We start from the raw sequence: 55,811 nt of genomic DNA, 5'->3' as shown, positions 1-55,811 counted from the left end.
TGCTTCTCCCCGAAGGTCAGCTCGCAGGTCGTGGAGACCTTCAGGCCCATCTTCTTCTCGACGTTGGTGACGTAGACGCCGTTGCGCTCGCCGAGCTCGCCGGTCTCCAGGTCGACCAGGTACTTGGGCACCAGGAACATCGACAGGCCCTTGGTGCCCGGGCCGGCGCCCTCGGGGCGGGCCAGCACGAGGTGGAAGATGTTCTCGGCCATGTCGTGCTCGGCCGAGGTGATGAAGCGCTTGACGCCCTCGATGTGCCAGGTGCCGTCGGGCTGCTCGACGGCCTTGGTGCGGCCCGCGCCGACGTCGGAGCCCGCGTCCGGCTCGGTGAGCACCATGGTGGAGCCCCAGCGCCGTTCGATGGCCAGCTCGGCGAACCGCTTCTGCTCCGGGGTGCCGATCATGTAGAGCAGCCGGGCGAAGGCGGGGCCGCTGCCGAACATCCACACGGCCGGGTTGGCGCCGAGCACCATCTCGGCGACCGACCAGATCAGCGAGCGGGGCGCGTTGGTGCCGCCGAGCTCCTCGGGCAGCTCCAGCCGCCACCACTCGGCGTCCATCCACGCCTGGAACGACTTCTTGAAGCTCTCCGGCATGGTCACGGTGCCGGTGGCCGGGTCGAACACCGGCGGGTTGCGGTCGGCGTCCGCGAAGGATTCGGCCAGCGGCCCGGAGGCCAGGCGCTCGACCTCTTCCAGGATGCTGCGGGCGGTGTCGGCGTCGACCTCGGCGAAGGGTCCGGTGCCGAGGACCTCGCCGCGTCCGAGGACCTCGAAGAGGTTGAACTCCAGGTCCCGGAGGTTGCTCTTGTAGTGCCCCATCGAAGCTCCTTGCCTTGGCCGGGGGTGGGCGGCGGGCACCGACCCCGACCGACCTCCCGGGTGACGTATGGCGCTCGTAAAGTACTGGTCGGTAACTACGACCATGCTACCCGCTGGTAACCAGTGCCAACCACACGTTCCGAATACGGTTCCGCGCACTGCGGGGCGGCGCGACGCGCGCACGAGCGAGAAAGTGACGCAAATCACATGGCGTCGTGACGCGAGACGGGATATCGCTCATCGGGTTCACAAGGGGACGCTCGGCGCCGTGTGAAGCGTCCACACTGCGGGCATACGGCCCGGCAAAGGGGCCGCGACGAGGACTTTCGCGGCCCGGCGTCGGCCGCGCCCCGTTTCTCCACCCGGACGCGGCGCGCGCGCAGGCGGCCCGGCGGCCGGCGGCCGAACCGTCCGGACGGGGGTTCGAACGGCGGGCCCCGCTGCGGCAGGATCGGCTATCCGGCCGTCGTTTCCGTCGGTGACCCAGCGCCCGCAGCCGCACCCCGTACCCGACAAGGAGAACGCCCATGAACCCGACGGAGTCCCCGAGGCTCACCGTCATCGGCACCGGCTACCTCGGCGCCACCCACGCGATCTGCATGGCCGTCCTGGGCTACGAGGTCCTGGGCGTGGACGTGGACGAACGCAAGATCGCCAAACTGGCCGCGGGCGAGGTGCCGTTCTTCGAGCCGGGCCTGCCCGAGCTGCTGACCAAGGCGCTGGAGTCGGGGCGGCTGCGCTTCACCACCTCCTTCGCCGAGGCCGGGGAGTTCGGCGACGTCCACTTCATCTGCGTGGGCACCCCGCAGCAGCCCGGGTCGGACGCCTGCGACCTGTCCTATGTCAACGCCGCCGTCGACTCCCTCGCCCCCCACCTGACCCGGCGCTGCCTGGTGGTGGGCAAGTCCACGGTCCCGGTCGGCACGGCCGCGGAGCTCACCGTCCGCCTGCAGGAGCTCGCGCCCGCGGGCGCCGACGTCGAGTTGGCCTGGAACCCCGAGTTCCTGCGCGAGGGCTACGCCGTCGACGACACCATGCACCCCGACCGGCTGGTGTTCGGGGTCGCCTCCGACTGGGCCGACGAGCGGCTGCGCGCGGCGTTCCGCCCCATCCTCGAGCAGGGCACCCCCGTGATCCGCACCGACCTGGCCACCGCCGAGCTGGTCAAGGTCGCCGCCAACTCCTTCCTCGCCACCAAGATCTCCTACATCAACGCGATGGCCGAGGTGTGCGAGGCCGTCGGTGCCGACGTCAAGGACCTGGCCGACTCGCTGGCCCTGGACGACCGGATCGGCGGCAAGTTCCTCAAGCCCGGCCTCGGCTTCGGCGGCGGCTGCCTGCCCAAGGACATCCGGGCGTTCGCGCACCGCGCCGAGGAGATCGGTGTGGGCCACGCGGTGGCGTTCCTGCGCGAGGTGGACGCGATCAACCGGCGGCGCCGCGCCCGCACCGTCGACCTGGTGCGCGAGCTGCTCGGCGGGCAGATCTCCGGGCGCCGCATCGCCTGCTGGGGCGCGGCGTTCAAGCCCAACTCCGACGACATCCGCGACGCGCCCGCGCTCGACGTGGCGCGCACCATGCACGGCCTCGGCGGGTACGTGCGGGTGTACGACCCGGCCGCCCTCGACAACGCCCGCCGCGCCTTCCCCGAGCTGCGCTACGGCGAGAACGCCTTGGACGTGGCCAGGGACGCGGACGTGGTGGTGCTGCTGACCGAGTGGTCGGAGTTCCGGGAGATCGACCCGGACGCGCTGGCCGAGGTGGTCGCGCACCGCAGGATCGTGGACGGGCGGCACGCGCTGGACGCGGCCCGCTGGCGCGCCGCGGGCTGGGAGTACCGCGCCCTCGGCCGCTCCTGACCCTCGATTCGGGAGAAGGGAAGCCCCTCGGGTCGCCGTCTGGTTGGATAAGGGCCGAGGGTTCTCCACGTGCCCTCCCGGACGGGACGTGCGCCGTACCCGGTCAGGACACGACGACCCGCCGGCATCGGCCGCTCGTCCCGTCCGGGAGGGGAACACGGCCTGGTTCCTCGTCCTCGCCGCCGCCCTGGTCGAAGTCGCCGCCCTGTCCGAAGTGGCCGCCCTGGTCGAAGCGGCGGCGATGCCGGCGCTGAAGGCCGCCCGCGTCCCGGCGAGGTCTACTCTCTTCTCAGCGGCGTCCGCTCCCCTCGGCGGCGTCCACCCCCCGCCGTCCGCCTGAACCGGCCACGGCCTCGGGGAACGCACGCCTCAGGGGCCACGTCTACTTGACGAGGGCGCTGCGCGCCCAATCCTTCGGAGGGGAGTACGACGTGGTCTTCAAGAAGCTGATGCAGGCGCTCGGAGTCGGCGGCCCGCAGGTCGAGACGGTCCTGCACAACCCCAACACCACCCCCGGCGGCGTGATCACCGGCGAGGTGACGATCCTCGGGGGCGAGCACGACTCCGACATCAAGGGCGTCAACCTCGCCCTGCGCACCCGCGTCGAGATCGAGTCCGGGGACAGCGAGTACAAGGCCGACCTGGAGTACGCCAAGGTGCCGATCGCCGGGCCGTTCCGGCTCGACGACGGCGCCCGCCACACCATCCCCTTCCAGCTGCCCATCCCGTGGGAGGCGCCGCTCACCCACTTCTACGGGCGGCCGCTGCACGGCACCACCGTCGGCGTCGCCACCGAGCTGGAGGTCGCGCGCGCCGTCGACGCCACCGACCTGGACCCCATCGCGGTGCACCCGCTGCCCGCCCAGGAGCGCATCCTCACGGCGTTCGCCAACCTCGGCTTCGTGTTCCGCAACGCCGACTGCGAGAAGGGCCGCATCTGGGGCGTCCACCAGGAGCTGCCGTTCTACCAGGAGATCGAGTACTACCCGCCGGCGCGGTTCGCCCGCGGCATCAACCAGCTCGAAGTGACCTTCGTGTCGTACCCGCAGTCGATGGAGGTCGTCCTGGAGCTCGACAAGCGCGGCGGCGTGTTCACCGAGGGCCACGACGCGTTCGCCCGCTTCACGGTCGACTACGCCACCGTGAACAACACCAACTGGGAGCAGGAGCTCGAGAACTACCTCCAGCAGGCGGCGCGTCGCCGCGGCCTCTTCTGAGCCCCGAGAGCGTTCGCGTGTGCCGCGGCAGGCTCAGGCGGAGAGAGGCTTCGTGACGCACCCTTCCGGGCTCAGCGAAACCGAACAACGGCTCTGGGCGGCGTTCCCGACGGGCTCCCGCGTGGTCCTCGGGGACGACCGTCCGGCCGGGCCGGAACCCGGACGGATCGTCCGCGCCGAGGTGATCCGGCAATTGCTGCTCGGCGCGTGCGAACCGCGCGAGGGGTTCGTGGCGGCCGTCCGGCTGCGCGGCGCGTACATCATCGGGCGGCTGGACGTGTCGGGCGGCGCCGTCGAGCACGAGCTGCGGCTGGAGCGCTGCCACCTGGTCGAGCAGCCCGACTTCTCCAACGCCCGCACCCGGCAGCTGCGCCTGTCGGAGTGCCGGCTGCCCGGGTTCGACGGCGGCGGCCTGCAGGCCGACGGCTACCTCAGCCTGTCCCGCTCGGTGATCGACGGGCAGGTGCGGCTGCCGCGCGCCCAGCTCATGGGCGGGCTGCGGATGAACGGCACCGTGATCACCGAGACCGACCCGGCCGAGTGGGCGGTGTTCAGCGGCGGGCTGGTCGTCGAGGCCGGCGCCTTCATCCGCGACGCGAAGATCACCGGCGGGGTGCGGCTGGTCGGGGCGCGCATGAACGGCGGGCTGTTCATGGAGGGCACCGCGCTGCGCAATCCGGGGCGGCTCGCCATGGACGCGCAGAACATGATCGTCGAGGACGCCGCCGAGTTCAGCCGGGGCTTCACCGCCCTCGGCACGATGCGGCTGCGCAGTGCCCGGATCAACGGCACCCTGTCGTTCTCCAGGGCCGTGCTGGACTCCGGCGACCCTGCGCGGATGGCCCTGCACGCCAGCCACATCCACGCCGACGAGCTGATCCTGCTGCCGGAGCGCCGGATCGAGGGCCGGGTGTCGCTGTCGTACTCCCGGATCAACCTGATCATGGACGATCCGGCCGTCTGGCCGGACGAGCTGTACCTCAACGGGCTCACCTACGAGCTGCTGCGCGGCGGCGGCTTCCGCGACCGGCTCGACTGGGTGAACCGGGACAAGCAGTTCCACCTGCAGCCGTACGAGCAGCTCGCCGCCTGGTACCACGGCGTCGGCCACGACGACCTGGCGCGCAAGGTGCAGCTGGCCAAGCTGCGCACCCGGCGCCGCAACCTGGCCAACCCCGTGGGCAAGGCGTGGGGGTGCCTGCTCGACTGGACCGTCGGGTACGGCTACCGGCCGTGGCTGGCGTTCGGGTGGTTCGCGTTCCTGGTGACGCTCGGCACGGTCGTGTTCTCGGTCGACAGGCCGCACCCCATCAAGCCGCCGGACGAACGGCCCGACTACCACGCCCTCGTCTACACCCTGGACCTGCTCATCCCGATCGACACGTTCGGGCAGCAGCAGGCCTTCGACCCGACCGGCTGGTCCCGCTGGGTGGCGTACGCGCTGATCGCCACGGGGTGGATCCTGGCCACCGCGCTGATCGCGGGCGTGACCCGCGTGCTGCGCCCCAGCTAGGCGCCGGCGCACGAGGCGGCGCCGCGCACCGGGCCGGGCGCATCGACGAGGCGGCGACGACCCATCGACCGCGGGCGCGGGGGGCATCGACCGCGGGCACGGGGGCATCCTCCGCCGCGTGGATCTTCCAGAATGGGGCGCCATGGGCACGTATCTGATCACCGGGGCGACCGGGGGCATCGGCACCGCGGTCGCCGAGCTGCTGCGCGACCGCGGGCACGAGCTGATCCTCACCGGCCGTTCGGCGGACCGGCTGGCCGCGCTGGCCGCGTCGCTGCGCGGCGGGGCCCACGCGCAGACGCAGCTCATCGTCCGCGAGCGCAACGGCGACCCGGCCGCGGCCGCCGCCCGCGCCGCCACCGGCGCCGACGCGCCGATCCGCACGCTGCCGCTGGACCTGACCGAGCCGCGCCGGCTGGAGGCGGCGCTGGCCGAGGCGGGGCTGCCCGAGCGGCTGGACGGGCTGGTGCACTGCGCGGGCGTCGTCCACCTGGGGGCGGTGGCCGAGCTGGACGCCGACCGGTGGCTGGAGCACCTGAACGTCAACCTGGTGTCGGCGGCGGAGCTGACGCGGCTGCTGCTGCCCGCGCTGCGCGCCGCGCAGGGGCACGTGGTGTTCGTCAACTCCACGGCGGGGCTGCGGGCCAACCCGCACTGGTCGGCCTACGCGGCCAGCAAGTTCGGGATGCGGGCGCTGGCGGACTCGCTGCGCGCCGAGGAGCCCGAGCTGCGGGTGACGTCGGTCTTCCCGGGGCGGACCGCCACCGAGATGCAGCGCAAGGTGCGCGTCCAGGAGGGCGGCGAGTACGTCCCGGACGACTTCATGGCGCCGGCCACGGTGGCGCGGGTGGTGGTGTCGGCTCTGGAGACGCCGCGCGACGCGGTCGTGGCCGAGGTGGCGGTGCGTCCGCGCTAGCGGTCAGACCGAGGGGTAGGGCGGCACGGCGGGCTCGCGGCGGCGCTGGCGCAGCAGCCAGGACGCGAGCACGCCGCCGATCATGCCGAACAGGTGGCCCTGCCAGGAGATCCCCGGGTCGCTGGGCAGCACGCCGAAGATCAGCCCGCCGTACAGCAGCACCACCCCGGCGGCGATCGCCAGGTCCAGCAGGCGGCGTTCGAACAGGCCGCGGCCGAGCAGGTAGCCGAAGAAGCCGAAGATCAGGATGCTGGAGCCCAGGGTGTTGGCGGAGCTGGTGAACCACACGCCGAGGCCGCCCACCACGATGATCATCAGGCTGGCGGCGAGGAACTTGGCGATCCCGCGCACCGCGGCCAGGAAGCCCAGGACCACGAACGGCACGGTGTTGCCGATCAGGTGCCCGAAGCCCCCGTGCATGAACGGCGCGGTGAAGACGTCCGGCAGGTCGTCCACGTCGTGCGGCTGGATGCCGAAGGCGTCCAGGCGTCCGCCGAGCGCGTAGTCGAACATCTCCAGGATCCACATGCCGGCGGTGACCGCGCCGATGAGAACGAAGGCTCCGAGGGCCCGCGCGCCGTGGGTCGCGAGTCCTTCGGAAGGGTGCCGTCCCTGCCGCTCGGGGGAATAGCTCATGTCCGCCACCGTAGGTGTGAAAGACGCTCCCGTCACCGAACCAACGAACCAGGTCGTCCCTGTGTGCCAGGCCCGGTGGCGGACGGGTGTCCGCTGTGCGCCGAGGGGCGCGAGCGGCGCGGTGTCGGCGGCGGCGACCGTCGTGCCGGCGGACGTGCGCGCGACCGCGCGGTCAGGCGGCCTGGTCGGCCTGGTGCTCCTCGACGTCCCCCCGCACGGAGAACACCGGCAGCGGACGACGCGTCGGCGCGTCGGCGGAACGGCGCAGGTAGCGGCGCTCCTCCGGGGTCGTGCCGCCCCAGATGCCGTCGGGCTCGCCCACGCTCAGCGCCCAGGACAGGCACTCCGCACGGACCGGGCAGTTCCCGCAGATGGCCTTGGCCGCCGCGATCTGCTCCTGCAGGATCGGGGCGCTGTAACCGACGGGGAAGAACAGGTCGGGGTCGGCGCCGCGGCAGATGGCGTGGTCGGTCCAGTGCTCGTCGTTGTCGGTGTGGAACATGAACATGGTCTCTCCCGCCGGTGTCCGAGCGTCCGGCACCGGAGGCTCTGGGGTGGGGAAAGCTTGTCGAACACAACGTAGTACTACACGGCGTAGTACTACAAGTCATGGTGGCCGACCGCACGGAGCGTCCCGCCGTTACCCTGGGGCGATGCGCCAGAGCCCGACGTTCCGCCGGGCGACGCGCGACGACCTGCCGCAGATCGTCCGCCTGCTGGCCGACGACCCCCTCGGCGCGTCCCGCGAGTCCCCCGGCGAGGTGATCCCCGAGTGCTACCTGCGGGCCTTCGAGGCCATCTGCGCCGATCCCCGCAACGAGCTCGTCGTGGCCGAGCTCGACGGCGCCGTCGTCGGCACGCTGCAGCTCACCTTCATCCCGGGCCTCACGTATCGCGGCGGCGAACGCGCCCAGATCGAGGGCGTCCGCGTCTCCGCCGACCAGCGCGGCCGCGGCATCGGACAGGCGATGATCACCTGGGCCGTCGAGCAGGCCCGCGCCCGTGGCTGCCGGCTCGTCCAGCTCACCACGGACCGCCGCCGTCCCGAGGCGATCCGTTTCTACCAGAAGCTGGGCTTCCAGCCGTCCCATACGGGCATGAAGTACCACCTGCCCGGCCCTTAAACCCGCTCAAAGGACGCTTTCGACGGCGATCCGTCTCGCCCCGGCGGGCGTCGCGCGGCGTCCATCAATCGCGCGACGTCCTGCGGTGATGTGCGCCATCGACCTGCTCGTCGCGCTCAGCGGTGGACGGCGTCCAGCCGCACAACTCCATCAACCGCGCAGCACCCAGCCACGCGACGTTCATTGGCTGCCTGGGCGCCCGGCCTCGCAACGGCCGTCCACCGCTCGGCGCCCAGCCGGCGGACGTCGCCCCACCCCGGCCCCTGACCAGCCGCTCGAAGCGTTCGGGGCACCGGCGTCGCCGGTGCCCCGTCGTCATCAGGAGGCGCGTTCGCGTTCTTCGACGAGGCGGAGCGCGACGTCGATGATCATGTCTTCCTGACCGCCGACGTAGCCGGCCTCGCCGACGCGCTGGAGGATCTCGTGGGCGGGGACGCCGTAGCGTTCGGCGGCGCGTTCGGCGTGCAGCAGGAAGCTGGAGTACACGCCCGCGTACCCCTGGGTGATCGCGGAGCGGTCCGCGAACGGCAGGCGCGGCAGGAACGGACGGACGACGTCCTCGGCCGCGGCCATCACCCCTTGGACGTCCACCCCGGTGGTGTAGCCGAGGCGTTCGAAGGTGGCCGCCACGACCTCGGTGGGGGCGTTGCCGGCGCCCGCGCCGAGCGCGCACAGGGCCCCGTCGATCTGCCGGGCGCCGTTCTGGGCGGCCAGCACGGAGTTGGCGACGCCGAGCGACAGGTTCTGGTGGCCGTGGAAGCCGACCTGCGCCTCGTGCCCGATTTCCTCGACCAGAGCGCGGACCCGGGCCTGGGCGTCGGCGAGGACCATCGCGCCGGCCGAGTCGACGACGTAGACGCACTGCGCGCCGCCGTCCACCATGATGCGGGCCTGGCGGGCGAGCTCGGCCGGGCCGATGCGGTGCGACAGCATGAGGAACCCGACGGTCTCCATGCCCAGGTCGCGGGCGGCGGCGAAGTGCTGGAGGGAGACGTCGGCCTCGGTGCAGTGCGTGGCGATCCGCGCCACGGACGCGCCCGCGTCATGGGCGCGGCGCAGGTCCTCCACGGTGCCCACGCCGGGCAGCAGCAGCACCGCGATGCGGGCGGTCTTGGCCTCGTCCACGGCCGCCGCGATCAGCTTGATCTCGTCTTCCAGCGAGAAGCCGTAGTTGAACGAGGAGCCGCCCAGCCCGTCGCCGTGCGCCACCTCGATCACCTCGACGCCGGCGGAGTCCAGCGCGTGCACCACGCCGCGGACCTGCTCCTCGGTGAAGCGGTGCGCCATCGCGTGGCTGCCGTCCCGCAGCGTCGAGTCGGTGATCCTGATCCGCCCGTTCTCCTCGGTCATCGCGTCACCTTCTCTCCGGGCGCCAGGCGCGCCAGCTCCTCGCCGACGCGGGCGGCGGCGGCCGTCATGATGTCGAGGTTGCCGGCCCAGGGCGGCAGGTAGTCCCCGTTGCCCTTGACCTCCAGGAACACCGCCACGCGGGCATTGCCGCCCCAGTCGTCGCGCGGCTCGTCGAACTGCGGTTCGGCGCGCAGCCGGTAGCCGGGGACGTACTCGGCGACCCGCGCGGCCATCTCGGTGATCGACTCGGCGATCGCCGCGGTGTCGGCGTCCGGCGGGATCGCGCAGAACACCGTGTCCCGCATGATCATCGGGGGTTCCACGGGGTTGAGGATGATGATGGCCTTGCCGCGGGCCGCGCCGCCGACCTGCTCGATCGCGCGGGCGGTGGTCTGGGTGAACTCGTCGATGTTGGCGCGCGTGCCCGGCCCCGCCGACCGCGAGGCGATCGACGCGACGATCTCGGCGTAGGGCACCGGGACCAGGCGGGACACCGCGTGCACGATCGGGATGGTGGCCTGCCCGCCGCAGGTGATCATGTTGAGGTTGGGCGTGCCCGCCAGGCCGGAGAGGTTGACCGGCGGGCAGACGAACGGCCCGACCGCCGCCGGCGTCAGGTCCACCGCCTGGATGCCGGCCTCCTCGTAGCGCGGCGCGTGCGCCTGGTGCGCCTTGGCGGAGGTCGCCTCGAACACCAGGTCGGGCAGGTCGTCCTGGGCCAGCAGCCAGTCGACGCCCTCCGCGCTGGTGCGCACCCCGAGGTCGCGCGCCCGGGCCAGCCCGTCGGAGTCCGGGTCCACCCCGACCATGGAGTGCACCTCGATCTCCTCCGAGCGCAGCAGTTTGATCAGAAGGTCGGTGCCGATGTTGCCCGACCCGACGATCGCCGCCGTCAGCATGCCGCCTCCCGCCGGCGGCGGTGACGGTCCCCGGCGGCGCCGCCTCGCACCATGTCCACCTGCGTGTCCTTTCCTCGTTACGCCGCAACCCTGAGGTCGCCCGGACGTCCGCCGCAAGGAATCCGTCCCGTCTGGTGGGACGAACGCGGGCGCGGCGCGGGCGGAGGGGGCCGGGCCGCCGGCGGCGGCGCCCCGGCTCTGGGGCGAGCGGATGAAGGCCAACGCGAGGGCGAGCGGCACCGTCCCCCGAGGAAAGGCGGCGATGGGTCCGAAAACGCGGGATAAAGCATCGTCACAGCGAGGCAAGAAAATCAGGGCGCCGCCCGATTGGACGATACGTTTGTATGGAGCACTGAATTTTCACACAAGGGGCGGTGCGTCATGACCGACGTCACCTATCCGCTCGCCCGCCGGCGCGCCCTCGATCCGCCCGCCGAGGCCGTGGAGCTGGCCCGGCGCGGGCCCGTCCACCGCATGGTCTACGGCGACGGCCATCGGGGATGGCTGGTGACCGGTTTCGCGGCCGCCCGCGCGGTGCTGGCCGACCCCCGTTTCAGCAACAGGCCCGAGCACATGCACCCGCCGGTGTCGGGCCGCTTGGGCGAGCTCCTGCGCGATCCCGAGTTCCAGGCGCCGCCCGGGTTCTTCCTTCGCCTCGACCCGCCGGACCACACCCGCTTCCGCAAACTGCTCACCGGCCAGTTCACCGTGCGCCGGATGAAAATGCTGGAGCCGCGCATCGAAGAGATCGCGGGCGGGTTCCTGGACGCGATGCAGGCCGCCGGGCCGCCCGCCGACCTGGTCGAGATGTTCGCGCTGCCCGTCCCGTCCATGGTGATCTGCGAGCTGCTCGGCGTCCCGTACGAGGACCGGGACCGGTTCCAGCGCGACAGCAAGACGCTGCTCAGCCTGCACACCACGGCCGACGAGGCGCGGGCCGCCATGCGGCGGACGCTGGACTACATGGCCGAGCTGGTGCGCCGCAAGCGCGCCGAACCCGGCGACGACCTGCTCAGCGGCCTGATCGAGACCGGCGAGCTCAAGGACGACGAGCTCGCCGGCGTGGCGATGCTGCTGCTGATCGCCGGGCACGAGACGACCGCCAACATGCTCGGCCTGGGCACCTACGCGCTGCTCACCCATCCCGACCAGCTCGCCGCCATGCGCGCCGGCCCGGCCACCGTCGACGGCGCCGTCGAGGAGCTGCTGCGGCACCTGACGATCGTGCACATCGGCCCGACCCGGACCGCGCTGGAGGACGTCGAGCTCGCCGGCCGGACGATCAAGGCCGGGGACAGCGTCACCCTCGACCTGCGGGTCGCCAACCGCGACCCGTCCCGCTTCCCCGACGGGGACCGGCTCGACCTCACCCGCGGGTCCGCCGGGCACCTGGCGTTCGGGCACGGCGTCCACCAGTGCCTCGGCCAGCAGCTCGCGCGCGCCGAGATGCGCATCGCCTACCCGGCGCTGCTGCGGCGCTTCCCGCGGCTGCGCCTGGCCGTCCCCGCCGACGACGTGCCGATGCGCGCCGACATGGCGATCTACGGCGTGCATCGCCTTCCCGTGACCTGGTAGGTGAGGGCCGTGAAAGTCGTCGCGGACCGGAACGTGTGCATCGGCGCGGGCAACTGCGTGATGACGGCGCCGGACGTCTTCGATCAGAGCGAGGACGACGGCACGGTGGTGCTGCTGCAGGACAGCCCGTCCGAGGAGCAGGAGGCGGCCGTGCGGCGCGCCGTCTCGCTCTGCCCGTCCGGCGCCATCGCGATCCGCGAGTCCTGATCAGCCGAGCCTGGTGAAGACGGGCGTCGGCGCGGGCAGGCGCCCGTCCGTCTCCGCGCACTGCCGGGCGACGCGGGCGGCGGCGTCCGGCAGGAACGGCTCCAGGTGTCCGGCGATCTCCCGGCAGGCCCGGACGAGCCTGGCCAGGACGGCGTCCAGCGCCTCGCCGCCGCCGTCGGCCCTGGCGAGCTCCCAGGGGCGGACGCGGTTGATGTAGCGGTTGGCCTCGTCGACGATGTCCCAGACCGCGCCGGTGGCCCGGCGGAAGTCGAAGTCGGCCAGGGCGGCGTCGACGGCGGCCGCCGCGTCGCGGCCCGCCCGGTCCAGGTCGGCCGCGTCGGGCGCCGCCGCCTCGGAGGGCGGGACGACGCCGTCGCGGTAGCGGTGGACCATGGCGACGACCCGGTTGACGAGGTTGCCGAGGCCGTTGGCCAGCTCGTCGTCGGCCCGCCTGACCAGCCGTTCGACGGTGAAGTCCGCCTCGCCGACGCGGGGCGCCTCGCGCAGCAGCCACCAGCGGACCGCGTCCACGCCGTACCGCCCGACCAGGTCGGCGGGGTCGGCGGCGTGCCCGCTCGACTTGCTGATCTTCTTGCCGTCGACGGTGAGGTAGTCGTGCACCAGGATCTCGGTGGGCAGCGGCTCCCCGGCCGACAGCAGCATCGCGGGCCAGTAGACGGCGTGGAAGCGGACCACCCCCTTCCCGACCAGGTGGACGCGGCGTTCGGCGTCCGTCCACCAGCGCCGGTATTCGGGGGCGTCGGTGCCGTAGCCGAGGGCGGTGAGGTAGTTGCCGAGCGCGTCCCACCACACGTAGATGACCTGGCCTGGGTCGTCGGGCACGGGGATGCCCCAGCCGCGGGCGCGGGCGGTGGACCGGGAGATGGAGAAGTCCTCCAGGCCGCGCTCGATGAGCGCGAGCACCTCGTTGCGGCGTTCGGCGGGTTCGATGCGCAGCTCGCCGCTGTCGATCAGGTCGTGGAGCCGGTCGGTGTAGCGGGACAGGCGGAAGAACCAGTTCTCCTCCGCGACCCGCTGCGGCTCGGTGCCGTGCTCGGGACAGCGTCCGTCCACGAGGTCGGGGGGCGTGTAGAACTGCTCGCAGCCGACGCAGTACAGGCCCTCGTAGTGCGCCCGGTACAGGTCGCCCGACGCGGCGCAGGCCCGCCAAAAGCGCTCCACCCCTACGCGGTGGCGCGGATCGCGGCTGGTGCGGATCACGTCGTCCACTGACAGTGACAGCGGCTCGGCCAACGCGACGAACGCCGCGGCGTTGCGGTCGACGAACTCCTGGACACCGACGCCGGCGGCCTCCGCCGCCAGCACGTTCTTCAGCGAGTTGTCGTCGGTGCCGGTCTGCAGTCTGACCCGTTCGCCCTTGCGGCGGTGATGGCGGGCGAGCACGTCCGCCTGCACGAGTTCCAGCGCGAAGCCAAGGTGCGGACGGGCGTTGACGTAGGGGATCGTGGTGGTGATGTAGGTGTGCGGTGCGGTCATGGGAACCTCCAGCCGGCCCGCCGGGGCTCCGACCGCCCGAAAATGCGCCGAGGCCCCGAGCGGGGCCTCCGAGTCGGTCGTCCGTGCAGCGTCAGCGGCCCCGCGAGCGGGGCATCATCACCTCGGCCGTGCACGGAAGCATGATCACAGGTTAACGCCGGCCGTCCGCGCCGAGCCACCCGTTTTCACGCCGCAGGCGTCCGTCGCCGCCCGGATCGCTCTCGCCGCGCGCACCCCCATAAGCCGACAATCCGGGAATCGCGGACGGCGGTCGGGGGTTGCCCCGGAGAAGGGATCACACGACGGGAGGACGGATGACGACCACGCCCGGCTGGGACGGCGAACAGCTCGACCTGGACGCCTACCTGCACCGCATCGGCTTCGACGGCGACCCGGCGCCCACGCTCGCCGCGCTGCGCGCCCTGCACCGCGGCCACGTCACGTCCATCCCGTTCGAGAATCTGGAGATCATGCTCGGCCGGGGCGTGCCGCTCGACCTGGCGTCCGTGCAGGACAAGCTGGTGCGCAGGCGCCGCGGCGGGTACTGCTTCGAGCACACCCGGCTGTTCGCCGCGGCGCTGGAACGGCTCGGTTTCGGCTTCACCGCGCTGACCGGTCGCGTCAGCATGGGCTCCGAGAACAAGTTCCGGCCCGCGACGCACGCGCTGCTGCGCGTGGAGACGGCCGACGACGAACGCGCGTGGCTGTGCGACGTGGGGTTCGGCGCCGGGCCGCTGGAACCCCTGGAGTTCGTCGACGGCGCCACCGCCACGCAGGGCGGCGGCTGGCGGTACCGGCTGGAGCGGCTCGGGACTCTGGACGGGCGCGTGCCGCACGTGGCGTGGTGGTCGCTGTTCCAGGCGCCCGCCCCGGGGACCGCGGACGGGTGGGTCGACCGGCACAACTTCACCGAGACGCCGTCGTTCCCCATCGACTACGAGGTGGGCAACCACTTCGTCGCCACGCACCCGCGTTCGCCGTTCAGCGCCCGGCCGTACGTCCAGCGCTACGCCGCCGACGTGCACCACGCCCTGGACGACCTCACGCTCACCACGTCCCGCCCGGACGGCTCGACCGACAAGCGCGAGCTGAGCCCGTCCGAGCTTCCGGCGGTGCTGGCGGACGTGTTCGACATCGTCCTGGACGCGTCCGACGCCGCCCGGCTCGTCGCGTCCGTCGAGGCGTCCGGACGCTGACCGCTCCCGCCGGACGGCGTTCCGCGGACGCGCCGACACGGTGAATTCCACCGTATTGAACGACGGTTGGTGACAAACCTTCCATGTACGGCTTTGCTGAGTTATGGTCCTGCCACACGGCAGGTACGGTCACCCCGCCGTGGACCAAGGCGGTTCGCCCATGCGGCTTCGTCCGCCCCCGGCAGACCTCCTACCGGCGTGCCCGTCCGGGGTAGCGGACGTCCCAGGGGCCTCGCCGTTCTCCCCCCAACGGCGAGGCCCCGCCCTTCGGGGTTGAATCCCTCTCCTCGGGTATCGGCCCTTCTATGACCGAACGCCCACAGGAAGACTCCCGGCCGCTGGCAGACCGGCGGGCCGAGGCCGACGCCCCGCAAGAGGACGACCCCGACTTCGCCGAAGAGCACACCACCGGCCCGACCAAGCCCCCGATCGCCGAGGCGGAGACGCCGGGCGGCGAGGACGAGGGCTACAGCCCGCAGACGGAAATCCCTTAGCCGGAAAGCCCCATCAGCCCAAGGGGCGGCGACATGGCGAAGAAGAAGACCGCCGAGGACGCGCCGTCCGGGACGGCACCGGACCGGCCCGCCCGGCTCGGACGCGACGCGTGGCGGGGCGTCGTCAGGCGCACGGTCCGCGAGTTCCGCGCCGACAACCTGGTCGACTGGGCCGCCGCGCTCACCTACTACGGCATCCTGGCGCTGTTCCCCGGCCTGATCGTGGTGGTGTCGCTGGTGGGCCTGTCGGGTGAGTCCGGCACGCGGACGCTGGTCGACAACGTCCGTCAGCTGGCGCCCGGCCCGCTGCGCGACGTGCTGATCAGCGGCATCGAGGGGCTGCAGGGCACCGCGCCCACCGCCGGCGTGCTGGCTGCCGTCGGCCTGCTGGTGGCGCTGTGGTCGGCGTCGAAGTACATCTCCGCGTTCATCCGCGCCGTCAACGCGATCTACGACGTCCCCGAGGGCCGTCCGTTCTGGAAGCTGGCGCCGCTGCGGGTGGGGCTGACCCTGCTCATGGTCGTGCTCCTGGGCGCCAGCGCGCTCGCGGTGACCTTCACGGGACGGCTGGCCGCGGAGGCCGGGCGCATGCTGGGCCTCGGCTCGGCGTTCGTCACCGGGTGGAACTACGCCAAGTGGCCGGTGATCCTGCTTGTGGTGATGGTGGCGGTGGCGACCCTGTACTGGGCGGCGCCCAACGTCCGGCAGGCCCGTTGGCGGTGGATCACCCCGGGCAGCGCGCTGGCCATCGCCGTGTGGATCGCGGCGTCGGCCGGATTCGCGGTCTACGTGGCGAACTTCGGGTCCTACAACGCCACCTACGGCGCGCTGGCCGGTGTGGTGATCTTCCTGGTCTGGCTGTGGATCTCCAACCTGGCCGTGCTGCTGGGCGCGGAGCTGGACGCCGAGCTGGCGCGCGCCCGCAAGATCGCCCAGGGGGCGCCCGAGTCCGCGGAGCCGTTCGCCGAGCCCCGCGACACCCGCAAGTTCTCCTCGAAAGAGCGCGAACAGTTCAGCGCGGCCGTCCATGACGGGCGCCGACGGGACGAGCAGGCTCCCGGCAAGCTCCCGCACTAACCCTTCGTCAGCGAGGCCACGATCTCGGCCGCGGGCGCGGCGGACGCCAGCCGATAGGACGTCCCCGCCCACAGGTGCAGCGCGTCGGCGTCCCCTCGCGCGGCCGCGGCCTTCCGCAGCGGCGCGGTCATGAAGTGCACCTCGGGGTACGCGGCGGGTGCGTGCGGCGAGTACTCGGTCAGGAACCGGTTGACCAGGCCCCGGGCGGGACGTCCGCTGAACGCCCGGGTGAGCGCGGTCTCCGTGAACCGCGGGTCGGCGAGCGCCGCCTTGTGCACGGCGGAGGCGCCGCTCTCCGGGCAGCGCAGGAAGGCGGTGCCGAGCTGCGCCGCGTCCGCGCCCAGGGCGAGCACGTCGGCGACGTCCGCGGCCGTGCCCAGCCCTCCGGCGGCGATCAGCGGCTGAGCCGTGGCCTCCCGGACGGCGGGCAGCAGCTCCCGCAGCGGCGTCCCGCCGTCGGCGTTGGTCCACGAGCCCTGGTGGCCGCCCGCCTCCACGCCCTGGACGCACAGGGCGTCGGCCGCGGCGGCGGCGCGGGCCTCCGCCACCGAGGTCACGGTCACGATCACCACGGCGCCGCGCCGCTGGAACGCCCGGATCAGCTCCTCGTCCGGGCAGCCGAACGTGAAGCTCACGATCGGGGGCGGGTCGGCCAGCAGATCGTCGATTTTGGCGTCCCAGTCGTCGGTGCGGTCGCCGGGTTCGCCCGGCGTCACGCCCAGCCGTTCGGCCTCGGGCGCCAGCCGTTCCGCGTACGCGGCCAGCGCAGCCGGGTCGACGGTGTCGCGGGACGGCATGAACACGTTCACCCCGAACGGCCGGGACGTCGCCGCGCGCAGCCGGTCGATCTCCTCCCGCATGGCGGCGGCGCTCTTGTACCCGGCGGCCAGGAACCCGAGCGCCCCCGCCTCGCACACCGCCGCAGCCAATTCCGGCCTCGCCGCCCCGCCCGCCATGGGCGCCTGCACGACTGGCACGTCCGGAAGCCACGATGCACCGCTGCGCACGTTCGCCACGTCGGCAACATAACGCGCGCCGCGGGGCCCGTCCGGCGCGGGGGTCAGGCGGCGGGGGTCACCTCGTAGCGGATGGGGAGGCGTTTGGGGCCGCCGACGAAGGTGGTGGCGACGTTCTCCGGCTCGCCCGCCAGTTCGACGGCCTTCAGGCGGGGGATCAGCTCTTCGAAGAAGGCGCGGACCTCCATCCGGGCCAGCGCGGCGCCCAGGCAGTAGTGGACGCCGAACCCGAAGGCCAGGTGCTTGTTGGGGTCGCGGCCGACGTCGAAGCGGAACGGGTCGTCGAAGACCGCCTCGTCCCGGTTGGCCGACGGGTAGGACAGCAGCAGCGCCTCGCCCTCCCGGATCCGGACGCCGCCCACCTCGCAGTCCGCGGCGGCCGTGCGCATGAACTCCTTGACCGGGGTGACCCAGCGGATCATCTCCTCCACCGCCGTCGGCATCAGCCCGGGGTCGGCGCGCAGCCGGTCGAGCTGGTCGGGGTGCTCGATCAGCGCGCGCAGCCCGCCGGCGATCGTCGAGCTGGTGGTGTCGTGCCCGGCGGTCGCGATGATCACGTAGTAGGAGGCGGTGTCGAAGTCGTTGAGGGGCTCGCCGTCGACGCGGGCGTTGGCGATCGCCGAGGCCAGGTCGTCGGTGGGGTGCGCGCGCCGCGCCTCGGTGATCTCCTTGAAGTAGGCGAAGAAGTCGAGCAGGACCTCGATGGTCTCCTCGGGCGTGGCGCCGCGCCTCAGGTCGGTGTCGCTGCTGCCGAACAGCTCCCGGGTGAGCTTGAGCATGCGGCCGTAGTCGGACTCCGGCAGCCCGAGCAGGGACAGGATCACGTACAGCGGGTAGTGCACCGCCACCTGCTGGACGAAGTCGCATTCCCCGCCCAGCTCGACCATCCGGTCGACGTACCGGCGGGCCAGCTCCCTGACGCGGGGTTCCAGGGCGCGCATGGCGCGCGGCCGGAACCAGTCGGCGCCGATGGCGCGCAGCACGCGGTGGTCGGGGTCGTCGATGTGGACGAGGGTGCGCAGCGCGATGCCCTGCTCCCGGCGCCGCCGGTTGATCTCGTCCTGCTCGGAGGTGGCGAGCAGCGGGCGGGGCTCGTTGAGGAACAGCGTGTGGTCCCGCTCGATCGCCATGATGTCGGCGTGCCGGGTGACGGCCCAGAACGGGTCGTAGCCGGGCGCCTCGACCCAGTGCACGGGCGCGTGGCGGCGCAGGACGGTCAGCGCGGCGTGCAGCCGGTCGTCGTCGGCGTAGGCGGTCGGGTCGGCGAGCGCCAGGCCCGCCTCTTCAACGCTCGGAGTCATCGGTCCCCATTCGTGTCCGATTCGTGTCCGGACGGCGCCTGCGGGGTTCCGGCGCTTCCCACCGGCGGTTCGGTTTCCGGCCTCACAGGTCGGTGAACGTGCCGTGGCGGCCGTGCCCGGCGGTGAAGCGGGCGACGCCCTCGGCGGCCTCGGCGAGCGAGCGGACCCCGTGCCCGTACTCGACCGCCAGCGCCTCCTCGTCGCCGAGCCCCTCGCACTCCAGCAGCGCCATGCGGTCGCCGCGCAGGCACGTCTGCGGAAAGCGGGCGATCTCGGCGGCGAGGTCCTCGGCGGCCTGCCGCGCCGTGCCGGGCGGGACCAGCCGGTTGGCGAGGCCGATCTCGTAGGCCTCCTGGGCGGACACCGGACGGCCGGTCAGGATCAGGTCCATCGCCCGGCTGCGGCCGATCAGCCGGGTCAGCCGGAACGTGCCGCCGTCGATCAGCGGCACGCCCCACCGGCGGCAGAACACGCCGAACGTGGCGTCCGACTCCACCACCCGCAGGTCGCACCACAGCGCCAGCTCCAGCCCGCCGGCCACGGCGTACCCGGAGACCGCCGCGATCACGGGCTTGCTCAGCCGCATGCGGGTGGGGCCCATCGGCCCGTCGCCGTCGGGTTCGACGCGGTTGCCGCGCTCGGTGCCCACCGCCTTGAGGTCGGCGCCCGCGCAGAACGCGCCGCCCTCGCCCCACAGCACGGCGACCGACGCGTCGGGGTCGGCGTCGAAGGCGCGGAACGCCTCGGCGAGATCGGCGGCCGTGGGGCCGTCCACCGCGTTGCGCACCTCCGGCCGCGAAAGGATCACCGTCGTGACGGGGCCGTCCCGCTCCACCCGCACAGCCGTCATGCCGCGAGACTACGGAACCCGGGCCGGGGAGAGAAGGCGTTCTGGAGGGTGACAGTTGCCTGGCCGGTACGGGCAGACCTGTCTGACATGCCCGGGCCGCCACCCTCCGCGGCGGGACGACCGCGGGTAGTGTCCACGCCGAGATGGCGAACACCTTGGGTCTGCGACCGCTGACCGCCCGTTCGGTCGTTCTCAGCACCCTGCTGGGCCTGCACCCGCCCCGGCTGCGCGCCCGGTGCCTGGTGCGCGTCGGCGCGCTGTTCGGCATCGCGGAGGGCACCGTCCGGGTCGCGCTGTCGCGGATGGTGGCGTCCGGGGACCTGGTGCACGTGGACGGCGCGTACCAGCTGTCCGACCGGCTGCTGCGCCGCCAGGCCCGGCAGGACGAGGCGCGCAACCCCCGCACCCTGCCGTGGGACGGCGACTGGGAGATCGCCGTCATCACCGCGGAGCGCCGTCCCGCCGCCGACCGGGCCGCGCTGCGCCAGGCGATGTCCGCGCTGCGGCTGGCGGAGCTGCGGGAGGGGACCTGGCTTCGGCCGGCCAACCTGTGCCGGGACCGGCCCGAGGTCGTCCGGCGGCAGTGCACGTTCCTGCTGGGGCGGCCCGAGGAGGACCCGGCGCAGCTGGCCGCCGGGTTGTGGGACCTGACCGGCTGGGCCGCCCACGCCGACGCCCTGCTCGCCGCGCTCGACCGCGCCGGGTCCCCGGCGGACCGGTTCACGGTGGCGACCGCGGTGCTGCGGCATCTGCTGCGCGATCCGCTGCTGCCGGAGCGGCTGCTGCCGCCCGGCTGGCCGGGCGCCGAGCTGCGCGCCCGCTACGCCGACTGCGAGGCCGATCTGGAACGTCTGCTCGCCGAACACCTGCCCGCGGACGAGATGTCCGGAACCGGAACCCGTGTCCGTCTTGCGAAATCGTGATCCTACCGATATTGCGTCCGACCTCTCGGAGCGTGACCCTCTCCCCCGTGGCCGGTGAAAAGCCGCTGGTCACGCGAAGGAGGTACACATGGCCGTGGCCCACGAGGCCCTGCGGGGGATGCTCCGCCGCAAACCGATCGAACAGATAGAGGACGAGGCCGGCGGGTCCGGCCTGCGGCGCACTCTCGGACTCTGGCAGCTCACCGCGATCGGCGTGGGCGGCATCATCGGCGCGGGAATCTTCTCGCTGGCCGGTGCCGTCGCCAACGAGACCGCCGGCCCCGGTGTGCTGTTCTCCTTTCTGATCGCGGGGGTGGCCAGCGCCGCCGCCGCGTTCTCCTACGCCGAGTTCGCCGGACTGATCCCCCGGGCCGGATCGGCGTACACCTACGGGTACGCGGTGCTCGGCGAGTTCGCCGGATGGGCGATCGGCTGGGACCTGCTGCTGGAGTACACCGCGATCGTGGCGGTGGTCGCCATCGGCATATCCGGCTATTTCAACGACCTGCTCGGGTTCCTGGACATCGAGCTGCCGCTGTGGATGATGGGCGCGCCCGGCACCGAGCCCAAGGACGTCGCCGCGGGCAGCTACAAGGTCAACCTGTTCGCGATGCTGCTGTGCCTGCTCATCGCGTACGTGCTCAACCTGGGCATGAAGAGCGCGGCCCGGTTCGAGACCGCGCTGGTGTACCTCAAGGTCGGCATCGTGCTGCTGGTCATCGTGGTCGGCGCGTTCAAGATCAATGCCGGCAACTACTCGCCGTTCCTGCCGTACGGCCTGGACGGCGCGTTCACCGGCGCCGCCACGGTGTTCTTCGCCGTGTTCGGATACGACGCGATGAGCACGGCCGCCGAGGAGTCGCACGACGCCCGCCGGCACATGCCCAAGGCGATCGTCTACTCGCTGGCGATCTCGATGGTGCTGTACGTGCTGGCCTGCCTGGTGCTCACCGGGATGGTCGACTACCGCGACATCAACACGACCGCCGCGTTCTCCTCGGCGTTCGACGACGCGGGGATGCAGACGGTCGGGCTGATCATCGCGGTGGGCGCGATCCTGGGCATCCTGACGGTGCTGTTCACGTTCATGATGGGCGCCGCCCGGGTGTGGTTCGCGATGAGCCGCGACGGCCTGCTGCCGGGCTGGTTCGCCCGCACCCACCCGACCCGCAAGGTGCCCACCCGCATCACCTGGATCCTCGGCGTGGCGTCGGCGCTGATCGCCGGGTTCCTGCCCATCGGGGAGGCCGCGGAGCTGACCAACATCGGCATCCTGCTGGCGTTCATCGTGGTGTGCGTCGCGGTGATCGTGCTGCGCTACCGGCGCCCCGACCTGCCCCGCCAGTTCCGCACCCCCGGCATGCCGATCGTGCCGATCATCGGCGTGGTGTTCTCGGCCTGGCTGATCACCTTCCTCAAGCAGGAGACCTGGCTGCGGTTCGCCGCCTGGTTCCTGCTCGGCTGCGTGATCTACTTCTTCTACAGCCGCCGCCACTCGCTGCTGGCCCGCGGCGCCGCCGCGGTCGCGGACGAGAACAAGTAGGCGCTCTCCCCCGGGGCGGTCAGGCGGCGAGCCGTTCCATCTCGGCGCGGATCGCCCCGGGGATCTCCACCGGACGGCGCGTGTTCCGGTCGACGAACACGTGCACGAAGTGCCCCTCGGCGAGCAGCGCGCCGTCCGGCCGGTACATCCCGATCTCCCAGCGGACGCTGGAGCGGCCGAGCTTGCCGACGCGCACACCCACGCTGATGGGGTCCGGGAACGACACCTCGGCCTTGTAGACGCAGTGCGACTCCACGCACAGCGCGATGGCGGGGCTGGTCACCGGGTCGAAACCGGCCGTCTTGATCATCCACTCGTTGATGACGGTGTCCATCAGCGCGTAGTGGACGACGTTGTTGACGTGCCCGTAGAGGTCGTTGTCCTTCCAGCGTGTGGGGACGGTCTCCCAGTGCGCGTACTCATCCCGGTTCACGGCGGTCAGTGTAGGGACAGGGTGTAGGGACAGGGTGTAGGGACGGGGCGCGGGTGCGGCGCCCACCAGGCCGCGAGGAAAGGGTCGGAGCATGATCCCGGCCTGGTGGACGCCGCGGTCCGAGACGGCGCCGCCGTTCAGAGGCCGGGCGACGCGGCGGGACGGCCGGCGGCGCGGGCCGCGTCGAAGCGCGCCTGGACGTCGCGCCAGTCGACCAGCGTCCACAGCTGCTCGACGTAGTCGGGGCGCACGTTGCGGTACTGCAGGTAGTAGGCGTGCTCCCAGGCGTCGAAGACGAGCAGCGGGGTGGTGTTCGCGCCGACGTTGCCGTGGTGGTCGTACACCTGCTCCACGATCAGGCGGCGGCTCAGCGGTTCCCAGGCGAGCACGCCCCAGCCGGAGCCCTGCACGGTGGACGTGGCGGTGGACAGCTGCGCGCGGAACGCCTCGAAGGAGCCGAAGTGCTCGTCGATGGCGGCGGCGAGCTCGCCGTCGGGGCGGTCCCCTCCGTCCGGCGACAGGTTCTTCCAGAAGATCGAGTGCAGCACGTGCCCGGAGAGGTTGAAGGCGAGGGTCTTCTCCAGGCCGACCAGCCCGTCGAACCGCCCCTCGTCGCGCGCCTCGGCCAGCCGCTCCAGCGTGTCGTTGGCGCCCTTCACGTAGGCGGCGTGGTGCCGGGCGTGGTGCAGTTCGAGGATCTCCCCGCTGATCGCGGGTTCCAGGGCCGCGTAGTCGTAGGGCAGGTCGGGCAGCGTGTAGGTCGACATGCCGCCACTATTGCAAATGACTTGCACCTGCGTCTAGTTAGCAACAACGACCTCGTACACCATCCCCGGGCGCCGGGGACGGGATGCGGCCGCCCGGCGCCCGTTGAGCCGGTGTCGGATCAGTGGCGGCGGCGGCCGCCGCGGAGGCGGGCGAGCAGCCCGCGCACCTTCGCCTGGGTGCGCGGGTCGCGCGCGTAGCGCTCGGCCTGTCCGCGCATCCGCCGCCCCTGCGGGCTGCTTGTGAATCGCCTGATGCGGTCCATGAGCGTGGGCATGTCTCCTCCTCGGTCCGGGTCCGAGAGGGCGCCCTCCGTCCGCCCACTGCGGGCGGACGCACGGCGGGCGCAACTCGAACCATTCGGGTGGTGCCCGCCGTATCCAGGTCGATGCTTCCTGTGCACCTACTGGCGGAGTCCCCGCACCTTCTCCTGGGCCTGTGGGTCGCGGGCGGCGCGCTCGGCCTTCTGCTCGCCCGCGCGGCCGAGCGGGCCGCCGGGAGGTCTCGTGAGCCCGCCGAGATGCGCCACGGCTTCTTTCCGCCGCCGGACGACGGTCCGGCCCGATTCACCGAGTCGTGGACGTGGACGGCGCCGCTTCGAAGGGCGGATCGGACGTCCGGCGGCGCGGGCGGCGCCAGGGTGACCGGCAGCGGCGCGGGAGCGTGCCCGCCCGCACTCGTGCAGCGCCCCCGCCATCGCGGGCGGGGGCGTCACCAGCACGGGGTCCTCACCCTACATCTTGATGTTGAACGGCGTACCGGCACCAGATCTAGGGCGTGTCGCTGGGAGCGTCGCCCGACGGGGGTCCCTTGGAGGTGCCGGTACCGCAGTGGGACGATAGCCCCGCCATGACCGCGCCCCCGCCGAGCCCGCTCTTCCGCGTCTCGCGCGCGGTGGTGTTCGCCACCGTGTGCGTGTCGCTGTCGACGCTCGGGCACACGGCGACGTCCCCCGCGGCGGTCCCGCCGTGGGCGGTGCTCGCCGGCTTCGGCGGCGTGCTGGCGGTGACGCTGGTGCTGGCGGGCCACGAACGTTCCCTGGCCACCATCCTCGGCGGACTGGTGGGCGGCCAGTTCGCGTTGCACAGCCTGTTCGCGAACGCCGCCGCGCCCGTGGCGCACCACCCCGCCGTGCTGCCGGGCGACGCCGCGCACGGATCGTGCCTGGGCATGCCGCTCGCCCACATCGCGGCCGCCGTCGTCTCGGCCTGGTGGCTGCGGCGCGGCGAACGCGCGGCCTGGTCGCTGGCGCGGCGGCTGCGGGCCCTGGCCGACCGGCCGATCCGGCTGGTGCTGGCGCTGCTGTTCGTCGAGCCGGCCCTGCCGCCCGTCGCGGCTTCTTCGGTTCCGTCGGCGGCGGTGCCGCCGCCCGCCGACCGGGTGCCGCGGTTCCCCCTCGTGCGCCGCGGCCCGCCCTGCCGTTCGAGGGCGCTCGTCACCGGCTGACGGGCGCCGTACGAGCCACGTCACCGGACGCCGCCGCCCGCGCGCGGCGCCTCCGGTGTGTTCCCGTACGCCTCGAACGGAGTCGTCATGTCCCTACGCAACGTTCGGCGTGCCGTCGTGGTCGGCGGAGTCGCCGCCCTTTGGGCGACCGCTCTGTGCACCGCCGCGTCCGCGCACGTCACCGCCAACCCCGAATCGGCCGAGCAAGGGTCGTACACCAAGGTGTCGTTCCGCGTCCCGAACGAACGCGACAACGCCTCGACCACCGAGGTCCGGGTGGACCTGCCGACCGACCATCCCGTCGCGCACGTCTCCGTCCGTCCCGCCCCCGGGTGGAAGGTCACGATCGAGAAGACCAAGCTGAGCATCCCCGTGAAGATCGAGGGCGGGGAGCTGTCGGAGGTCGTCTCCCGCATCACCTGGACCGGCGGCGAGATCGGGCCCGGTCAGTTCGAGGAGTTCGACGTGTCGATGGGCCCGCTGCCCACCGGCGTCGACCGGATGCTGTTCAAGGCCGAGCAGAAGTACTCCAACGGCGAGGTCGTCCGGTGGGACCAGGACCCGGGCGACGGGGGCGAGGAGCCGGAGCATCCGGCACCGGAGCTTAAGCTGACGCCCAAGGGGGCCTCCGCCGCGCCCGCCGCCGACAAGGCCGGCGTCCGGGCCGCCTCGGCCGCGTCCGGGTCGGCGTCCGACGGGACGGCGCGGCTGCTCGGCGGCCTGGGACTGGCCGCCGGAGTCATCGGAATCGGTGTCGGCGGGTTCGGTCTGGCGCGAGGAAGGAGCCGGTCATGAGGTGGCTGCGGGTGCTGATCGCGGCGGTGATCGCGGCGGTCGCGCTGGGGGCGACGGCCGCGCCCGCGTCCGCGCACGACGCGCTCAAGTCGGCCAGCCCGGCGTCCGGCGCCACGGTCGCGCCGCCGTCGGAGATCGTGCTGACCTTCACCAACAGCGTGCGCCTGCCGCAGGTGGTGGTGACGGACGCCGGCGGCACCGCGTACCAGTCGGGGGCGCCCCAGGCGACCGACAACAAGGTCACCCAGCCGCTGAACGGGACGCTGCCGAACGGCACGTACACGGTGGCGTGGCGGGTCGTCTCCGCCGACGGCCACCCGATCAAGGGCACCTACAAGTTCACGGTGGAGGGCTCCACCGCGCAGAGCCCTGCCTCGACGACGAGCGGCGCCGCGTCGCCCCCTCCGCCTTCGCCGACGGTGGGCACGAGCGGCGGCTCCGACGACGGCGGCGCTTCGGGCTGGCTGTGGATCGGCCTGGCCGCCGTGGCCGTCGCCGCCGTGGCGGGCGGCGTCGCCTGGGCCCGCCGCCCGGGCCAGAACTGACACCCGCGCCCTTTCCGCCCGCCCGCCGACCGCCCACCCGGCGGGCGGGCGCCCCTTTCGATACGTCTTCCTGCCTTCGCCCACCTGATGAGCCGCCTTCAGTGGGTGGGCGGCTCCAGGCAGGTGCCCTCCGCCGTCGTCCCCTCCACCCGGACGAGAAGCCGACGGGGACGTACGTCCCCGAGCACGCAACCGCGCTCCCCGACGCGCACAGCGAACTCCGCACCCGGTGGCGGCGTGGCCGAGGACGACAACGGCGACGCGCGCACGGGCCTCACCTGGACCCGATCACTCGGATAGCCGAGGCCGAGCAGCGCGCCCTCCACCGCTTGGACGGAGAACTCCTTGTTCTCCCTCAGCTCCTTCAGCGCCGACCGAACCCTGCCTTCGGCCGCGCGCGCAAGCCGTTCATCCTCCTTCGAGAGCGCCCGCCGGTACTTCCAGGCGTTGTTCTCCTGGTGATGCGGAGCCGACTCCCCCGGCGGCGACGCTGGGGCGGGCACCGAAGGCCGCGTCGCAACGGGGGACGACGACGGCAGCGAACTGACGGTCTCCGTCCCGCACCCCACGCCCAAGACACCCGTCACCGCGACGAGAACGAGCGCCCGCCCAGAAATCACCACACGCTCGATTGTCACGGCCCCGCCGGCGACCGCCACCTGCGGCAGTGCCGACCGGCGGCCGGGTCCTGATCGCCGAAGCGGCGGCGGGGCCCGGCCGCCCTCTTTTGTGCGAGTTCAGGCTTCATCGGGCTCCGCGAGGCGGGGCGTTTTCGAGTGCGCCGGATCCTCTTGGGCGTCGGCCTCGACCTTGGCGAGCATGCGCCTGAGCAGGTCGTCCAGTGTCGCCTGCGCGGCGGGGTCGAGTGCGGCGACCATGTCGGCTTCGGCGTCCCCGCGCAGGCGCATCGCGGCGAGCCACTTGGCGTGGCCGGCCTCGGTGAGCTCCACCTCGACCCGCCGCCGGTCGCCCGGGCGGCGCAGCCGGCGGACCAGTCCGGCCTGTTCCAGGGTGTCGAGTCGCCCGGTCATCCCGGCGGGGGAGAGCATGAGCTCCTGCGCCAGGTGGGAGGGCGTCATCGTGCCTCCGTGGGCGACCAGCCGGTGCAGGGTCTCGAACTCGAACTCCTGCAGCCCGACCTGGGCCAGCGCCCGGTCCTTGGCCTGGCGGACGTGCTTCACGAGGAACTGCATCCGGGTGACGATCGCCTCGGTGCGCTCGTCATAGGGCGCCTTGCCGCGCCAGCGGGCCAGGTGGCGATCGACGGAGTCCTCCATGCGGCCAGTATGCTGCGCTTCCGAATAATTCGTTGACGAAATTTACGTCAGCGAAGTACCGTCCCGCGGCATGCGTCGACTGATCTTCGGCCGGGCCTGCGCCGCCCTGGCCACCGCGCTCATCCCGACGACCCTGACGCTCGCGGTGGTGCGGGCCACCGGCTCCTCCGGCGCGCTCGGCGTCGTCCTGGCCGCCGAGCTGGTCCCGATGCTGGTGCTGCTGCCGGTCGCCGGAGTGGTCGCCGACCGGTTCCCGGCCCAGCGGGTGGTGTTCGCCGCCGACCTGCTGCGGGGCGCCGCGCAGGCCGCGATCGGCGTGGAACTGCTGCGCGGCCCCGCCCGGGTTCCCGAGCTGGCCGCCCTGGCGGCCGTCACCGGCGCCGCGGTGGCTTTCGGCACCCCCGCGGTGCGGCGGCTGGTCGCGGGCGTCGTCGAGGGGGCGGACCGGCTCCGGGCCAACGCCCGGCTCGGCGTCGCCGAGGGGCTGGCCCAGATGGCCGCGCCGGCCGCGGCCGGCGGACTGGTGCTGGCGGCCGGGCCCGGCTGGTCGTCGCTGCTCACCGCCGGGCTTTTCGCGGTCTCCGCGACGACGCTCGGCGGGCTCGCCCCGCGCGGCACCGCGCCGTCCGTCGAAAGGGAGCGGTTCACCGCGCAGCTGCGCGAGGGGTGGCGGGAGACCCGGCGGCACACGTGGTTCCTGGCCATGGTCGCCGGGCACGGCGTCTGGCACCTGGCGGCGGGCTTCCTGCTGACGCTCGGCCCGGTCATCGCGGTCCGGCACCTGGGCGGGGAGACCGCCTGGGTGGTCATCGCCCAATCCGGCACCGCGGCCATGCTGATCGGTGCGTTCGGCGCGGGGCGGCTGCGGGTCCGCCGCCCGCTGGTCGCGGTCGCGTTCGGCGGCGCGGCGTACGGGCTGCCGCTGGCCGCGTTCGGGGCGGCCGCGCTCGCCCCGTCCGCCGCGCCGCTGGCGGTCGTCGCGCCGGCCTACTTCGCGGCCATGCTCGGCCTCGGTGTGCTCAACCCGCTGTGGGAGACGACGCTGCAGCGGCGGATCCCGCAGGACGCGCTGGGCCGGGTCGGCTCGTTCGACGCGCTGATCTCCTTCGCCAGCCGGCCGCTCGGCATGGCGGTGGCGGCCCCGGTCGCCGCGGTGACCGGGACGGCCGCGCCGCTACTGGTCCTGGCGGTCCTGGTCGCCGCGGCGAACCTGGCCGGGCTGCTGCTCACGGACGTCCGGGACGACCGGGTCGATCCGCTCGGCGGGCCGCGCCGCGACGACCCGGCGGGCGGGGGCGACGACCGGGCGGTGGGCCGGCTCGTCCGGGACGCCGATTGACCTGCGCCGGACACCGACGCCGCCCTGTCCGGCGCAGAGAGCAAGAGCGAGGCCGAAACATGCCGCGGGTTCAGACTTCATCGACGCGGTCGGTGCTCGGCCGGGGGCGGGCGCGTTCCGCAGCCGAGGTCGGCGGGGTGTCGCGCCGCACCGGGTGCGCTGGGCGGCCGCCGCGCCCGTGGACGAGGACGGCGAGGATGCCGAGCGCGGTGGCCAGGCCCATGCCGATGCGCAGACCGGCGAGGCCGTAGCCGGACAGGGCCCAGGCGGTGGTGGCCAGGGCGGGGCCCAGGGAGAAGCCGAGTTGGCGGGCCAGGCTTTGGGCGGCGCCCGCCATGCCGTGGGCGTCGTCCGGGGCGTTCCTCATGAGCAGGGCGAAGTTCGGGCCTGCGAACAGCCCAGTGCCCGCTCCCGCGACCGCCAGGCGCCAGGCGAGGTCGGCGGGGGTCCAGCCTGGGCCGAGCGGGATCATCAGGGCGGTGCCCAGGGCCCCGACCACGACGCCCAGGCCGACGGTGCGGGACGCGCCCCACCGGTCGGCCAGGAGCCCGCCGACCGGACCCGCCAGCACCATGCCCGCGGGGAACGCCAGGATCGCGGTGCCCGCGGCGGCCGCTGACAGGCCGAGGACGCGCTGGAGGTAGAACGGGGCGAGGAACTCGACCGACGCGACGGCCGCCGCGTTCATCAGCACCAACAGCAATGGCGCGGTCACCCCCGGCATGCGCGCGAGGGCACGGGCCGGGCGGCTCGCGTCCATGCGCGTCCACAGCAGCAGCGGCGGCACGGCCGCGGCGCACAGGCCCAGCCAGCCGAGGCCGCGGCCCGCCGCGAGCGACAGACCCAGCAGCAGGGCGCCCATGGCGAGCGTGAGCACGGCGGCCTCGGCGAGCAGATCGCGGGACGGGCGGCGCAGCGGCCCGTCCGGCGGCATCTGCCGGAGCGCCACCGCGATGACGAGCACGCCGAGCGGGCCGTTGACGTAGAAGATCCATGGCCAGCCCCATGCCTGGACGATGAGGCCGCCGACCGCGGGCGCGCTGACGGCGCCGAGCGGCCCGACCGTCATCACCAGCGAGGTCGCCCGCGCCGCCCGCCCGGGGCGGACGGCTCGCGTGGCGACCACCGGGACGAGGGCGAACAGCGCGCCGGCGAAGGCGCCCTGCCCGACGCGGGCCGCCACCAGCCAGCCGAGCCCCGGCGCCGCTCCGGCGGCGAGGCCGGCGGCGGTGAAGCCGCCGACCAGCGGGACGAGGGCGGCCCGCGCGCCGACCCGGTCGAGCCAGCGTCCGGCGGGCAGGGTGACGGCGACCAGCGGCAGCAGGTAGCCGAGGACGACCCATTCGGTGGCGGCGGTGCGGACGCCGAAGTCGCGTTCCAGGGCGGGCAGCGCCACCGCGACCACGCCGGCGTCGAGGGTGGCCATGAAGACCACCAGGCCCATCGCGGCCACCAGCGGCCAGCGATCGCGGTCGTGCTCCGCCGTCCCCGCCACGTCGCCTCCCCAAAACTTCACACCATGTGCACTTTGGAAAGTACACACTGTGTGCAGTTCCGGCAAGAGGGGAAGACCTGCGAGCATGTCCGCCATGGCGCGGGAGATCGACGCACCCCGGAACGCGCGCGGCCGCCGGTCCCGGTCCGCCCTGCTGCGCGCGGCGCGCGAGCTCATCGAGGAGCGGGGCGTCGAGGCCGTCACCATGGCGGCGGTCGCCGAACGCGCCGGGGTCACCCGCCGCGCCGTCTACCTGCACTTCCGGTCCCGCGGCGAGCTGATCAACGAGCTGTTCGGGCACATCGCCGACACCGAGGACCTGCCGGGCCGGTTCGCCGCGGTCGACGACGCGCCCGACGGCGTCGCCGCGCTGGAGGAGTTCGCGCGGGCGCACGCCGCGTTCATGGCGCGGACCCTGCCGTTCTCCACGGCCGTCGAACGCGTCGCGCACGCCGATCCGGACGCGGCCCGGCACTGGGAGACGGTGCTGTACTGGCGCAACGAGACCAACAAGGCCCTCATCCGACGGCTGCACGACGAGGGCGTCCTGGCCCCCGGGTGGACGGTCGACACCGCCGCCGACATGCTCCTCGCCCTCACCTCCAACGGCGTCATCCGCACGCTGCTGGAGCGCGGCTGGAGCGTCGAACAGGTCGGCGCGCACATGGCGCGCGTCCTGCGCGCCGCGTTCACGGCCGGGTGACGGCTACCCCCGTTCGGGGGTGGCGCGGGTCACAGTTTGTGCCCAAACATCCTCCCTAACCGGGGGGCGGTGCGTGACGGCCCGGGGACCGAGGAGGATGTGCATGGCGGCAGTGGAGTTCCGGGCGGCTCGCGACTTCTTGCTCGCCCATCGCGACGACTACGCGACGGCGTACGAGAAGTTTCGCTGGCCGGTCCTGACCGGGTTCAACTGGGCGCTCGACTGGTTCGACGCGATCGCCGAGGGCAACGACCGGCCGGCGCTGTGGATCGTCGAGGAGGACGGCTCCGAGGCCAAGTACTCGTTCGCCGACCTGTCCCGGCGGTCCAACCAGGTCGCCAACCGGCTGCGCGCGGCCGGGGTGCGGCGCGGCGACCGGATCATCCTCATGCTCGGCAACCAGGTGGAGCTGTGGGAGACGCTGCTGGCCGCGATGAAGCTCGGCGCGGTGATCATCCCGGCGACGCCGCTGCTCGGCCCCGCCGACCTGCGCGACCGGCTCGTCCGCGGCAAGGCCAAGCACGTCGTGGTGCGCTCGTCCGACACCGGCAAGTTCGACGGCATCGAGGGCGACTACACACGCATCGCGGTCGGCGAGCACGTGGACGGGTGGCTGCCGTACGACGTCGCCTACAAGGCCGAGGAGACGTTCACCCCGTACGGCACGACGCGGGCGACCGACACGCTGCTGCTCTACTTCACCTCCGGGACGACCGCCAAGCCCAAGCTGGTGGAGCACACGCACGCCTCGTACCCGGTCGGGCACCTGTCGACGATGTACTGGATCGGGCTGCGGCCCGGCGACGTCCACCTCAACATCTCCTCGCCGGGCTGGGCCAAGCACGCCTGGAGCAACGTGTTCGCGCCGTGGAACGCCGAGGCGTGCGTGTTCATCTTCAACTACACGCGGTTCGACGCGGATCGGCTGCTGCGCGAGATGGACCGCTGCGGCGTGACGAGCTTCTGCGCCCCGCCCACGGTGTGGCGCATGCTGATCCAGGCCGACCTGACCAAGCTGCGCACGCCGCCGCGCGAGGTGGTGGCGGCGGGCGAGCCGCTCAACCCCGAGGTGATCGAACGGGTCCGCGAGGCGTGGGGCGTGACGATCCGGGACGGCTTCGGGCAGACCGAGACGACCGTGCAGATCGCCAACACTCCCGGGCAGGAGGTGCGGCCGGGGTCGATGGGCCGCCCGGCGCCCGGCTACCGGGTCGCGCTGCTCGACCCGGTGACCGGGCAGCCCGCCGACGAGGGCGAGATCTGCCTCGACCTGGACGACCGGCCGCTCGGCCTGATGGTCGGCTACCACGGCGACGACGAGCGCACCGGCGAGGCCATGGCCGGGGGCTACTACCACACCGGCGACATCGGCACCCGGGACGCCGACGGCTACATCACCTACGTGGGCCGCGCCGACGACGTGTTCAAGGCGTCCGACTACAAGATCTCGCCGTTCGAGCTGGAGAGCGTGCTCATCGAGCACGAGGCGGTGGCCGAGGCCGCGGTCGTGCCGTCCCCCGACCCGGTGCGGCTGGCGGTGCCCAAGGCGTACGTGACGCTGGCGGCGGGCTGGGAGCCGACCGCCGAGACCGCGGCCGCGATCTTCGCGCACAGCCGGGCGCACCTGTCGCCGTACAAGCGGATCCGGCTGCTGGAGTTCACCGACGAGCTGCCCAAGACGATCTCCGGCAAGATCCGCCGGGTGCAGCTGCGCGCCGACGAGATCGACAAGCATCCCGACGCCGACGCCCGCCCGCAGGGCGAGTTCCGAGAGGAGGACCTGCGATGACGAATCCGGCCGGCGGGGGCGGGCTTCCCCCCACGGGCGACCGCGCCCAGCTGTCGTACGCGTCCGGCACGTCGGCCAAACCGCTGCTGGGCGACACGATCGGCGCCAACTTCGACAAGACGGTGGCGCGCTTCCCCGACCGCGACGCCCTCGTCGACCGTCCGAGCGGCCGCCGCTGGACGTACGAGCAGCTCGCCGCCGAGGTCGAGACGATCGCGCTCGGCCTGGACAGGCTCGGGGTGCGCAAGGGCGACCGGGTGGGCATCTGGGCGCCCAACTGCGCCGAGTGGGTGTTCGTCCAGTACGCCACCGCCAAGATCGGCGCGATCCTGGTGAACATCAACCCCGCCTACCGGGTGCACGAGCTGGAGTACGTGCTCAAGCAGGCGGGCATCCGCACGCTGATCGCCGCGCCCTCGTTCAAGACGTCCGACTACGCCGCGATGATCGAGCAGGCGCGGCCGGGCTGCCCGGACCTGCGGGACGTGCTGCTGCTCGGGAGCGACGCGTGGCATGAGCTGGTGGAGTCGGGACGCGCCGCCGACCCGGCCCGCCTGGCGGAGATCGCCGCCGGGCTCGGCGCGGACGACCCGATCAACATCCAGTACACGAGCGGGACGACGGGCTTCCCCAAGGGCGCGACGCTGTCGCACCACAACATCCTCAACAACGGCTTCTTCGTCGGCGAGCTGCTCGGCTACGACGAGGAGGACCGCATCTGCGTGCCGGTGCCGTTCTACCACTGCTTCGGCATGGTGATGTGCAACCTGGCGGCCACCAGCCACGGCGCGTGCATCGTCATCCCCGCGCCGTCGTTCGAGCCGCGCGCCACGCTGGAGGCGGTCGCGGCCGAGCGCTGCACCTCCCTGTACGGGGTGCCGACGATGTTCATCGCCGAGCTGAACGAGCCGTCGTTCGCCGAGCACGACCTGTCGTCGCTGCGCACCGGGATCATGGCCGGGTCGCCCTGCCCGGTCGAGGTGATGAAGCAGGTCATCGACCGGATGGGGATGGCCGAGGTGGCGATCTGCTACGGCATGACCGAGACCTCGCCCGTCTCCACCCAGACCCGCGCCGACGACTCGCTGGACCGGCGCGTCTCCACGGTCGGCACCGTCCACCCGCACCTGGAGATCAAGATCATCGACCCGGAGACGGGGGTGACGGTGCCGCGCGGCACGCCCGGCGAGCTGTGCACCCGCGGCTACTCGGTGATGCTCGGCTACTGGAACGACCCGGAGCAGACCGCCGAGGCCATCGACGCCGCCCGCTGGATGCACACCGGCGACCTGGCGGTGATGGACGCCGACGGGTACGTCAACATCACCGGCCGCATCAAGGACATGGTGATCCGGGGCGGGGAGAACATCTACCCGCGCGAGGTGGAGGAGTTCCTCTACACCCATCCCGACATCGTGGACGCGCAGGTCATCGGAGTGCCGGACGAAAAGTACGGCGAGGAGCTGATGGCCTGGGTGCGGCTGCGCCCCGGGGCCGAGCCGCTCACCGCCGAGAAGCTGCGCGAGTTCTGCAAGGGCAAGCTGGCGCACTTCAAGATCCCCCGGTACGTGCACATCGTGGACGAGTTCCCGATGACGGTCACCGGCAAGGTCCGCAAGGTGCAGATGCGGGAGGAGGCCATCGAGATCCTCGGCCTGCAGGACGTGGCGGCCGCGAAACACGCCTGACCTCTGGCGCCGCGGTGGAGGTCGGGGCATCCTGACGGACATGGGAGACGACGCGGGCGCGTTCCGCAGCTCCGTCCTGACGCTGCACCGGGTGACGGGGCTGCCGGTGGTGTTCGGCGGCGCGCTGAGCGGCCCCGGGCGGCTGCGCATCAGCGAGCTGGTCGGCAACACCACCGACTCCCTGTCCGGGCTGGTCGTGCGGGAGGGCTTCGGGCTCGGCGGCAAGGCGATGGCGATGGGCCGTCCGGTGTGGGTGAGCGACTATCCGCACGCCTCGTCCATCACCCACGACTACGACAAGCCGGTGCGCAACGAGGGCCTGCTGACGGTCATGGCGATCCCGGTCGTGGTGCGGCGGCGGGTGCGCGGCGTGCTGTACGGGGCGCTGCGCGAGCCGCTCGGCCTGGCCGACCGGGTCGTCGAGTCCGCCGTGCAGACCGCCCGCGACCTGGAGCAGGACCTGGCGGTGCGGGACGCGGCCGACGAGGCGCTGGCGCGCGTCCAGCGCGAGGCGGCCCGCGACGAGCCGCGGACCGCGGCCCGCTGGGAGGAGGTCCGCGCCGTGCACGCCGAGCTGCGCGGGCTGGCCGACCGGATCGAGGACCCGGCGCTGCGGGACCGGCTGCTGGCGGCGTCCACCCGGTTGGCGGCCGCGGGCACCGACGCGCGCCCGTCCGGCGGTCCGCCGCGTCCGGCGCTGTCGCCGCGGGAGCTGGACGTGCTGTCGTACGTGGCGATCGGCTGCACCAACGCCGAGACGGCGCGGCGCCTCGGGCTGCTGCCCGAGACCGTCAAGAGCTATCTGCGGTCGGCCATGCGCAAGCTGGACGCCCACACGCGCATGGAGGCGGTCAGCGCGGCCCGCCGCGCGGGTCTGCTCCCCTGACCCGCGCGGTGCGCGCGGCGGGCTGGCGGCGGACGCGCGGCGGTTCGGCGCCGCGCCCGCGCCGGAGCGACCGGCCCGGCGAGGTGCTGCGGGGTGACGGCGTCCGCGGTGACCGAACAGCTCGGCCCCCGCGGCGTGCTGCCGGTCGCGGTCGCCAAGCCCGCGCCGGGCCTCGATCGCTCGGCGGCGGCCTCCGGTGTCCCGGGTGTCGCCGCCGGTCATACGCCGACGAAGGTAACACCTTCACGAACACCTGTGTTCGCAACGCGGATATTGCTCGTTGTGCGCCGTTCTCCCGCGTTGGTAATTTTCCTCCCGTGGACTCCCTGGGCTACGAATCACTACCTCGGGGACGTCATCACCTGACCCGCGAACAGGTCGCCGCCTCCCAGCGCGAGCGGCTGCTGCAGAGCGTCATCGAGGTGGTCGGGGAGAAGGGGTACGCCGCCAGCACCGTCGCCGATGTGCTCAAACGCGCCCACGTGTCCCGCGAGACGTTCTACCGTCACTTCGCCGACAAGCGGGCGTGCTTCCTGGCCGCCTATGCCGCCGCCGCCGAACGGATGGTCGCCGTCGTCACCGCGGCGGCGGGGTCGGAGGACCTGCCGCCGCTGCAGCGTTTGGACCGCGCCATCGGGGCCTATCTGCGCGAACTGGCCGCGGACGGGGCGCGGGCCCGCACGTTCCTGGTGGAGGTCTACGCGCTGGGCGCGTCCTCGGCCGCGGCGCGCTTCGCGGTGCAGCAGCGGTTCGCCGAGCTGATGCACTCGGTGATGGCGGCCGACGAGCGCTGGCGCCGGCTGCCCGATCCGCAGTTCGCCGGCCGGATGATCGTCGGCGGAGTGGCCGCGCTGGTCACCGGGAAGGTCGCCGCGGGTGAGCACGCCTCCCTGCCGAGTCTGCGCGCGCCGATCCTGACGCACGTCCGCAGCCTGCTCGGCGCGTGACCTTCGGGCGGGGGCGCCGGCCCCCGATTCCGGCGCACATCCGTACCCGGCCGCGTGGAGCTAGACGAAGACGCTCAGGGCGGCGGCCGCGGCGAAGCCGACGACGGACAGGATCGTCTCCAGCACGGTCCAGGTCTTCAGGGTGTCCCGGACGGACATGTTGAAGTAGCGGGAGACGATCCAGAAGCCGCCGTCGTTGACGTGCGAGGCGATGATCGAGCCCGCGGAGATCGCGATGACGATCAGCGCCAGGTGGGCCTGGCTGTGGTGCTCGCCCTGCAGCAGCGGCGCGACGATGCCGCCGGTGGTGACGATCGCGACGGTCGCCGACCCCTGCGCCAGCCGCAGCCCGCAGCTGATCAGGTAGGCCAGCACGATCACCGGCAGGCCCGCGTCCGACAGCGTTCCGGCCAGGGCCTTGCCGACGCCGGTGGCGGAGATGACCGCGCCGAAGAACGCGCCCGCGCCGACGACGAGCAGGATCATGCCGACCGGGCGCAGCGACCGGGTGGCCAGCTCCGACAGCTCGGCGGCCGGGATGCCGCGGCGCACGCCGAGCAGCCACATGGCCAGCAGCACGGCGAGGGTGAGCGCGACCGCCGGGTTGCCGAGGAAGGTCAGCGTGGGCAGCGCCGGGCTGTCCTTCCACCAGACGGCGCCGAACGTGGCGAGCAGGATCAGCACCAGGGGCGCCGCGATGACGAGCAGGACCGCGGTGAGGGGCGGCTCGGGGCGGGCGGCGTCGCGGCCCTCCTCCTCGCCGACCACGTAGTCCTCGGGCACGGTGACGTGCACGCGCTTGCCGATCCACGCGCCCCACGCGACGCCCGCGACGAGGAACGCCGGGACGCCGCAGACCGCGCCCATGACGATGATCCAGCCGAGGGAGACGTCGAGCAGCCCGGCCGCGGCCACCGGGCCGGGGTGCGGGGGCAGGAACGCGTGCGTCATCGACAGTCCGGCCAGCAGCGGGAGCGCGTACAGCACCAGCGACCGGCCGCCGCGCCGCGCGGTGATGTAGACCAGCGGAGCAAGGACAAATATCCCGATATCGAAGAAAACGGGCACCCCTAGGACCAGGCCGGCCAGGCCCATGGCGAGGGGCGCGCCGCGTTCGCCGAAGACGCGCAGCAGGCGGCGGGTGAGCACGTCGGCGCCGCCGGAGCGTTCCAGGATCGCGCCGAGGATGGTGCCGAGCCCGATGATCGGCGCGATGTGCCCGAGGATGCCGCCGAAGCCGGTCTCCAGCAGCGACTCCTTGGAGCTGAGCGCGGTGCCGACGATCTGCTCGACGCTCAGGCCCGCGGCCAGCGCCAGCGCCAGCCCGGACACCAGCAGCGAGATGAACGGCTCCAACCGCACCTTGATGATCAGGAACAGGAGCAGGGCGATCGCCGCCGCGCAGAGCAGCAGCAGGCCGCCGGTGTCGTGATGCAGCCAATCGATCATGTCGATCCTTCGGGGGGTGCGCCGCGGCCCGTGCGGGCGGGCCGCGGCCTGGGGGTGAGGGGCGGGAGGCGGTCAGCGGGGGTCAGCGGGTCGAACCGTCGGGGGCGCGGCGCAGGGATCGTCCGGGCAGGGAGCCGGTGTGGGCGCCGTCGTCGATGACCGCGACGCCGCCGACGAAGACGTACGGGATGCCCTCGGGGCGCTGCCGGGGCTCGTCGAACGTGGCGGTGTCGCGGACGGTGTCGGGGTCGAACAGGACGAGGTCGGCGTGGAAGCCGGGGCGCACCAGGCCGCGGTCGGCGAGCTTGAGGCGGCGTGCGGCGCGTCCGGTCAGGTGCGCCACGCACTCCTCCAGCGACAGCACGCCCAGCTCGCGCACGTACCGGCCCAGGTAGCGGGGGAAGGTGCCCCACGCGCGCGGGTGCGGCTTGGCCGCGCCGCCGGCCGCCGCCAGGGGCAGCAGGCCGTCGCTGCCGCCGGTGTGCGCGGGATGCCGCATGATCGTCTGGACGTTGTCCTCGTGCCCGACGTGCTGCAGGATCGTCGTGCCCAGCTCGTCGGCGACGAGCAGGTCGGCGAACACCTCGAACGGGGACCGTCCGGACGCGGCGGCCAGCGCGGCGACCGTCCGGCCGACCGCCGACGGGTCGCGCGAGCCGGAGATCTCGATGGTGTCCCATTCGACGGGGACGCCGTGGCAGCCGTCCGAGCCCTCGACCTCCAGGACGCGCCGGATGCGCTCGCGGGTCGGCGCGTCGGCGAGCCGGGCGAGGATCGCGGCGGGCCCGCCCTCGGACGCCCAGCTCGGCAGCAGCGCGGCGAGCGTGGTCGACCCGGGCAGGTAGGGGTAGGTGTCGAGGGTGATGTCGCAGCCGCCGGCGATGGCGTCGTCCAGCAGGCGCAGCAGCTCGGGGGCGCGGCCGGCGTTGACGCCGAAGTTCATGGTGGCGTGCGCCAGGTGCAGCGGGCAGCCGGACCGCCGCGACACCTCCACCATCTGCGCGTACGCCTCCAGCGCCCCGGCGCCGTACGAGCGGTGGTGCGGGGCGTAGAACCCGCCGAACGACGCCACGACCCGGCACAGTTCGACCAGCTCGTCGTCGCCCGCGTACATGCCGGGCGCGTACGTCAGCCCGCTCGACATGCCGACCGCGCCTTCGCGCATGGCGGTGGCGACGAGTTCGCGCTGCCGGTCGAGTTCGGCCTCGGTGGGCGGCCGGTCGTCCCATCCCATGGCGAGCATGCGGACCGTTCCCTGCGGGACGAGGTAGCAGGCGTTGACGGCGATGCCCTCGTCCAGCCGGTCGAGGTATTCGCCGACGCTCCGCCAGTTCCAGTCGAAGCCGTCGGGGTCGCCGTTCCAGCCCGCGACGGCCTGCCGGATCGCCGGGAGGGTGGTGTCGTCGACGGGCGCGTACGACAGGCCGTCCTGGCCGAGCACCTCCGTCGTGACGCCCTGGCTCACCTTGGCCGTGTGGTCGCGTTCGACCAGGACGTGCAGGTCGGAGTGGGAGTGCATGTCGATGAAGCCGGGCGCGAGCACCAGGCCGGACGCGTCGATCTCCCGGCGGGCGCCGCGCGGCAGGCGGTCGTCCACGGCCTCGACGCGGCCGCCGGCGACGGCGACGTCGGCGACCCGGCCGGGCGCGCCGGTGCCGTCGACCACGGTGGCGCCGCGGATCAGCAGGTCGGTCATCAGAACCACGTCCTGATCAGGTCGACCACGGCGGGGTTGTCGGCGTCCGCGTCGTCCACGACGGGGATGAGCGTCCACTTGTCCAGCGCCGTGCAGGGGTGCGACAACCCGAGCCGCACCACGTCGCCCACCTGGACGTCGGCGTCGCGGAGGAACGCGTGCTGGTCGTTGAGCGCGGTCACCCGGGCGTTCCGCACCGGCGCCGCGCCTTCGCCTCGGACGAGCTGCGGTTCGGGAAGGCCCTGGTCGAAGGGCAGGTCGCGCCGTCCGGCGTCCAGCAGCGCCAGGCCCGGCTCCGGTCGCGACACCACGCGGGCCCACGCGTGCATCGCCGACCGCAGCCGCTCGCCGTGGGCGCCGCGGACGAACGGCGAGATGGACCGGTAGAAGCCGTCGTCGTGGACGATGTACGCGCCCGACCGCAGCACGACCTGCCCGTCGAGCCCGGCGAGCACGTCCACCACCTGGTCGAAGAACGCGCTGCCGCCCGCCGTGACGACCGGGTCGTCCACCTCGTACGCGAGGCGCCCGTGCAGGGCCGCCATGCGGCGCAGGTACGCGTCGACGGCGGCGCGTCCCTCGTCGGACGCGTCGTGGGCGAGCGCGCCCTCGTAGCCGGCGACGCCCGCGAGCCGCAGGGTCGGCGCCTTGCGGACGGCCTCGGCGACGGCGACCGCCTCCTCGTCGTCGCGCACGCCCGTGCGGCCGCCCGGCCCGCCCAGCTCGACGCACACGTCCACGGGGCGGGACGCGTCCGCCGCGCGCAGCGCCTCGTCCATCAGCTCCACCGACCGGGCGTCGTCCACCCACGACAGGAAGCGGAACTCGGTGTCGCGTTCCAGTTCCCGCGCCAGCCAGGCCAGGCCGGCCGGGTCGAGCAGCGTGTTGGCCAGCAGCAGGGTCCGCACCCCGAACGCGCGGCCGACGCGCAGCTGGGGAAGGTTGGCCAGGGTGATGCCCCACGCCCCGGCCTCGAGCTGGCGGCGCCACAGGGCGGGCGCCATGGTCGTCTTGCCGTGCGGGGCGAGGTGCACGCCCGCGTCCCGCGTCCAGGACGCCATCAGGCGGACGTTGTGGTCGAGGGCCCCGGCGTCCAGCGTCAGCAGCGGCGTGCCGAGGTCGTCGAGCGTCGGCCGCGTCCGCAGGTACTCCTCGACGGTCGTGCCGTCGGCCGCGGCCGGGATCGCCTTGAACCGCCAGTCGAGCCGCTCGTTCCCGAGCGCGTCGACGGCCCGGTCGTCGATTGCCATTCCCACGCTGACCTCCTTCATTGCATATAGCGCAACATCGATTGCACAATATGCTGCTGCGGTTGTAGCATCCTGCCGCGACACGGGTCAATGGAGAGGGCGATGAGCCAGAGCCTGGGACGGGCGCTGCGGATCCTGATCGAGCTGGGCGAGGGCCCGCGCGGGCTCGACGAGCTGGCCGCCACCGTCGGGGTGCACAAGACGACCGTCCTGCGACTGCTGCGCACGCTGGAGGAGGAGCGGTTCGTCTACCGCGACGGCGACCACCGCTTCCACCTGGGCCGGCGCATGTTCGCGCTGTCGGCCGCCGCGCTGGAGCAGCGCGAGATCCGCGGCGTGGCGGCCCCGCACCTGGCCCGGTTGAACGAGGTCACCGGGCAGACCGTCCACCTGGGCGTGTACGAGGGCGGCGAGGTCGTCTACCTGGACAAGTACGACTCGCGCCACGCCATCCGCATGTACTCGCGGATCGGGCTGCGCATGCCGCTGCACGCCACCGCCATCGCCAAGGTGCTGCTGGCGGACCTGCCCGACGGCCGCCGCGAACGCGTCGTCGGCGACATCGACTTCGTCCGGTACACGCCGAACACCATCACCGACCCGGACGCGCTGCTCGCCGAGCTGGCGCGCGTGGCCGAGCAGGGCTACGCCGTGGACGACGCCGAGCACGAGACGTTCATCCGCTGCGTCGCCGCGCCGATCCGCGACGTCACCGGGCGCGTGGTCGCCGCCGCGTCCATCTCGGTGCCGGACGTGGTGCTGCCCCGCGAGCAGGTCATGGACCTGCTGCCCGAGCTGCTCGCCACCACCCGCGCCATCTCCGCCGAATGCGGATACCGCGAGGACGCCCACCGCGACCCGGTCCGCCGGGCCCCCCGCGACGAGTCCCCCCGCGGCATGTCCTCCCGCGATGAAAGGACGACGACATGAGCGACAAGACCGAGGTACGCACCGACGGCGCTCCCGCCCCCGCCTGGGTGTTCTCCCAGGGCGTCCGCAAGGGCCCGCTGCTGCAGGTCTCCGGGCAGGGGCCGCAGGACCCGGCCACCGGCGAGTACCTGTACCCGGGCGACGTGAAGGCGCAGACGCGGCGCGTGCTGGAGAACGTCAAGGCGGTCCTGGAGGCGGGCGGCGCGAGCGTCGAGGACGTGCTGATGTTCCGCGTCTACCTGACCAAGCGCGAGGACTTCGCCGCGATGAACGAGGCGTACGGCGAGTTCGTCAAGGAGAACTGCCCCGGCGGCGTCCTGCCCTGCCGCACGACCGTCTTCGTGGACCTGCCGCACGAGTCGATGCTCGTGGAGATCGACGCCCTCGCCTGCGTCGCTTAGCCGCGGCCGCGGCGCCCGGGACGGCGGGCCGATCTCGGGCGCCGCGCTCATGAGCCTCCCCCGTCCGCGCGCCCCCGCGCACTGGTCTCCTCGGTGTCGCCGTGAGGTGAGACGTTTGTGATCCGATTAGACCAGCGTGACCGATGGGGTCCCGGATAACGTGGACCTTGTGGGGCAAATCCAACTCAACATGACGTCTCGGCGTAAGGCACTGTGGCTGTTGGGCGCGGCCGGTCTGGCGGTTCTCAGCGCCGACGGCGTCCGACACGGTTCACCTCGGAAGGGGGCCCCACCGTCCGGGCAGGCCGCACAGGGGCAGCCGGTCGTGCACGCCACGCCCACGCCCACGCCGACTCCTCGCCCGGCCGCCTGGACGCAGAGCAAGCTGACCGCGGTCAACACCCCGATCCGGGAGCTGACCGACCTGTCCCCGGCGCCCCCGCCGAACACCATCGCGCTCACCATCGACGACGGCCCGCACCCCGAATGGACGCCGCAGGTCCTCGACCTGCTCGCCGAGCACCAGGTGACCGCGACGTTCTTCATCATCGGCACGCAGGTCAAGGAGTATCCGCGCCTCGCCCGCCGCATCGCCGACGCCGGCCACCAGGTGTGCAACCACACCCAGACGCATCCGCTGTCGATGACCGCCCTGTCCGCCAAGCGGCTGCGCAAGGAGATCGTGGAGGCGCACGACCGCATCGCCCAGGTCACCGGCGTCGTGCCGACGTTCTTCCGCTCCCCCGGCGGCGCCTGGTCCAAGCGCATCCTGGACATGGTCGCCGAGCACGACATGCTGCCGGTGGACTGGGCGGTCGACCCCCGCGACTGGACCCGTCCGGGCGTGGCCCGCATCCGCAAGGTGCTGGTCGGCTCCAAGGCGGGAAACATCATGCTGTGCCACGACGGCGGCGGCGACCGCTCGCAGACCGTCAAGGCCCTGCGCAAGGCCATCCCCGAGCTGAAGGCGCGCGGGCTGTCCTTCGTCGCCCTCTGACCGGTCCGGCGCGGGGCGCGCCGCGGTGCCGGGGGCGTCCCGCCGGCCCGTTCGGACCGTAAATTTTTCCCGGCAGAACGGGGCAAGGCGCAGTTTCGGGCTGTCGTCGTCCGCAGATCGTGCACTATCTTGCAGGCGAGATCAGCCCTGTGGGGGGCCGCCATGACCGCGATCCTCGTTCTGCTGTGCCTGGCGATCGCCGGCCGGGAGCTGTACCTGGCGTTCGAACGCCGGCGCCCCGTCTGCGCGCCCGAACTCGACGACATCCGCACCCAGGTGGCGGCGCTCAAGGACACCCGCGACGCGCTGGACCGCCTGCGCTCGGAGCAGCGCGCGGAAGTGCAGCGCCTCACCGAGGGGCACGCCGCCCACGACCATGCGCTGCAGCGGACGGACGCGCGCATCCGCTCGATCCTCACGCAGATCAACGAGCGCATGCTCCCGGAGGTCACCGCCCGCCTGACCGAGCAGCGCGAAGCCGTCGACCGGCTGTCCGACGAGGTCGCCCGCCTGCGCGGCCACCTGGCGGCCCGGCTCGACCAGGCGGTCGCCGCGTCCCTGGGCGCCGACCCGGTCGACACCGTCGCGGGCACCCTCACCGCCACCGGAACCGCTTCCCGCGCCGACCTCGCCAAGGTCTACGAGCACTTCGCCGAGACCCTGGGCCTGGACATCGAACTGGAGACCCCGCTCAAGGACGGCACCCGCTACTACCTCTGCGGACGCAGTCCCCGCGACTTGGAACGCGAGTTCTTCGACCTCCTTCACGTTCTCGGCGCCGACGCGCCGCCGGCCCCCGCGGCCGCTCCGCCCCAGGACGGCGGACCGCACGTCTTCGCGGCCGCCCTGTCCGCCCAGGCACCGGCGCAGTCCCACTCGGTGGACGGCGACGCTCCCGCGAACGCGCTTCAGGAGCACTCCCAGCAGGCGCCCGCCGACTCCGCCGCCGCTCTGAACTCCGCTTCCCCGGACACGACCGCACAGCCCGCCTCCTCGGTGGTGGGGGCGGCGAAGGAGCTGCTGGCGTGCCTGGGCTCGTTCGAGACCGGGTGCGCGCAGTTGGGGCCGCTGGTGGTCGTCCGGACGCAGGACGACATCACCTGCGGCGTCTTGGCGCTGGCGCAGTTGCGCAGGGGCGACGTCGTCGACGTGCTGCACGACCCGGTCGCCGCGGCGGCACGTCTGCGGGACCTGCCTCCGGGACGCTTCCGCCGCCTGCCGATCACCTGACGACTTCGGTCCGCCCCGCGGACGGTCCGGCGCGTCGCCGGGGTCAGCGGTGCGGCGTCCAGGGGAAGGCGGGCGGGCGGCGCTCCAGGAAGGCGGCCACGCCTTCGTCCGCCTCGCCGGACGCGGCGGCTTCGGCCTGCCAGGCGCGGGCCGTCTCGTCCGCCGGCCGTCCCGCGGCGGCCGCTTCGATGATCTCCTTGGCGGCGAACTGGGTCAGGAGCGAACGGGACGCGAGGGTGCGCGCGAAGTCCGCCACCCGGGCGTGCACGTCGTCCGCCACGACCTCGTCCACGAGGCCGACGCGCAGGGCGTGGGCGGCGTCGATGAGCTCCGCCGAGTACACCAGGTACTTGGCGGCGGACGGGCCGACGAGGCGGACGAGACGGACCGTGGCCGACGCCGGGTAGACCAGGCCGAGCCGGGCCGGGGTGACGCCGAAGCGGGCGGAGGAGGCGGCGAACCGCAGGTCGCAGGCCGCGGCGAGCTGGCAGCCGCCGCCGACGCAGACGCCCTCGATCGCGGCGACCGTGGGTTTGGGGAACGCGGCCAGCGCCGTCTCGGCCACCGTGGAGGGGTGCCCGCGGTGGCGGTCGTCGGTCAGCTCGGAGATGTCGGCGCCCGCGCAGAAGTCGCCGCCCGCGCCGGTCACCACGACCACGCGCACGGCGGGGTCGGCGGCCAGCCCGTCCAGCAGCCGCGGCAGCTCCAGCCACATCGCACGCGTCATGGCGTTGCGCTTGTGCGGCCGGTCGATGGTGATCGTGGCGACGCCCGACGCGGCGTCGACGGCGAGGCGCAGTCCCATCCGTCCCCTTCCGTGTGGCCTCGGGCAATCGTACGGACCGGAAGATCCGGGCTTCGGCCCGCCCGCCTTTCCGCTCGGCCGCGGCCGCGGTCGAATACCGCGCCGCGTGGAGGGAATACCGGAGCGGTCCCGTGTGCTTTAATGAATGAGCGCCTGTGTTGATGTCCGATTGAGTCGGCCGCTCTGGGTGATCCCTTGCGGCAGTGGCGTTTCCTTCTTCGCGTGGGCCATCTGAGCGCCCGGTGTTCATGTTCAGCGGCTCGATCCCGCAGGGTCGAATCTTCCTCCCCCTCCCGTACGTAGAACCGAGTCGACGGGAGCCGTCTCCGGAGTGCCGCGGCCTTCCCGCGCACTCCCAGAAGGGATCTTCATGCCCTCCACCGCGACCATCACGACGGAGCGCACGTCCGTCGCCGAAACCCGGCCCGCCCGTACGAGGAGGCGGACGGCGAGGCGGAACCGTGCGCCCCAGACGACCGAGACCTGCGACCAGCCGGCAGTCCCCTTCGAGGGAGTGCTGGACGTGCGCGACAAGCACGCGTTCGTCAGGACGAGCGGTTACACGCCCGGCCCCGACGACGTCTACGTCCAGCTGGCGCAGGTCACGGCCCACCACCTGCGTCCCGGCGACATCGTGGCCGGGACCGCGCGACCGCCCCGGCAGGGGCGCGACAAGCACCCGGCCCTGGTCGAGGTGCACAGCGTCAACGGCGCGCCCGTCGAGGAGGCGGCGCGGCGGCCCGCGTTCGCCGAGCTGACGCCGCTGTTCCCGAACGAGCGGCTGCGGCTGGACACCGGCGCCGTCGCGACCCGCGTCATCGACCTGGTCGCGCCGATCGACAAGGGGCAGCGCGGCCTCATCGTGGCGCCGCCCCGGGTCGGCAAGACGATGATCCTGCAGGCGATCGCCGACGCGGTCGCCCGCAACAACCCCGAGTGCCACCTCATGGTGCTGCTCATCGACGAGCGGCCGGAGGAGGTCACCGACATGCAGCGGTCGATCCGCGGCGAGGTGCTGCACTCCACGTTCGACAAGCCCGCCGAGCAGCACGTCGCCCTGGCCGAGCTGGCCGTCGAACGGGCCAAGCGGCTCGTCGAGCAGGGCCGGGACGTGGTCGTCATGCTCGACTCCATCACGCGGCTCGGCCGCGCCTACAACCAGCTCGCCCCGTCCAACGGGCGCATCCTCGCGGGCGGCGTCGCGACGAGCGCCCTGTACCCGCCCAAGAAGTTCTTCGGGGCCGCGCGCAACATCGAGAACGGCGGCTCCCTGACCATCCTGGCCACCGCGCTGGTCGAGACCGGCTCCCGCATGGACGACGTGTTCTTCGAGGAGTACAAGGGCACCGGCAACATGGAGCTCAAGCTCGACCGGGGCCTGGCCGACAAGCGCGTGTTCCCCGCCGTGGACGTGGAGGCGTCCGGCACGCGGCGCGAGGAGCTGCTGATGTCGCCCGAGGAGCTGGAGCTGTCCTGGCGGCTGCGCCGGGCCCTGCAGGGGCTCGACCGGCAGCAGGCCGTCGAGGTGCTCTTGGAGAGGATGAAGGGCACCTCGTCCAACGCGGAGTTCCTGCTGCGCATGCGGCAGTCCGAAGCCGCCGCCTGAGCATCGGCCGCGCGGCGTTCACTCCTTGTGGAAGGTTCCCAGGATCGTCTCGAAGAGCTTCCGGCTCGCCGTCCACTGCGAGCCGGGGGCGAAGAAGGACAGTTCGAAACCGGCCACTCGGGTGCGCAGCATCCGCATCGCGACCTCGTCCGTCCAGGTGAACTCCCATTGCGCGGCGTCGCGGGCGACGCCGGGCGCCGCTTCCAGGCGGATCCTCTGATAGCCGGGGTATTCGGCCGCCGCCACGGCCTGGCGTTCCGCGGCGCGCAGGCCGCTCAGCGGATCTCCGGAAACGGGTGCGACGGTCAGGCCGCGCCTTGTGCGCGGGTCGGTCCATTGGACGAGCTCCCCGTGCCGCCGGCGCTTCCAGTCGTCGGGGACCGCGAGGCTGTATCCGCCGCTTTCGTGGTAGCGGACGGTGTGCGCCGGCGTGGTGACGGCGGCGTACTCCTGGGCGGACTGCGCGGCGGCGTCGTGTCCGGCCATCGCGACGGCGGTGTCGGTCTCGTGCGCCGCATGCCATCTGGCCGTCACCGTTCCCAGCGCGACCATCGCGACGGCGCACGCCGTCACCAGCCCTACACGGGGACGGGCGCCCATGCCGAGCAGCAGCGCGGCGCTGCGCGCCGACAGCGCGCCCCGCAGGGCCGTCCACAGTTGTTTTCCCACACGCAGCGGCATCAAGTTCCTTTCCTGGTTGCGCGCGCAGCGCAGCAGCCAGGCCGTTTCGGCCGGAGAGAGCCGTTCCTCCGGGTTCTGGCGCAGCAGTCCCTCGATGACGGGCGTGAGGGGACCGGCGCGCCTGGGCGGCTCGTACTCGCCCAGCAGCACCGCCACCATGGACGCGAGCGCGTGGCAGCGCAGGAACGGCGAGTCGCCCTCCACCGCCGCGTACAGCGTCGCCCCCAGCGACCACATGTCGGAGGCCTCGGTGCCCCGCTCCCCGCGCACCCGCTCCGGCGACAGGTACGCGGGCGACCCTTGGATGCCCGCCACCAGCGTGTCGCCGTCCCGTCCCCCGTGCAGGTACACGGCCAGGCCGAAGTCGGCGAGCAGCACGCGGCCGTCGTCGCACAGCAGCACGTTGCTGGGCTTGACGTCGCAGTGCAGGATCCCGACGCTGTGCGCGGCGCGCAGCACCGACAGCACGGCCGATCCGATCTCGGCGGCGCGGCGCGGACTGAGCGGGCCGTCCTCGGCGATGACGCGGTGCAGCGACCGGGCCCGCAGGTACTCCATGATGATCCACGGCCGGCCGTCCTCGATGACGACGTCGTGCACCACGACCACCCCGGGATGCCGCAGCGCGGCCGTGGCGCGCGCCTCGTCGATGAGGCGGCGGCACAGCACCCGGCGCTCCCCGAGCGTCAGCCCTTCGGGCAGCCGCACCTCCTTGACGGCCACGTCCCGGTCGAGCATCTCGTCGTAGGCCCGCCACACCGTGCCCATGCCGCCCCGGCCCACCACCGAGAGCAGGTGATACCGCTGTGCGAGCGGAATCCACCGATCTCCCCCCATGGGGTGGTTATGCGCGCGAACCGCACCAAGGCATGCCCCCCGCGCCGGAAGGATTTTTTGACCGGTGTCCTACCCGGAGAACCTCCTCCATTGCCGTTATCATTGCCGTCCCCTGCAACGGCCGATTCCCTCAAAAGGGACATACAAGACGCCTTGCGCGCGGTCGCGGAATGGCTTCCGGAAACGCCTCGCGCGGGCGGCGACGGGTCACGAGGCGGTGCCGTCGATGACGCTTCTCGCCCAGGCGTAATCGGACTTGCCGACGGCGGTGCGCTTCACCTCGTCCACCAGGGTGAGACTGCGCGGCAGCTTGTAACCGGCCAGGCGCCCCCGGCAGTGCTCGTTCAGCTCCTCCAGCGTCGGCGACGCGCCCGGACGCGGCGCGACCACGGCCGCCACCCGCTGCCCGAACCGCTCGTCCGGCACGCCCACGACCACCGCGTCGTACACGTCGGGGTGGTCCTTGAGCGCGACCTCGACCTCCTCCGGGTACACCTTCTCCCCGCCGGTGTTGATGACGAGCGAACCGCGGCCGAGCAGCGTGATGGTGCCGTCCTCCTCCAGCACCGCGAAGTCGCCGGGCACCGACCAGCGCACGCCGTCGTCGTCGGTGAAGAACGTCTCGGCCGTCTTCTTCGGGTCGTTGTAGTAGCCGAGCGGGATGTGGCCGCTGCGCGCGAGCCTGCCGACCTCGCCGGGCTTGACGGGCCTCAGATCCGGGCCGAGGACGGTGATCTCCGGCTTCATCTGGAAACGGGCCGTGCCCTCCTTGGCGCCGACGGACGGCCCGCACGTGCCGGTCTCCGAGGCGCCGTAGTTGTCGAGGAACACCAGGTTCGGCAGGTGCGCGGTGAGCTCGCGCCGCGCCGTCTCGGTCAGCGGGGCGCCGCCGGACGCGACGGCGAACAGCGGCGACGTGTCGTACCGGCCCGTGGCGAGCTCGCGCGCGACCGGACGCGCCATCGCGTCGCCGACGAGCATCAGCACGTTCGCCTGTTCTTCGGCCAGCAGCCGCAGCGCCCGTCCCGGGTCGAACGCGCGGTCGGTGTAGAGCACGACCTTGGCGCCGCTGAACAGCCCCATCAACGCCACCCACTGCCCGGCGCCGTGCATGACGGGCGCGCAGTCCAGCACGGCCATGGGCGGCCGCTCGGCGCTCTCGACGATCTGCTCGGGGCTGCCGATGGGGTCGCCGAGGACGTTCCCGCCGCCGAGCGCGGCGAAGAAGATGTCCTCGCAGCGCCACTCGACGCCCTTCGGGTATCCGGTGGTCCCGCCGGTGTACATGATGTACCGGTCGTCGCTCGACCGTTCGGGGAACGGCGTCTCCGGCGCGTCCGCCAGCGCCTTCTCGTACTCGACGGCGCCGGGCACCTCGTCGTCGGAGCCGTCCTCCAGCACCACCACGTGCCTGAGGTCGGGCAGGTCGCCGCGGATCCGCTGGACCCGGGTCAGCAGCGACCGCTCCCCGATCAGCGCCACGGACCGGGAGTCGGCCAGGACGTGCCGCAGCTCGCCGGCGACGTACCGGTAGTTCACGGGGATGGGCACGGCCCGGATCTTGTAGGCGCCGAACATGCTCTCGATCCACTCGGCCCGGTTGTAGGCGAGGATCGCCACGTGCTCGCCGGGCCGCACCCCGGCCGACGCCAGATGCCGTCCGACGCGGGACGCCCGTTCGTCCAGTTCGCGATAGGTGTGGCGGACTGATCCCGCGACCAGGGCCGGGCGGTCCGGACCCGCCTGCGCCAGGAGTTCCAACAGATCGGCCAGGTTGTAGCTGCGCGCCATGGCACTACCTCGCGACTCGGGGGGTGGGCGAGCGCCGTCGCTCCCGTGCCCCTCGATCATCGTGCGCCGCGCCCGTCCGCTCAATACTTGCTGACACTTCGTCCAATGAGATGGATCACAGGCCGCGACATGTCCGATCCGTCACATCCGCCCTGGTGGCGGCGGGTGCCGACGCCGCACGAACTCCCAGGTCAACCGCCTTTGTGGGGTCTGCCACATCCGGCCAACCCGCTCGCCCTTACGCGGCTCTTATCTGGGCGACGGCATCCTTGACCGTAACGATTTGGCATCAGACCGGGGGTAGCGGTGAGCGCAGGCACGATGGCGTGGACGCCTCCGACATGGGAGGAGATCGTCAACGAGCACTCCACACGGGTGTTCCGGCTGGCGTACCGGCTGACCGGCAACCGGCACGACGCCGAGGACCTCACCCAGGACGTGTTCGTCCGCGTCTTCCGGTCGCTGTCCTCCTACAGCCCCGGCACGTTCGAGGGGTGGCTGCACCGCATCACCACCAACCTGTTCCTGGACCGGGCCCGCCGCAGGCAGCGCATCCGGTTCGACGCCCTCGGCGACGACGCGGCCGAACGCCTGCAAGGCCGCGAGCCCGGCCCCGCCCAGACCTACGACGAGCGCCACCTGGACGCCGACATCCAGAAGGCCCTGGACGAGCTGCCTCCCGAGTACCGGGCGGCCGTGGTGCTCTGCGACATCGAGGGCCTGACCTACGAGGAGATCGCCGCCACCCTGGGGGTGAAGCTCGGCACCGTCCGCAGCCGCATTCACCGCGGCCGCGCGCAGCTGCGCGCCGCCCTGGAGCACCGCCGCCCCGCCGACGCCGTCCCGGCCGCCAGCACCTCCTCCTGACCCTGAGGGTGTCAACAGCCCGCACTCCCCCAACGCCGCCCACCGCCCCAGATCCCCCGTTCCACCCGCCACCACGTCACGCGCGGACGCCAAGGAATCTCGCAATACGAGATATCGACGTCGTGCGGCCAGCACGCGCAAGCTTTGACACCCCCGAACGAGAACCCCGCACGGCGCCGCCAATCCCGCGCCACCCAAGCCGCACCGCCCGGGGAATTGCGTGAGCTTCGACAGGGCTCGGTCGAGGTCGCCCCGCGCGATGATTTCCCAGAGCATGCCGTCGTCACGGTGATCGCACCGCTCCATGGAGCGCTGGACGTCCGCGTCGGGCAGCCCGTCCGCAGGCGCGGTCCCGAGACTGCGAACGGGGCGGCGTGGGTTGGGCGGTGTGTGTGGAATTTCGGTCGTCCCTTCCGGCATCGTTTGACAGGCGCTTGAAGGCTCAACTAATGTCGGCCGGAGACAAGTCGTTGAAACTTCAAGCATTTGGAGATCGTCATGACGAGCATCGCCACCGTCGCGCCGGGGCTGACCGCGGGGACCTGGAACATCGACCCCGCCCACTCCGAGGTGACCTTCAGCATCCGGCACCTGATGACCAAGGTGCGCGGCAGCTTCACCGAGTTCTCCGGCAGCATCGAGATCGCGGAGGAGCTGGCCAAGTCCACCGCGACCGCCGAGATCAAGATGGCGTCGCTGGACACCCGCAACGCCGACCGGGACGCCCACGTGCGCTCGTCCGAGGTGCTGGACGTCGAGAACCACCCGACGATGACGTTCGCCACCACGGGCGTGCGGGCCGAGGGCGACGGCTACTTCGTCGACGGTGAGCTGACCATCCGGGGCATCACCCGGCCCGTCACCCTCGAGGTCGAGTTCCACGGCGTCGGCGAGGACCCGTGGGGCGGCATCCGCGCCGGGTTCTCCGCCACCACCACGATCAACCGCAAGGACTGGGGCATCGAGTTCAACGTGCCCCTCAAGGGCGAGGGCGCGCTGCTCGGCGACAAGGTCGACATCCAGCTGGAGGTGCAGGCCGTCCGCGCCTGAGCTCCGCTCACCCGGGGCCGTCCCCGGCCGCGCACGGCGGCCGTCGCGGGCGGCCCCGCGGCCGTTTCAGGCGGCCGTCGGGTTCACGCCTTGGTCATCTCCAGGGGCAGGGACAGGGCGAAGCGGGCGCCGCGGGGCCAGTCCTCGACGCGCAGCGAGCCGCCGTGCGCCTGGGCGATCTCCCGGGCGATCGCCAGGCCCAGGCCGGCGCCGCCGGCGTCGCGGCTGCGGGCGCTGTCCAGGCGGGTGAACCGCTCGAAGATCCGCTCCCGGTCGACGTCGGGGATGCCCTGCCCGTCGTCGGTGACGCGCAGCACCGCCTTGCTCCCCTCGCGGACCACCTCGACGTGCACGCGGGACGCGGCGTAGCGCTCGGCGTTGTCCAGCAGGTTGCCCAGCAGCCGCTCCAGCTGCACCCGCACCCCGCGCACCCGCACGTCCTCCCTCAGATCCGTGCTGATCTCGAGCCGGGACGGGGGGCGCCGGGCCAGCCCGGAGGAGGTCAGTTGGCCCAGGTCGATGCTCTCCTGCACCGCGCCGACGGTGCCGATGCGGGCGAGCAGCAGCAGGTCGGCGACGATCGACTGCAGCCGGTCCACGTCGCGCAGCGCCGAGCGGATCGCGGCGCGCAGGTCGGTGTCGTCGGGGTGCATCGCCGCGTCCTCGAGCTTGGCCCGCAGGCCGGCGATGGGGGTGCGCAGCTCGTGCGAGGCGTCGGAGGCGAACTGGCGCTGCCGCGCCACCGCCCGCTCCAGCCGTTCGAGCGTCTCGTTGGCGGTGCGGGCGAGCTCGGCGATCTCGTCCTCGGCCTCCGACTCCGGCACCCGGCGGCTCAGGTCGGTCGCGCTGATCTCGGCGAGCTGGGTGCGGATCTGCGCCACCGGGCGCAGGGTGCGGCCGACGACCCGCCAGGTGATCCAGGCGACCGCCGCGCTCAGCGCCAGCACGGCCGCGGTCAGCGCCGCCTCCAGCAGCCCGTTGACCAGGTAGCCGGGCAGCGGCCGGGCCGCGTACACCACCGCCGACTCGGGCGAGGTGTCGACCCGGATCGCCTCGATCGCCATGCAGCGCGGCAGCCGGGGGTCGTCCGGGCACTCCACCGAGTCGTGGACGCGCCGGTCGGGGGTCGGCCACGCGCGGCTCAGCGGCGGGTAGCGGGAGGCGGCCCGGGTGGCGTCCAGCACGCGGCCGCCGGGGCCCACCACCTGGACCAGCACCCGGCCGCCGGTGAAGTCCGGGATCGGGGTGCGCAGCGCCCCCTGGCGGACGGCGGCGCTGACGCGATGACCGGCGGTCTGGGTCTCGTCCAGCAGGTGGGACTTGGCGGAGGTGCGCACGGCCAGGTCGATGCCGACGGCGAGCGCGCCGAACACCAGCACGGCGAGCACCGCGGCCACGATCGTGTCGCGTACCCGAATCGACCTGGGCCGCAGCCGCATGGAGCTCCCCTTGATCACTGGACGGCCCGCCCGCCCGTCCGTGGACGCATCCCATTACAGAGTGTCACGTACCGCCGTATGCACGACACGCGCTCGATTCAACGTACCGCCAGTGCGGAGGGGAAAAGACCAGGCCAGCGGCCGACACCGGGGCGCCGCCCGACGCGGCGCCGGGACCCCGCGCCCGGGCGCCCCAGTGAGCACATGCACACCAAACAGCCTTAATCAGGTTCAAAGGGTTTCGTCCACGCCCATATCGGACATCCGCATGATGACACGCCGAGCGACATCTAGGGCGGACACACATGGGCAGGGACGTTGCAGCGGCCAAGATCAGCGGCGAGGACCGGCGCCGGTACCGGGAGAAGGTGCGGCGGTGCCTGGATGTGCTGGCGCGAATGCTGGGCGAGTCGCAGTTCGATTTCGAGCGCCCGCACATCGGAATGGAGATCGAACTGAATCTGATCGACGGCCGCGGCGATCCGCAGATGCGCAACGCCGACGTGCTGAAGGCGATCGCCGACCCGGCCTGGGCCACCGAGCTGGGCCAGTTCAACCTTGAGATCAACATTCCGCCGCGGATGCTGGGCGGCGCGAACACCGGGGAGCTGGAACAGGAGGTGCTCGGGCATCTGGAGCGCGCCGACGCGCGCGCCCGCGAGATCGGCGCCCAGCTGGTGATGATCGGCATCCTGCCGACGCTGCGCCGCTCGGACATCGGCGAGGAGTCGATGTCGGCCAACGACCGCTACAAGATGCTCAACGACCAGATCTTCGCCGCCCGCGGCGAGGAGATGCGCATCGACATCGACGGGCCCGAGCCGCTGGACATGCACGCCGACTGCATCCTGCCGGAGGCCGCCTGCACCAGCGTGCAGTTCCACCTGCAGGTCAGCCCGAACGAGTTCGGCGCCTACTGGAACGCGGCCCAGGCGATCGCCGGCCCGCAGGTGGCGCTGGCGGCCAACTCGCCGTTCCTGTTCGGGCACCGCCTGTGGGACGAGACCCGCATCACGCTGTTCGAGCAGGCCACCGACACCCGGCCGGAGGAGCTGAAGGCGCAGGGCGTGCGGCCGCGGGTGTGGTTCGGCGAACGCTGGATCACCTCGGTGTTCGACCTGTTCGAGGAGAACACCCGCTACTTCCCCGCGCTGCTGCCGCTGTGCGACGAGGAGGACCCGCTGGACGTGCTCGAGCGCGGCGGGATCCCGCAGCTCGGCGAGCTGATGCTGCACAACGGGACGGTGTACCGCTGGAACCGCCCCGTCTACGCCGTGGTCGACGGCAAGCCGCACCTGCGGGTGGAGAACCGGGTGCTGCCCGCGGGCCCCACGGTCGCGGACGTGATCGCCAACGGCGCGTTCTACTACGGGCTGGTGCGGATGCTGGCCGAGGACGAGCGCCCGGTCTGGACGCGCATGTCGTTCACGACGGCCGAGGAGAACCTGCACCGGGCCGCCCGGCGGGGCATGGACGCCCGCCTGTACTGGCCGGGAATGGGCGAGGTCCCGGTGGCCGACCTGGTGCTGCGCAGGCTGCTGCCGCTGGCATACGAGGGCCTGGACCGGTGGGGGGTCGACCCGGTCCGCCGCGACCGCCTGCTCGGCATCATCGAGCGGCGCTGCGCCACCGGCCGGACGGGGGCGCGCTGGCAGGTCGAGACGGTCCGCGCGCTGGAGGAGAGGGACGGCGCGCCGCGGCAGGAGGCGCTGCGGGAGATGGTCCGGCAGTACGTGGAGGGGATGCGTTCCAACGAGCCCGTGCACACCTGGCCCGTCGCCGCGTGACCCGCGCTCGTCGCGTGGTCCGCGCGGTCGGCGCGGTCGGCGGCGCGGTCGGGTCGTGAGGCGGGAGCGGACGGTCACGCGGCGCAGGCCCCTCTGACCCGCCGTCCGGGTGCCCGGGCGGCGGGTCACGAACGCCCGTCGGGCCGTCGCGCGTGCGCCTCGATCTCCGCCGGTCTCGGGACGGTCGGCGAGCGCGCCGGGCGGTTCGCACTGCGTCCGCCCCCCGGCGGCCAGGGGTCAGCGGCGGAAGGTGACGACCTCGGCCGCGTCGCCCACCGCCTCCTTGGCCGCCGGGATCACGGGGCCGCGCGACCCCTCCGACAGCAGCGCCCGCGCCCGCAGCACGATCTCCAGGTCGAACCGCAGGTCCGGGTCGAGGAGCTGGTCGCCGAACAGCTCCTCCAGCTGCCGCAGCCGGTAGCGCACCGTCTGCGGGTGGACGTGCAGCCGCATCGCGACCTCGTTGGCGTTGCGTCCCGACTGCAGCCAGGCCAGCAGCGTCTCGGCCAGCCGGTCCTGCTGGCTGGCGCGCAGGTGCGCCAGGGGCGCCAGGCGCATCCGCGCCAGCGAGGTGATCAGCTCCTCGTCCTGGAAGAGGATCAGGGTGGACATGTGGTCCACGCTGCGCACCACGCCGTCGGCCTCGATCACGCCGCGTTCCACCAGGCCGAGCGTCTTGCGGGCCCAGTGGAACGACCGCGCCGCCTCGGTGACCGGCACGGTGGGGCCGACCACGGCCAGGCAGCCGCTGAGCGCCCGGTCGATCAGCTTGGCGCGGCCCGGCCCGTCCGGGTCGGGGATGATCAGGCTGGGGGTGCGGCGCTCCAGGTCCACCAGGATGTCGGGCGGGAAGGCCGGCTGCCGGGCGTCGGC

The 55,811-nt window shown here is 72.8% G+C and carries 52 protein-coding genes, 1 pseudogene and 1 riboswitch (1 of these 54 running past the window's edge); of the genes and pseudogenes, 29 read left to right on the top strand and 24 right to left on the bottom strand.

Annotated features, from left to right (window positions below; all coding sequences use genetic code 11):
• Positions 1-821 carry the beginning of an acyl-CoA dehydrogenase gene (locus AR3_RS09870; protein ID WP_067911886.1) on the bottom strand. It extends 1,012 nt beyond the left edge of the window, so only the first 821 of its 1,833 coding nucleotides appear in the window; it begins with the start codon at positions 819-821; its stop codon lies off the left edge, out of view.
• 527 nt (positions 822-1,348) lie between these two features.
• On the opposite strand from AR3_RS09870, the gene AR3_RS09865 reads away from it, so the two are divergent.
• From AR3_RS09865 to AR3_RS09845, 4 genes are all read left to right on the top strand, one after another.
• Positions 1,349-2,680, top strand: coding sequence for a UDP-glucose dehydrogenase family protein (locus AR3_RS09865; protein ID WP_067911883.1), 1,332 nt, complete (start codon positions 1,349-1,351; stop codon positions 2,678-2,680).
• 53 nt (positions 2,681-2,733) lie between these two features.
• A riboswitch (guanidine-III (ykkC-III) riboswitch) is annotated at positions 2,734-2,803 on the top strand.
• A gap of 308 nt (positions 2,804-3,111) precedes the next feature.
• Positions 3,112-3,897 carry a sporulation protein gene (locus AR3_RS09855; RefSeq protein ID WP_067911874.1) on the top strand — a complete coding sequence of 262 codons (786 nt, stop codon included), beginning with the start codon at positions 3,112-3,114 and terminating at the stop codon, positions 3,895-3,897.
• A gap of 52 nt (positions 3,898-3,949) precedes the next feature.
• Positions 3,950-5,410 (top strand): hypothetical protein, encoded by a 1,461-nt coding sequence (locus AR3_RS09850; protein WP_067911870.1) that lies wholly within the window; start codon positions 3,950-3,952, stop codon positions 5,408-5,410.
• A 142-nt stretch (positions 5,411-5,552) separates the two neighbouring features.
• Positions 5,553-6,326, top strand: a complete 774-nt coding sequence (locus AR3_RS09845; RefSeq protein WP_067911866.1) for an SDR family oxidoreductase — start codon at positions 5,553-5,555, stop codon at positions 6,324-6,326.
• 3 nt (positions 6,327-6,329) lie between these two features.
• Here AR3_RS09845 and AR3_RS09840 read toward each other — a convergent pair whose 3' ends face one another.
• Together AR3_RS09840 and AR3_RS09835 are read right to left on the bottom strand one after the other, a co-directional pair.
• Positions 6,330-6,962, bottom strand: a complete 633-nt coding sequence (locus tag AR3_RS09840; protein ID WP_067911861.1) for a rhomboid family intramembrane serine protease — start codon at positions 6,960-6,962, stop codon at positions 6,330-6,332.
• Positions 6,963-7,134: 172 nt separating this feature from the next.
• Positions 7,135-7,470, bottom strand: coding sequence for a WhiB family transcriptional regulator (locus AR3_RS09835; protein ID WP_390098436.1), 336 nt, complete (start codon positions 7,468-7,470; stop codon positions 7,135-7,137).
• A 145-nt stretch (positions 7,471-7,615) separates the two neighbouring features.
• Here AR3_RS09835 and AR3_RS09830 point away from each other — a divergent pair, with 145 nt between their 5' ends.
• On the top strand, positions 7,616-8,086 hold the full coding sequence (locus AR3_RS09830; protein ID WP_067911858.1) for a GNAT family N-acetyltransferase: 471 nt from the start codon (positions 7,616-7,618) through the stop codon (positions 8,084-8,086).
• 318 nt (positions 8,087-8,404) lie between these two features.
• On the opposite strand, the gene dmpG is transcribed toward AR3_RS09830, so the two are convergent.
• Both dmpG and AR3_RS09820 read right to left on the bottom strand, forming a co-directional pair.
• Positions 8,405-9,436, bottom strand: coding sequence for a 4-hydroxy-2-oxovalerate aldolase (gene dmpG, locus AR3_RS09825; protein WP_067911855.1), 1,032 nt, complete (start codon positions 9,434-9,436; stop codon positions 8,405-8,407).
• Positions 9,433-10,335 carry an acetaldehyde dehydrogenase (acetylating) gene (locus tag AR3_RS09820; RefSeq protein WP_067911852.1) on the bottom strand — a complete coding sequence of 301 codons (903 nt, stop codon included), beginning with the start codon at positions 10,333-10,335 and terminating at the stop codon, positions 9,433-9,435. Before AR3_RS09820 ends, dmpG begins: the two co-directional genes overlap by 4 nt.
• 381 nt (positions 10,336-10,716) lie before the next feature.
• On the opposite strand from AR3_RS09820, the gene AR3_RS09815 reads away from it, so the two are divergent.
• Positions 10,717-11,910: a cytochrome P450 gene (locus tag AR3_RS09815; protein WP_067911848.1), complete on the top strand. Its 1,194-nt coding sequence runs from the start codon at positions 10,717-10,719 to the stop codon at positions 11,908-11,910.
• A 9-nt stretch (positions 11,911-11,919) separates the two neighbouring features.
• Positions 11,920-12,117 carry a ferredoxin gene (locus AR3_RS09810; RefSeq protein ID WP_067911845.1) on the top strand — a complete coding sequence of 66 codons (198 nt, stop codon included), beginning with the start codon at positions 11,920-11,922 and terminating at the stop codon, positions 12,115-12,117.
• On the opposite strand, the gene AR3_RS09805 is transcribed toward AR3_RS09810, so the two are convergent.
• Positions 12,118-13,614, bottom strand: coding sequence for a methionine--tRNA ligase (locus AR3_RS09805; protein ID WP_067911843.1), 1,497 nt, complete (start codon positions 13,612-13,614; stop codon positions 12,118-12,120).
• A gap of 314 nt (positions 13,615-13,928) precedes the next feature.
• On the opposite strand from AR3_RS09805, the gene AR3_RS09800 reads away from it, so the two are divergent.
• The 3 genes from AR3_RS09800 (at position 13,929) to AR3_RS09790 (ending at position 16,381) form a co-directional block, all read left to right on the top strand.
• The gene (locus tag AR3_RS09800) at positions 13,929-14,810 is read left to right on the top strand and encodes an arylamine N-acetyltransferase family protein (RefSeq protein WP_067911840.1); all 882 of its coding nucleotides are present in this window, start codon (positions 13,929-13,931) and stop codon (positions 14,808-14,810) included.
• Positions 14,811-15,115: 305 nt separating this feature from the next.
• The gene (locus tag AR3_RS09795) at positions 15,116-15,304 is read left to right on the top strand and encodes a hypothetical protein (RefSeq protein ID WP_067911837.1); all 189 of its coding nucleotides are present in this window, start codon (positions 15,116-15,118) and stop codon (positions 15,302-15,304) included.
• Between the two features lie 33 nt (positions 15,305-15,337).
• A complete protein-coding gene (locus AR3_RS09790; protein ID WP_083951220.1) occupies positions 15,338-16,381 on the top strand; it encodes a YihY/virulence factor BrkB family protein in 1,044 nt (347 codons plus the stop codon).
• Here AR3_RS09790 and AR3_RS09785 read toward each other — a convergent pair.
• The 3 genes from AR3_RS09785 to AR3_RS09775 all read right to left on the bottom strand — a co-directional run bounded on the left by AR3_RS09785 (position 16,378) and on the right by AR3_RS09775 (position 19,548).
• Positions 16,378-17,358: a nitronate monooxygenase gene (locus AR3_RS09785; RefSeq protein WP_227023111.1), complete on the bottom strand. Its 981-nt coding sequence runs from the start codon at positions 17,356-17,358 to the stop codon at positions 16,378-16,380. The two genes, AR3_RS09790 and AR3_RS09785, sit on opposite strands and share 4 nt — an antisense overlap.
• Before the next feature lie 83 nt (positions 17,359-17,441).
• On the bottom strand, positions 17,442-18,698 hold the full coding sequence (locus AR3_RS09780; protein WP_067911831.1) for a cytochrome P450: 1,257 nt from the start codon (positions 18,696-18,698) through the stop codon (positions 17,442-17,444).
• 82 nt (positions 18,699-18,780) lie between these two features.
• Positions 18,781-19,548, bottom strand: coding sequence for a crotonase/enoyl-CoA hydratase family protein (locus AR3_RS09775; protein ID WP_067911829.1), 768 nt, complete (start codon positions 19,546-19,548; stop codon positions 18,781-18,783).
• A gap of 143 nt (positions 19,549-19,691) precedes the next feature.
• Between AR3_RS09775 and AR3_RS09770 the strand changes: the two genes are divergently transcribed.
• The gene (locus AR3_RS09770) at positions 19,692-20,471 is read left to right on the top strand and encodes a PaaX family transcriptional regulator C-terminal domain-containing protein (protein ID WP_067911826.1); all 780 of its coding nucleotides are present in this window, start codon (positions 19,692-19,694) and stop codon (positions 20,469-20,471) included.
• A gap of 88 nt (positions 20,472-20,559) precedes the next feature.
• Entirely contained in the window at positions 20,560-22,014 is a 1,455-nt protein-coding gene (locus AR3_RS09765; RefSeq protein ID WP_067911823.1) for an amino acid permease, read from the top strand.
• Positions 22,015-22,033: 19 nt separating this feature from the next.
• On the opposite strand, the gene AR3_RS09760 is transcribed toward AR3_RS09765, so the two are convergent.
• The 4 genes from AR3_RS09760 to AR3_RS32575 form a co-directional block, all read right to left on the bottom strand.
• Complete coding sequence (locus AR3_RS09760; RefSeq protein ID WP_067911821.1) at positions 22,034-22,447, bottom strand: acyl-CoA thioesterase; 414 nt, start codon at positions 22,445-22,447, stop codon at positions 22,034-22,036.
• 137 nt (positions 22,448-22,584) lie between these two features.
• Positions 22,585-23,214: a superoxide dismutase gene (locus tag AR3_RS09755; RefSeq protein WP_067911817.1), complete on the bottom strand. Its 630-nt coding sequence runs from the start codon at positions 23,212-23,214 to the stop codon at positions 22,585-22,587.
• Positions 23,215-23,333: 119 nt separating this feature from the next.
• Entirely contained in the window at positions 23,334-23,489 is a 156-nt protein-coding gene (locus AR3_RS31035; RefSeq protein WP_169803806.1) for a hypothetical protein, read from the bottom strand.
• Positions 23,490-23,615: 126 nt separating this feature from the next.
• On the bottom strand, positions 23,616-23,741 hold the full coding sequence (locus tag AR3_RS32575) for a hypothetical protein (RefSeq protein WP_281179243.1): 126 nt from the start codon (positions 23,739-23,741) through the stop codon (positions 23,616-23,618).
• 320 nt (positions 23,742-24,061) lie between these two features.
• On the opposite strand from AR3_RS32575, the gene AR3_RS09750 reads away from it, so the two are divergent.
• The 3 genes from AR3_RS09750 to AR3_RS09740 all read left to right on the top strand — a co-directional run bounded on the left by AR3_RS09750 (position 24,062) and on the right by AR3_RS09740 (position 25,998).
• Positions 24,062-24,658 carry a hypothetical protein gene (locus tag AR3_RS09750; protein WP_067911814.1) on the top strand — a complete coding sequence of 199 codons (597 nt, stop codon included), beginning with the start codon at positions 24,062-24,064 and terminating at the stop codon, positions 24,656-24,658.
• Between the two features lie 87 nt (positions 24,659-24,745).
• Positions 24,746-25,453 carry a YcnI family copper-binding membrane protein gene (locus AR3_RS09745; protein WP_067911947.1) on the top strand — a complete coding sequence of 236 codons (708 nt, stop codon included), beginning with the start codon at positions 24,746-24,748 and terminating at the stop codon, positions 25,451-25,453.
• Complete coding sequence (locus tag AR3_RS09740; RefSeq protein ID WP_227023112.1) at positions 25,450-25,998, top strand: copper resistance CopC family protein; 549 nt, start codon at positions 25,450-25,452, stop codon at positions 25,996-25,998. Before AR3_RS09745 ends, AR3_RS09740 begins: the two co-directional genes overlap by 4 nt.
• Before the next feature lie 98 nt (positions 25,999-26,096).
• On the opposite strand, the gene AR3_RS09735 is transcribed toward AR3_RS09740, so the two are convergent.
• Entirely contained in the window at positions 26,097-26,657 is a 561-nt protein-coding gene (locus tag AR3_RS09735; protein ID WP_067911811.1) for a hypothetical protein, read from the bottom strand.
• Positions 26,658-26,735: 78 nt separating this feature from the next.
• Positions 26,736-27,275 (bottom strand): MarR family winged helix-turn-helix transcriptional regulator, encoded by a 540-nt coding sequence (locus tag AR3_RS09730; protein WP_067911809.1) that lies wholly within the window; start codon positions 27,273-27,275, stop codon positions 26,736-26,738.
• 70 nt (positions 27,276-27,345) lie between these two features.
• On the opposite strand from AR3_RS09730, the gene AR3_RS09725 reads away from it, so the two are divergent.
• Positions 27,346-28,614, top strand: coding sequence for an MFS transporter (locus tag AR3_RS09725; protein WP_083951216.1), 1,269 nt, complete (start codon positions 27,346-27,348; stop codon positions 28,612-28,614).
• Between the two features lie 70 nt (positions 28,615-28,684).
• Here AR3_RS09725 and AR3_RS09720 read toward each other — a convergent pair whose 3' ends face one another.
• Positions 28,685-30,109: an MFS transporter gene (locus AR3_RS09720; RefSeq protein ID WP_067911806.1), complete on the bottom strand. Its 1,425-nt coding sequence runs from the start codon at positions 30,107-30,109 to the stop codon at positions 28,685-28,687.
• A gap of 94 nt (positions 30,110-30,203) precedes the next feature.
• Here AR3_RS09720 and AR3_RS30405 point away from each other — a divergent pair, with 94 nt between their 5' ends.
• The 5 genes from AR3_RS30405 to AR3_RS09695 all read left to right on the top strand — a co-directional run bounded on the left by AR3_RS30405 (position 30,204) and on the right by AR3_RS09695 (position 36,122).
• Positions 30,204-30,812, top strand: coding sequence for a TetR/AcrR family transcriptional regulator (locus AR3_RS30405; RefSeq protein WP_169803805.1), 609 nt, complete (start codon positions 30,204-30,206; stop codon positions 30,810-30,812).
• A gap of 103 nt (positions 30,813-30,915) precedes the next feature.
• Complete coding sequence (locus tag AR3_RS09710) at positions 30,916-32,601, top strand: AMP-binding protein (RefSeq protein WP_067911800.1); 1,686 nt, start codon at positions 30,916-30,918, stop codon at positions 32,599-32,601.
• Entirely contained in the window at positions 32,598-34,289 is a 1,692-nt protein-coding gene (locus AR3_RS09705; protein ID WP_067911797.1) for an AMP-binding protein, read from the top strand. Before AR3_RS09710 ends, AR3_RS09705 begins: the two co-directional genes overlap by 4 nt.
• Positions 34,290-34,329: 40 nt before the next feature.
• A complete protein-coding gene (locus AR3_RS09700) occupies positions 34,330-35,175 on the top strand; it encodes a helix-turn-helix transcriptional regulator (RefSeq protein ID WP_067911794.1) in 846 nt (281 codons plus the stop codon).
• 317 nt (positions 35,176-35,492) lie between these two features.
• Complete coding sequence (locus tag AR3_RS09695; RefSeq protein ID WP_067911792.1) at positions 35,493-36,122, top strand: TetR/AcrR family transcriptional regulator; 630 nt, start codon at positions 35,493-35,495, stop codon at positions 36,120-36,122.
• Positions 36,123-36,182: 60 nt separating this feature from the next.
• Here AR3_RS09695 and AR3_RS09690 read toward each other — a convergent pair whose 3' ends face one another.
• The 3 genes from AR3_RS09690 to AR3_RS09680 all read right to left on the bottom strand — a co-directional run bounded on the left by AR3_RS09690 (position 36,183) and on the right by AR3_RS09680 (position 40,517).
• Complete coding sequence (locus AR3_RS09690; protein WP_067911789.1) at positions 36,183-37,571, bottom strand: GntP family permease; 1,389 nt, start codon at positions 37,569-37,571, stop codon at positions 36,183-36,185.
• An 82-nt stretch (positions 37,572-37,653) separates the two neighbouring features.
• On the bottom strand, positions 37,654-39,267 hold the full coding sequence (locus tag AR3_RS09685; RefSeq protein WP_067911788.1) for an N-acyl-D-amino-acid deacylase family protein: 1,614 nt from the start codon (positions 39,265-39,267) through the stop codon (positions 37,654-37,656).
• Positions 39,267-40,517 (bottom strand): alanine racemase, encoded by a 1,251-nt coding sequence (locus AR3_RS09680; protein ID WP_067911944.1) that lies wholly within the window; start codon positions 40,515-40,517, stop codon positions 39,267-39,269. The genes AR3_RS09685 and AR3_RS09680 overlap by 1 nt, the downstream gene beginning before the upstream one ends.
• A gap of 102 nt (positions 40,518-40,619) precedes the next feature.
• On the opposite strand from AR3_RS09680, the gene AR3_RS09675 reads away from it, so the two are divergent.
• The 4 genes from AR3_RS09675 to AR3_RS09660 all read left to right on the top strand — a co-directional run bounded on the left by AR3_RS09675 (position 40,620) and on the right by AR3_RS09660 (position 44,075).
• A complete protein-coding gene (locus AR3_RS09675; RefSeq protein ID WP_083951212.1) occupies positions 40,620-41,447 on the top strand; it encodes an IclR family transcriptional regulator in 828 nt (275 codons plus the stop codon).
• The gene (locus AR3_RS09670; protein ID WP_067911787.1) at positions 41,444-41,848 is read left to right on the top strand and encodes a RidA family protein; all 405 of its coding nucleotides are present in this window, start codon (positions 41,444-41,446) and stop codon (positions 41,846-41,848) included. The genes AR3_RS09675 and AR3_RS09670 overlap by 4 nt, the downstream gene beginning before the upstream one ends.
• A 325-nt stretch (positions 41,849-42,173) precedes the next feature.
• Positions 42,174-42,845 carry a polysaccharide deacetylase family protein gene (locus tag AR3_RS09665; RefSeq protein WP_227023113.1) on the top strand — a complete coding sequence of 224 codons (672 nt, stop codon included), beginning with the start codon at positions 42,174-42,176 and terminating at the stop codon, positions 42,843-42,845.
• A gap of 162 nt (positions 42,846-43,007) precedes the next feature.
• Entirely contained in the window at positions 43,008-44,075 is a 1,068-nt protein-coding gene (locus tag AR3_RS09660; RefSeq protein ID WP_067911785.1) for a coiled-coil domain-containing protein, read from the top strand.
• Positions 44,076-44,118: 43 nt separating this feature from the next.
• Here the strand turns inward: AR3_RS09660 and AR3_RS09655 are convergent, their stop codons facing one another.
• The gene (locus AR3_RS09655) at positions 44,119-44,880 is read right to left on the bottom strand and encodes an enoyl-CoA hydratase/isomerase family protein (protein WP_067911784.1); all 762 of its coding nucleotides are present in this window, start codon (positions 44,878-44,880) and stop codon (positions 44,119-44,121) included.
• Positions 44,881-45,301: 421 nt separating this feature from the next.
• On the opposite strand from AR3_RS09655, the pseudogene rho reads away from it, so the two are divergent.
• Positions 45,302-46,486: pseudogene (gene rho / locus AR3_RS09650) on the top strand (transcription termination factor Rho); the annotation flags it as partial.
• A gap of 18 nt (positions 46,487-46,504) precedes the next feature.
• Here rho and AR3_RS09645 read toward each other — a convergent pair.
• Together AR3_RS09645 and AR3_RS09640 are read right to left on the bottom strand one after the other, a co-directional pair.
• On the bottom strand, positions 46,505-48,004 hold the full coding sequence (locus AR3_RS09645; protein ID WP_083951210.1) for a serine/threonine-protein kinase: 1,500 nt from the start codon (positions 48,002-48,004) through the stop codon (positions 46,505-46,507).
• Between the two features lie 207 nt (positions 48,005-48,211).
• A complete protein-coding gene (locus tag AR3_RS09640) occupies positions 48,212-49,795 on the bottom strand; it encodes an acyl-CoA synthetase (RefSeq protein WP_067911780.1) in 1,584 nt (527 codons plus the stop codon).
• Between the two features lie 306 nt (positions 49,796-50,101).
• Here AR3_RS09640 and sigE point away from each other — a divergent pair, with 306 nt between their 5' ends.
• Positions 50,102-50,662 carry an RNA polymerase sigma factor SigE gene (sigE, locus tag AR3_RS09635; RefSeq protein WP_281179242.1) on the top strand — a complete coding sequence of 187 codons (561 nt, stop codon included), beginning with the start codon at positions 50,102-50,104 and terminating at the stop codon, positions 50,660-50,662.
• Between the two features lie 498 nt (positions 50,663-51,160).
• On the top strand, positions 51,161-51,712 hold the full coding sequence (locus tag AR3_RS09630) for a YceI family protein (RefSeq protein WP_067911942.1): 552 nt from the start codon (positions 51,161-51,163) through the stop codon (positions 51,710-51,712).
• An 83-nt stretch (positions 51,713-51,795) separates the two neighbouring features.
• Here AR3_RS09630 and AR3_RS09625 read toward each other — a convergent pair whose 3' ends face one another.
• Positions 51,796-53,151, bottom strand: a complete 1,356-nt coding sequence (locus AR3_RS09625) for a sensor histidine kinase (protein ID WP_067911939.1) — start codon at positions 53,149-53,151, stop codon at positions 51,796-51,798.
• Between the two features lie 305 nt (positions 53,152-53,456).
• Between AR3_RS09625 and AR3_RS09620 the strand changes: the two genes are divergently transcribed.
• A complete protein-coding gene (locus tag AR3_RS09620) occupies positions 53,457-54,938 on the top strand; it encodes a glutamate-cysteine ligase family protein (protein ID WP_067911776.1) in 1,482 nt (493 codons plus the stop codon).
• Between the two features lie 237 nt (positions 54,939-55,175).
• On the opposite strand, the gene AR3_RS09615 is transcribed toward AR3_RS09620, so the two are convergent.
• Positions 55,176-55,811 (bottom strand): PucR family transcriptional regulator (locus AR3_RS09615; RefSeq protein ID WP_169803804.1); only part of this gene is annotated, 636 nt, incomplete at its 5' end.

The sequence above is a fragment of the Actinomadura rubrobrunea NBRC 15275 genome (genome assembly GCF_001552235.1).
Lineage (GTDB): Bacteria > Actinomycetota > Actinomycetes > Streptosporangiales > Streptosporangiaceae > Spirillospora > Spirillospora viridilutea.
Note: the sequence above shows the minus strand (reverse complement) of the source record. Positions and strands in the feature narration are given on the sequence as shown.

Bases quoted from the DNA above. Each gene is read 5' to 3' on its own strand.
- AR3_RS09865 (WP_067911883.1), top strand. From the start codon at position 1,349: ATGAACCCGACGGAGTCCCCGAGGCTCACCGTCATCGGCACCGGCTAC.
- AR3_RS09845 (WP_067911866.1), top strand. From the start codon at position 5,553: ATGGGCACGTATCTGATCACCGGGGCGACCGGGGGCATCGGCACCGCG.
- AR3_RS09840 (WP_067911861.1), bottom strand. From the start codon at position 6,962: ATGAGCTATTCCCCCGAGCGGCAGGGACGGCACCCTTCCGAAGGACTC.
- AR3_RS09835 (WP_390098436.1), bottom strand. From the start codon at position 7,470: ATGTTCATGTTCCACACCGACAACGACGAGCACTGGACCGACCACGCC.
- AR3_RS09830 (WP_067911858.1), top strand. From the start codon at position 7,616: ATGCGCCAGAGCCCGACGTTCCGCCGGGCGACGCGCGACGACCTGCCG.
- dmpG (WP_067911855.1), bottom strand. From the start codon at position 9,436: ATGACCGAGGAGAACGGGCGGATCAGGATCACCGACTCGACGCTGCGG.
- AR3_RS09820 (WP_067911852.1), bottom strand. From the start codon at position 10,335: ATGCTGACGGCGGCGATCGTCGGGTCGGGCAACATCGGCACCGACCTT.
- AR3_RS09815 (WP_067911848.1), top strand. From the start codon at position 10,717: ATGACCGACGTCACCTATCCGCTCGCCCGCCGGCGCGCCCTCGATCCG.
- AR3_RS09805 (WP_067911843.1), bottom strand. From the start codon at position 13,614: ATGACCGCACCGCACACCTACATCACCACCACGATCCCCTACGTCAAC.
- AR3_RS09800 (WP_067911840.1), top strand. From the start codon at position 13,929: ATGACGACCACGCCCGGCTGGGACGGCGAACAGCTCGACCTGGACGCC.
- AR3_RS09795 (WP_067911837.1), top strand. From the start codon at position 15,116: ATGACCGAACGCCCACAGGAAGACTCCCGGCCGCTGGCAGACCGGCGG.
- AR3_RS09790 (WP_083951220.1), top strand. From the start codon at position 15,338: ATGGCGAAGAAGAAGACCGCCGAGGACGCGCCGTCCGGGACGGCACCG.
- AR3_RS09780 (WP_067911831.1), bottom strand. From the start codon at position 18,698: ATGACTCCGAGCGTTGAAGAGGCGGGCCTGGCGCTCGCCGACCCGACC.
- AR3_RS09775 (WP_067911829.1), bottom strand. From the start codon at position 19,548: ATGACGGCTGTGCGGGTGGAGCGGGACGGCCCCGTCACGACGGTGATC.
- AR3_RS09770 (WP_067911826.1), top strand. From the start codon at position 19,692: ATGGCGAACACCTTGGGTCTGCGACCGCTGACCGCCCGTTCGGTCGTT.
- AR3_RS09765 (WP_067911823.1), top strand. From the start codon at position 20,560: ATGGCCGTGGCCCACGAGGCCCTGCGGGGGATGCTCCGCCGCAAACCG.
- AR3_RS09755 (WP_067911817.1), bottom strand. From the start codon at position 23,214: ATGTCGACCTACACGCTGCCCGACCTGCCCTACGACTACGCGGCCCTG.
- AR3_RS31035 (WP_169803806.1), bottom strand. From the start codon at position 23,489: ATGCCCACGCTCATGGACCGCATCAGGCGATTCACAAGCAGCCCGCAG.
- AR3_RS09750 (WP_067911814.1), top strand. From the start codon at position 24,062: ATGACCGCGCCCCCGCCGAGCCCGCTCTTCCGCGTCTCGCGCGCGGTG.
- AR3_RS09745 (WP_067911947.1), top strand. From the start codon at position 24,746: ATGTCCCTACGCAACGTTCGGCGTGCCGTCGTGGTCGGCGGAGTCGCC.
- AR3_RS09740 (WP_227023112.1), top strand. From the start codon at position 25,450: ATGAGGTGGCTGCGGGTGCTGATCGCGGCGGTGATCGCGGCGGTCGCG.
- AR3_RS09730 (WP_067911809.1), bottom strand. From the start codon at position 27,275: ATGGAGGACTCCGTCGATCGCCACCTGGCCCGCTGGCGCGGCAAGGCG.
- AR3_RS09725 (WP_083951216.1), top strand. From the start codon at position 27,346: ATGCGTCGACTGATCTTCGGCCGGGCCTGCGCCGCCCTGGCCACCGCG.
- AR3_RS30405 (WP_169803805.1), top strand. From the start codon at position 30,204: ATGGCGCGGGAGATCGACGCACCCCGGAACGCGCGCGGCCGCCGGTCC.
- AR3_RS09710 (WP_067911800.1), top strand. From the start codon at position 30,916: ATGGCGGCAGTGGAGTTCCGGGCGGCTCGCGACTTCTTGCTCGCCCAT.
- AR3_RS09705 (WP_067911797.1), top strand. From the start codon at position 32,598: ATGACGAATCCGGCCGGCGGGGGCGGGCTTCCCCCCACGGGCGACCGC.
- AR3_RS09700 (WP_067911794.1), top strand. From the start codon at position 34,330: ATGGGAGACGACGCGGGCGCGTTCCGCAGCTCCGTCCTGACGCTGCAC.
- AR3_RS09690 (WP_067911789.1), bottom strand. From the start codon at position 37,571: ATGATCGATTGGCTGCATCACGACACCGGCGGCCTGCTGCTGCTCTGC.
- AR3_RS09685 (WP_067911788.1), bottom strand. From the start codon at position 39,267: ATGACCGACCTGCTGATCCGCGGCGCCACCGTGGTCGACGGCACCGGC.
- AR3_RS09680 (WP_067911944.1), bottom strand. From the start codon at position 40,517: ATGGCAATCGACGACCGGGCCGTCGACGCGCTCGGGAACGAGCGGCTC.
- AR3_RS09675 (WP_083951212.1), top strand. From the start codon at position 40,620: ATGAGCCAGAGCCTGGGACGGGCGCTGCGGATCCTGATCGAGCTGGGC.
- AR3_RS09670 (WP_067911787.1), top strand. From the start codon at position 41,444: ATGAGCGACAAGACCGAGGTACGCACCGACGGCGCTCCCGCCCCCGCC.
- AR3_RS09660 (WP_067911785.1), top strand. From the start codon at position 43,008: ATGACCGCGATCCTCGTTCTGCTGTGCCTGGCGATCGCCGGCCGGGAG.
- AR3_RS09655 (WP_067911784.1), bottom strand. From the start codon at position 44,880: ATGGGACTGCGCCTCGCCGTCGACGCCGCGTCGGGCGTCGCCACGATC.
- AR3_RS09645 (WP_083951210.1), bottom strand. From the start codon at position 48,004: ATGGGGGGAGATCGGTGGATTCCGCTCGCACAGCGGTATCACCTGCTC.
- AR3_RS09640 (WP_067911780.1), bottom strand. From the start codon at position 49,795: ATGGCGCGCAGCTACAACCTGGCCGATCTGTTGGAACTCCTGGCGCAG.
- AR3_RS09630 (WP_067911942.1), top strand. From the start codon at position 51,161: ATGACGAGCATCGCCACCGTCGCGCCGGGGCTGACCGCGGGGACCTGG.
- AR3_RS09625 (WP_067911939.1), bottom strand. From the start codon at position 53,151: ATGCGGCTGCGGCCCAGGTCGATTCGGGTACGCGACACGATCGTGGCC.
- AR3_RS09620 (WP_067911776.1), top strand. From the start codon at position 53,457: ATGGGCAGGGACGTTGCAGCGGCCAAGATCAGCGGCGAGGACCGGCGC.